Here is a 57,671-nt window from a genome sequence, read left to right on the forward strand (position 1 = left end):
TGCTGAACTATCTGAAGCTTTACAACCACCACATTCCGCAACGCGCCATCGGCAGCAAAACGCCCGTCCTCGCGCTCAAGGAATGGCAACAGAAGCGACCTGAGTTATTCGTTAAACGCGTTTATGATCAAACGGGACTCGACACCTAATTATTGCGGGTCGACTTTCTACAAAGCTAAATTAGGGTCAGAGTAGAATTATTGAGCAATTTCTCGCCGCCGCCGGCGAGTTCATTTACTTGCATCAATCAAAATCCACTCAAGCCCGTTATTTTCATCTGCAGATATTTTCTTTCCCCATCTATCGTAATAATGGGAATTGAAATATAACAGCGAGTAATTATCGAGGGACGTCAGCCTGCAATTTTCAAAAGTTGTCAAACAATTCGACTCTGACCCTAATTGTTGTGCAATTTCTTTTTAAAAACTTAAATTAGGGTCAGAGTCGAATTAAATGACAACACTCGAATATTGTCAAAGAATTCGACTCTGACCCTAATTGTTGGGAAATGGGATGTGGGACAGAAAGGCGGTTAGCCGAGCCAGAGGCGGTAGCCGACGCCGGTTTCGGTCAGCAGGTGACGCGGTTGGGCAGGGTCGGCTTCGAGCTTGTGGCGTAGGTGGCCCATGTAGATGCGCAGGTAGTGGCCGCTCTCGGCATGGCCTGGGCCCCATACGGCGCGCAGCAGTTGGGGGTTGGTCATCACGCGGCCGGCGTTGGCGGCCAGCACCGACAGCAGGCGGTATTCTGTTGGGGTCAGGTGCACGTGCTCGCCGTTGCGGGTGACTGCGCGGGCTTGCGGGTCGACTGTCACGTCGCCGAAGTGGATCGTATTGTCGCCAGCGGCGCCGGCCTGGCGCTGGCGGCGCAAGGTGGCGCGTACGCGTGCCAGCAGTTCGCCGGTGCCGAAGGGCTTGGTCAGATAGTCGTCGGCGCCGGCGTCGAGCGCGCGGATTTTTTCGCCTTCGGCCACGCGCGCCGACAGCACGATGATCGGCACCGTCGACCATTTGCGCACGTCCTGGATGAAGTCGATGCCGTCGCCGTCGGGCAGGCCCAGGTCGAGGACCACCAGGTCGGGGCGGCGCGTGCCGGCGTCGATCAGGCCGCGCCCCATGCTCACCGACTCGTGCACCTGCCAGCCTTCCTGCTCCAGGGCGGCGCGCACGAAGCGGCGGATGTGCGGTTCGTCCTCGACCAGCAAGGCGCAGGGGGCGTCAGTCATCGTCTCTTTCCATCGAAGGCATGTCAAACGCGGGTGGCGTGCCGGCCGGCAGCGAGAACACGAGGCCGGCGCCGCCCAGCGGCGAGTCGCAGGCCCGGATCGTGCCGCCGTGCGCCTCCACGATCGCGCGGCAAATCGCCAGGCCAAGACCCACGCCGGGCAAGGCCGATTCGCGTTCGCCGCGCGTGAATTTCTCGAAAATCGCTTCTTCGCTGCCGGGGCGCAGGCCCGGACCGTCGTCGTAGACCGTGACGTCGATCCAGGCACCGCGCCGGCTGGCTGCGATCTCGATGCGCGCGCCGCTCGGCGTGTATTTTGCGGCATTCTCGACCAGGTTGCACAGCACCCGCTCGATCAGCACCGCGTCGAATCTGACAAGGGGTATATCTTGCTGCAGACGCACCGTGACCGTGTGGCCGCGCAAGGCGGCGCCGCAGGCGCGCAGCGCGCTGCCGACCACTTCTTCCAGCGCCTGCCATTCGAGGTTGAAGCGCACTTCCCCGCTCTCGATGCGCGCCATGTCGAGCAGGTTGGCGACCAGGGTGCCCATGCGCACCGCTTCGTCGTGCAGCGACTGCGCCAGCGCCCGTGGCGACTCCGGCAAGGCCTCGCCGCGCAGCAGCGATTCCGACAGCCCGACCAGGGCCGTCAATGGCGTGCGCAGGTCGTGCGACAGCGCCGCCAGCAGCGAGTTGCGCAGGCGCTCGGAGGCCATGTTCACCAGCGCGGCCTGGGCCACCTCAACGTAGTGCACACGCTCGAGCGCGATCGCGGCCAGCGCCGCCAGTGCGTCGAGCTGGCGGCGCTGCTCGGGCGCCAGCACCCAGCGTCCGCCTTCCGGCGCGATCGCCAGCACGCCGCGGGTGCGCATCGGCGCCACCAGCGGCAGGTAGAACAGGGCGCTGGCCGGCAAGGTGTCGGTGCCCAGGCCGGCCGGCTGCGCGTGGTCGAAGGCCCACTGCGCCACGCCCGGATCGACGTGCGCAGGCAGCGGCGCGGCCGGACCGCCATCGTCCGCCGGCGGCATGCCGAGCCGCCCTTCCGCATCCGGCAGCAGCAGGGTGGCATGCGCGCCGAAGGCGTTCTGGATCACGGCGCGGCTCGATTCGAATACCTGCGAGGCCGCCAGCACGCCGGACAGCTCGCGCGCGAACTCGTACAGCGCGCGCACCCGCCGTTCGCGCTCGCTGGCGGCGCGCGCCTGGAAGCGCAGGCCGGCGGCCAGGTGGCCGCTGATCAGGCCCACCGCCAGCATCACGCCGAAGGTGACCAGGTACTGGACGTCGGTGACTGCGAAATCGAAGCGCGGCGGCACGAAGAAGAAGTCGAAGGCGGCCACGCCGACGCAGGTGGCAGTGACCGACGGCGCGCGCCCGAAGCGGATCGCCGTCAACAACACCACCAGCAGGAACAGCATGACGATGTTGACCGGGTCGAGCCAAGGTCGCAGCGGGGTGGCCAGGATCGCCGTCAGGATGCTGGCGCCGGCTGCCAGCAAGTGAGGCAACAGTGGCGGCCGTGGTCGCACGGCTGCGTCCTGCATAGCTGCGGGCGCAGGCGTCAGCGCCGGCGGCACCGCCGGCTGGCCGATCTCGATCAGGTCGATGCCGGGCGCCTTGCGCGCCAGGCGCCGCGCCGTACGCGCGCGCCACGGCGACGGGGCACGGCCCAGCGCGATGCGCGACAGGTTGTGGTCGCGCGCATATTCGAGCGTGATGGCCGCGACGTCGTCACCCGACAGCACCGCCGTCGTGGCGCCCAGGCTGTCGGCCAGCGCAAGCGTGTCGAGCATGCCCTGGCGCGCTGCATCCGGCATCCTGGCCAGGCGCGGTGTCTCCACATACACCGCATGCCAGCCGGCGCCGAGCTGGGATGCCATGCGCGCGCCGCTCCTCACCACATGCTCGGCAAGCGGTCCCGGCCCGACGCACACCAGGAGGCCGGCGCCGGTCTTCCAGATCGCATCGATCGACTGCTGCTCGCGCCAGGCGCGCACATCGCCCTCGACCCGGTCGGCGGTGCGGCGCAGCGCCAGTTCGCGCAGCGCGATCAGGTTGCCCTTCCTGAAAAAATTGCCGGCCGCGCGTTCGGCCTGCTGCGGCTGGTAAACCTTACCCTCCTTCAGGCGCGCCAGCAGGGCGTCGGCCGGCAGGTCGACCATGATCACCTCGTCGGCCGCGTCGAACACCCGATCCGGTACCGTCTCGGCGACGCGGATGCCGGCAATGCCGCCGACCACATCGTTCAGGCTTTCCAGGTGCTGGACGTTGACCGTGGTGAGCACGTCGATGCCGGCATCGAGCAGTTCCTCGACGTCTTGCCAACGCTTGGGATGGCGCGAGCCGGGCGCGTTCGAATGCGCCAGCTCGTCGACCAGGATGATGCCGGGCGCGCGTTCGAGCGCGGCGTCGAGGTCGAATGCATCGAGCTGCCGGCCGCGGTAGTCGATGCGGCGCCGCGGCAGCAGCTCAAGGCCATCGAGCAGGCGCGCCGTCTCCGTACGGCCGTGGGTCTCGATCACGCCGACCAGCGGCGCCTTGCCTTCCGCCTGCAGTTTTCTCGCTTCCTGCAGCATGGCGTAGGTCTTGCCGACGCCGGCCGAGGCGCCGAAATAGATGCGCAGGCGGCCGCGCGCGGCGCGCCGCTCGTCCTCGCGCATCTGGGCAAGCAAGGCGTCGGGGTCGGGTCGCTGTTGGTCGTGCGGCATGGTTCAGCGAGTATGCCCGCTTTCGGCGTCCAAGGCCATGTTCAGGGCCAGCACATTGACGCGCGCCTCGCCGAACAGGCCCAGGAAAGGCCGCGCGCTGTGCTCTTCGACCAGGGCGCCGACCCGCGCCGCCGGCAACTGGCGCGCACGCGCCACCCGCGCCGCCTGGTAGCGTGCGGCGGCCACGCTGATCTCGGGATCGAGGCCGCTGGCCGAGCTGGTGGCCAGGTCGACCGGCACCGGCGCCGTATTGCCCGGATCGAGCGCGCGCAGCGCCGCGATGCGGCCCTTGACGGCTTCTTGCAGGGCGGGATTGAGCGGGCCCTGGTTCGAGCCGCCGGAGCCGCCGCCGTTATTGGCTATCGGCGCGGTGGCCGAAGGGCGGCCCCAGAAGTAGCCGGGTGCGCTGAACGCCTGGCCGATCAGGCGCGATCCGACCACCTGGCCGTCCTTCTCGACCAGGCTGCCATTGGCCTGGGCCGGAAACGCGGCCTGGGCCACGCCGGTAACCAGCAGCGGATACAGCACGCCGCAGGCCAGGGTGAGCGCCGCGAACAGCACGAGCGCGGGGCGAAGAATCGATTGCATGACAACTCCTTACGTCAGGTTGAAGGCGGCGAGCGCCAGGTCGATCAGCTTGATGCCGGCGAATGGCAGCAGCAGGCCGCCCAGGCCATACACCAGCATGTTCCGGCGCAGCAGCGCGGCCGCGCCGATCGCGCGGTAACGTACCCCGCGCAGCGCCAGCGGAATCAGGAACACGATGATCAGGGCATTGAAGATCACGGCCGACATGATCGCGGACGCCGGGCTGGCCAGCCCCATGACGTTGAGCGCGTCCAGGCTCGGATAGGTGGCCACGAACATGGCCGGCACGATCGCGAAATACTTGGCGATGTCGTTCGAGATCGAGAATGTGGTGAGCGCGCCGCGCGTCATCAGCATCTGCTTGCCGATCTCGACGATCTCGAGCAGCTTGGTCGGATTCGAATCCAGGTCGACCATATTGCCGGCCTCCTTCGCCGCCTGGGTGCCCGAGTTCATCGCCACCGCGACGTCGGCCTGGGCCAGCGCCGGGGCGTCGTTGGTGCCGTCGCCCGTCATCGCCACCAGTTTTCCTTCCGCCTGGTAGCGGCGGATCAGGGCCAGTTTCTCTTCGGGCGTGGCTTCGGCGATGAAGTCATCGACACCCGCCTCGGCCGCAATCGCCGCCGCCGTCAGCTTGTTGTCGCCGGTGACCATCACGGTCTTGACGCCCATGCGGCGCAGCTCGGCGAAGCGCTCGCGGATGCCGCCCTTGACCACGTCCTTGAGTTCGACCACGCCCATCACGCGCGCGCCGTCGGCCACCACCAGCGGCGTGCTGCCGCGGCGCGAGGCCTCGTCGACGCTGCGTTCGACGTCGCCGGGCCAGGCGGCGCCCATGGACTCGATATGCCGCCGAATTGCCGAGGCAGCGCCTTTGCGGATTTGACGCTCTCCCAAATCGACGCCACTCATTCGGGTCTGCGCCGTGAACGGCACGAACACCGCGCCCATTGCCTCCATCGCCCGCTCGCGGATATTGAAACGGTTCTTGGCCAGCACCACGATGCTGCGGCCTTCCGGCGTCTCGTCGGCCAGCGAGGCCAGTTGCGCCACGTCGGCCAGTTCTTCCTCAGTCACGCCCGGCGCCGGCAGGAAGGCGGCGGCCTGGCGGTTGCCGAAGGTGATGGTGCCGGTCTTGTCGAGCAGGAGCACGTCGACGTCGCCCGCCGCTTCCACCGCACGGCCCGAGGTCGCGATCACATTGGCCTGCAACATGCGGCTCATGCCGGCCACGCCGATGGCCGACAGCAGGCCGCCGATGGTGGTCGGGATCAGGCATACCAGCAGCGCCACCAGCGCGGTGATGGTCACCGCCTGGCCGCTGCCCTGGGCCTGCACCGCGAAGATCGAGAATGGCAGCAGGGTCACGGTCACGACCAAAAACACGATCGTCAGGGCCACCAGCAGGATCTCCAGCGCGATCTCGTTCGGCGTCTTCTTGCGCGCCGCGCCTTCGACCATGCCGATCATGCGGTCGAGGAAGGTCTCGCCCGGGTTGGCCGAGACGCGCACCACCAGCCAGTCGGACAGCACGCGGGTGCCGCCGGTGACGGCGCAGAAGTCGCCGCCCGATTCGCGGATCACGGGCGCCGATTCGCCGGTGATGGCGCTCTCGTCGACCGAGGCGACGCCATCGACCACTTCGCCGTCCACCGGGATCACGTCGCCCGCCTCGACCAGGAAGAACATCCCCTTGCGCAGCTCATCCGATTTGCAGGCCTGCCACGGCGCGCCATGCTTCGGATTGGCCAGCTTCTTGGCCGTGACGGTCTGGCGCAGGCTGCGCAGCGAGGCCGCTTGCGCCTTGCTGCGGCCTTCGGCCAGCGCCTCGGCGAAGTTCGCGAACAGCACCGTGAACCACAGCCAGACGGCGGTGGCCAGGATGAAGCCGGCGGGTGCTTCGCCCTGCCCGGCCAGCGCCTGGAACCACAGCAGGGTCGTGATGATGCTGCCGATGTAGACCACGAACATCACGGGGCTGCGCAGCTGGGTGCGTGGATGGAGCTTGCGCACCGAATCGATCATCGCCGGCCAGACCAGCGTGGAATCGAACAGGCTCAGGGAGCCACGTGGCGCCTGGGTGGGGCTTTGGGAAATCGAATTTTCCATATCATTCTCCGAACAGCTGGAGGTGCTCGACCACCGGTCCGAGCGCCAGGGCCGGGACGTAGTTGAGGACACCGACCAGCACGACGACGACGGCGAGCATGCCGACGAACATGGGGCCGTGGGTAGGCAGGGTGCCGGGGGTGGCGGGCAGGCGCTGGCGTGCTGCCAGCGAGCCGGCGATCGCCAGCACCGGCACGATCACCGCGAAGCGGCCGAACCACATCGCCACGCCCAGCAAGGTGTTATAGAAAGGCGTGTTGGCGGACAGGCCGGCGAAGGCGCTGCCATTGTTGTTGGCGGCGGACGTCAGCGCATACAGGATCTCCGAGAAGCCGTGCGCGCCCGGATTGGACACGCCGACCGTGCCCGTTGCCGAGGTCACCGCCAGCGCGGTGCCCAGCAAGACCAGGCAGGGCGTGACCAGGATGACCAGCGCCGCCATCTTCATCTCGTAGGCCTGGATCTTCTTGCCCAGGTATTCCGGCGTGCGGCCGATCATCAGGCCGGCGATGAACACCGCCAGGATCGCGAACACCAGCATGCCGTAAAGGCCCGAGCCGACGCCGCCAAAGATCACCTCGCCGAACTGCATCAGCACCATCGGCACCATGCCGCCCAAGGGCATGAAGGAATCGTGCATGGCGTTGACCGCGCCGCACGATGCGGCCGTGGTCACCACCGCGAACAGGCTCGAGGCGGCGATGCCGAAGCGGGTCTCCTTGCCTTCCATATTGCCGCCCGCCTGCAGGCTGCTCGCCACCTGGTCGACGCCCAGTGGAGTCAGTAGCGGATTGGCCTGCTGCTCGGCGGCGAACGCGGCGATGGCGGCGATGACGAACAGCAGCGTCATCGTCCCCAGCACGGCCCAGCCCTGGCGGATGTCGCCCACCATGTGGCCGAAGGTGAAGCACAGCGCGGCCGGGATCAGGAGGATGGCGATCATCTGCGCGAAGTTGGTCAGCGCATTCGGGTTCTCGAACGGGTGCGCGGAGTTGGCGTTGAAGTAGCCGCCGCCGTTCGTGCCCAGCATCTTGATCGCTTCCTGCGAAGCGACGGGGCCCATCGGGATCACCTGGGTCTCGGCACGCGCCTCGTTCGTCTCGACCGTATAGGTCACGGGTTCCAGCAGGCGCGCATCGACGTGGGCGGACAGGTTTTGCACCACGCCCTGCCCGGCCAGGAACACGGCCAGGATCACCGACAGCGGCAGCAGCACGTACAGGGTCGAGCGGGTCAGGTCGACCCAGAAGTTGCCGATCGCGCTGCTCGAACGGGCAGCGAAGCCACGGATCAGCGCGAACACGACGGCGATGCCGGTGGCGGCCGAGAAGAAGTTCTGGCCGGCCAGGCCCACCATCTGGGTCAGGATGCTCATGGTCTGCTCGCCGCTATAGCCCTGCCAGTTGGTATTGGCGACGAAGCTGATGGCGGTGTTGAAGCTGGAGTCCGGGCTGACGTTGGCCATGCCCTCGGGGTTGAGCGGCAGCCATGCCTGCACGCGCTGCAGGCCGTAGACGAAGAGCGCGCCGACGGCATTGAAGGCGATCAGCGCCAACGCATAGGCCTTCCAGTCCTGCCCGGCCGTGGCGGCAGGGCCGGCCAGGCGGTACAGCGCGCGCTCGATGCCGGCGGCCCAGCCCAGGCCAGGCACCGTGCCCTCCGCGGCGACGCGCGCGATGAAGCGGCCGAGCGGCCAGGCCAGCGCCAGGAGCACCAGCAGGAAGACGGCAAGGAGGACGATGAATTCGGTGGTCATCACAATTCCTCCGGCTTGAACAGGGCCACCAGCAGGTAGACCAGCAGCGCGGCAGCGGCCAGGCCGCCGATCACGTAGGAGAGATTCATGGCTTGCCTCCCGCTTGTGCGCAACCGGCCACCAGCAGGCAGGTCAGGCGAACGAAGATCAGGAGTGCGCCGAGGTAGATGAGGTCCATGGGCGTTCGCTTTCAGCGTTGTTGTTGTATGGTCGAGCGTAGCGACGCCGCCCTAAAAACGGGATAAAAAGGCGGCGGCGCCGTGTAAACGAGATGTAAACGCGATGTAAAACGGGCGTCAGAAGGTGCGGCTGACGGTCAGTTGCAGGGCGTCGCGACCGGTGAACTTGCCGTTGACCGGCGAGGCATAGGCCGACTTGCGCGCATTGGTGCCGATCCAGGCGGCGCTGACGGTGGCCCAATCGAACGAACGGCTCACGCCGATCTTCCAGTCGGTATAGTCGGAAGCCGGGTTGTTCTTCACTTCCTGGCGCCCGGCGTGCAGCTGAAGGGTGAAGCCGTTGCCGACGTCGAGATTGGCGCCGACGTCCAGATAGCCGCTGTTCTCGCTGTCGACGAAGCCGAACAGGTTGGTCGTCGCGTGCGAATACTTCAGGTAGGCCGGGCCATAGCCCAACTGGGCATAGACTTCGGTGGTGTGGGCATTGACCCAGCCCGGGAGCCGGCCCATGCCGTTGTCCGGATAAAAATAGCGCAGCACGCCGACGTCGTACGACAGTCCGGCCGAGAGCTCGCCGCGCTTGCCGCCGTAGACGTCGATCTCGACGTCACCGTCGCCGCCGGCGTCCTCGACCCACTTGATGGTCGAGGCCCAGGCGCCGGCATACCAGCCGGACGCATGGACGTAGTCGACGCCGCCCTGTAGCGCCGGGCGCAGGCGGGTCTGGGAGATGGCGCGGTAGCGGTAGTCGGAGGTGACCGCGGCGTTCCAGCTGACGGTGGATGCCGCAGCGGCGTCCTGGATTGCTTCGGTGGCCTGGGCCTGCGCGGCGCAGCCCGCCAGCGCCAGGATGGCGGCCAGCGCTTGAATCGGTGCTTTCATGTTTCCCTGCTCATGGTTGATGGAACCCGTGCAGGTTAGCGGCCAGGGCGTAAAAACCGGATATAAAGGCCGGCGCCGGATATCAACGCGCCGTAAACGCGCTCCTTGCTAGCCGCTGGCCAAGACATTTCATGCATCTCACATGAAATTTCAGGTAGGCAATTTCCATAGCTTGTTCGATAATTCCTGCCTACACCTCATCGACACTCACGCATGACGCAACGTATCCTTCGCACGACCCTCGCCCTCGCGTTCCTCGCCCTTGCCGGTTGTGGAGGCCAGGCCGATGCTCCCGCCTTGCAGACCATGTCCGGCGCCGCCGAATCGGTCGCGCCTTCGCAGCTGAGGCTGGGCACACCGCTCACCAACGACCAGGCACGGGCGGCACAAGGCTACCGGCCCGGCGTCGTCCACGAACGCCAGGAGGCCGCGCGGGTACTCGCCGAAGGCACTGCGCTGGTCATCGATACCCGCGACCGCGAACAGGTACGCCTCGTCTTCAACAATATCTACCGGGAGCCGACGCCGGCCCTTGCCTGGACCGGCAGCCACGCCGCCGGCATTCCCGGCACGACCAGCCCGGCGTTCAAGGCTGCCGTCATCCAGCGCGTGAACTGGTTCCGCGCAATGGCCGGACTGCGGGCGACGGTGCGGCTGTCGGACGCATACAGCGCCAAGGCGCAACACGCCGCGCTCATGATGAGCGTCGCCGGTCAACTCTCGCATACGCCTCCCCCCAGCTGGAAGTTCTATACGCAGGAAGGCGCCCAGGCAGCCAACGCCTCCAACCTGGCGCTCGGCATCCACGGACCGGACACGGTCGATGGATACATCCAGGATGACGGCGACAATAATGCCGCGGTCGGCCACCGCCGCTGGATCTTCCACCCGAACACCCTCGTCATGGGCACCGGCGACGTCCCGTCGGGCGCCATCGATGGCCGGCAGGTCGCCGCGTCGAACGCGCTGTGGGTGACCGATACCGACTACTGGGGGCCGCGCACCCCGGTGCGCGACGACTTCGTCGCCTGGCCAGCCAGCGGCTACGTGCCCTATTCCACCGTATACGAACGCTGGTCGCTGTCCTATCCGAATGCCGACTTCAGCCAGGCAAAGATATCGGTCACGCGCGACGGCGTCCCGGTCGGCCTCGCCATCGAGACGATCATTCCGGATGTCGGCGAGAACACGATCGTCTGGAAGATGCCGGTGATCGACGGCACGCGCAAGCATCCGCGGCCCACGGCCGACGTGCGTTACCGGGTCAGCGTTTCCAACGTCGTGGTAGCGCAGCGCGCGCGCAGCTTCGACTACGAGGTGACGGTGTTCGACCCGGCCGTCGCCACGCCCGGCAGGGCGCTGCCAGTGGCGTCCGCGCCGACGCTGGTCCGGGCCGGACAACCCTATACGGCGCGGATCGATGCGCTGCCGGGCGCCAGCGCCTACAGCCTGACCGAGTACCTGCGCACACCGCTCGCGGCGACGCGGGCAGCGCCGATCGACGCTGGCACCTGGACCACCGCCAACGGCGGACATCACGCCATCATCGACCGCGGCGCGCTGCGCTTCTACGTCGATGGCAACTGGGAGCCTCAGAGCGCCACGCTGAACAAGACGCTGTACGTCGCCTCCGGCGCCGCCAAGGTTCTGGTCACGAGGTCCATGGGACTGGCGACGAAAGATCAGGCGTTCCGGGTGCAGGCCTCGAGCGACGACGGCGCGAACTGGCGCGACCTCTACCAGGAGACCGGCCGCGACGTGCGCGGCCCCCTGACAGGCAAGTTGTCTGTAGCGCTCGACGACTATTCCGGAAAAATCGTCAAGCTGCGCCTCGTCGCCGATGCGTCCGGGCCGGCCTACGTCGGCGCCGACACCGGCTGGACCGTCAGCGAAGTCGGCTTCGAAGGCGTGGATGAACTTGGACAGGGACGCGAGCTGCGCAGCGCCAGCGGCGAGTTCACCCTCACGCCGGCGCGGGCCGGCAATTACCTGCTGCTGCCGCGCGCCGAGCTGCATGGCCTGTACGACACCGATGTCGGCCATCCGGCCCTCGTCGTCGTGGACGGCGCCGTGCTCACCGGCCCGCGCGCGGCCTATACGATCACGCGTCCGGGCGGCCTGCTGACCATCGTCGACAACTCGGGCCGCGACGGCACCCAGACCGTGCGCGATCCGTTCCGCCTGGACTTCACCGACGTGACGCTGGCGTTCGACGTGGACGGCAACGCCGGCCAGACCTATCGCCTGTATCGCGCCGCCTTCAACCGCACGCCGGACACCGGCGGGATCGCCTTCTGGATCCGTTCGATGGATGGCGGCCTGACGCTGGAAAACATGGCCCGCGATTTTTCACGCTCGGACGAATTCATCACGCTGTACGGCGCGGCGCCGACGCATTCCCAGATCATCACCGCGATCTACCGCAACGTGCTGAAGCGCCCACCGGACGAAGCCGGCGCGGCCTACTGGCTGCAGCATCTGGCCAATGGCATGCCGATCGAGCGCCTGCTGGTCGAGTTCAGCGAAAGCCCCGAGAACAAGAAGCAGGTGGCGGCCGAGATCGCGCTCGGGATCGCGTACCCGCGCCAATGACACTGGCAGGCGGCAGCCGGGCGCTGCCGCCGACAGGGGATCAGCGCGTTGGCTGGGCGCGCAGCCAGTCCATATACCTCGCCACGCCGCTGGCCACGTCGGTGAACGGTTCATCGTAGCCGGCCGCACGCAGCGCCGAGATGTCGGCCTGGGTGAAGCTCTGGTACTTGCCTTTCAGCTTGTCCGGGAACGGAAGGTATTCGAGCAGGCCACCATCGATGATCTGCTGCAGCGACAGCGCCGGCTTGCCTTCGTTGGCCAGGGCGTTGACGGTGGCCACGGCCAGGTCGTTGAACGGTTGCGCGCGGCCGGTGCCGAGGTTGAAGATGCCGCGTTTGTCCGGGTGATCGAGGAAGAACAGGTTGACCTTGACCACGTCTTCCACGTAGATGAAGTCGCGCATCTGGGCGCCGGCCTCATACCCCTCGTTGGCGCCGAACAGTCTGACCTTGCCGTCCTTGAGGAACTGGTGGTACTGGTGGAACGGCACCGACGCCATCGTGCCCTTGTGCCCTTCGAGCGGACCGTAGACGTTGAAGTAGCGCAGGCCGACCACCTGGCTGCCGGCGTCCTGGCCCTTGGCCTGCCAGTAGCGGCGCAGGTACTGGTCGAACAGGAATTTCGAGTAGCCGTAGACGTTGAGCGGGCGTTCGAGCGGACGCTCTTCGCGGAACACGGTGCCGGCGCCGTAGACGGCGGCCGACGAGGCGTAGATGAAGGGGATGCCCTGGCGCTGGCAGAATTCGAACAGGGCGACCGTGTAGTCGTAGTTGTTCTTCATCATGTAGCGGCCGTCGGTCTCCATCGTGTTGGAGCAGGCGCCCTGGTGCAGCACGGCGGTGAACTTGTTGTCGAATTCGCCCGCCTTCAGGCGCACCAGAAAGTCTTCTTTGTCGGCATAGTCGGCGATCTCGGCGTCGACGATGTTGTGGAATTTCTCGGGACGCGACATATTGTCGACGGCGAAGACGCTGAACGGCTCGCGCTGCGACAGCGCATGCACGAGGTTCGCGCCGATGAAGCCTGCTGCGCCGGTAACCAGAATCATAATTAAGTCCTCTTCAAATTAGCCGCGCACTCAAGCGCCGGCAAGCATGGTTTGCAAGGGCTGCCACACGTCGGCCGGCAGAATCTGCTTCATGCAGTTCTGGTGCCCCAGTGGGCATTCGCGCTGCTGGCATGGCGAGCATTCGATGTGCAGCCACAGGATCTGCGCCAGTTGCGACAGCGGCGGCGTGTGGCGCGGGTCGGTCGGGCCATAGATCGCCACCACCGGCCGCCCCAGGGCGGCGCCGATGTGCATCAGGCCCGAATCGTTGGTGACCACGGCGGCGGCGCGCGCGATCAGCGCGATCGCTTCACTCAGCGACGTCGAGCCGGCCAGGTTGTGCGCCTGCGGCACGATGGCCGTGATCTCGTCGCACACCGCGCGGTCCTTCGGAGAGCCGAGCAGCAGGATCTGCGCATCCGGGCGATTGGCCAGGATGGTCCGGGCCAGCTCGGCGAAATACGACGATGGCCAGCGCTTGGCCGGGCCGAATTCGGCGCCCGGCGCGAACGCAACCAGGACGCCCGCCGGCAGCTGGAGGCGCGCGATCGCGGCCTCGGCTTCGCCCGCGGCGACCGTCATGACCGGTTCCGGCAAGCGTTCCGGGCGTGGCAAGTGTCGCACCGGCGCGTCGGCCAGCGCCTGGTAGAACTGGGCCATCGGGCGCGGCGCCGTCTTGTCGTCGTGGTGCATCACATTGACCAGGCCATAGCGCATCTCGCCCTTGTAGCCGACCCGTTTCGGGATACCGGCCAGCCAGGGGATGAGCGCGAATTTCAAGGTATTGGGCAGCACGTAGGAGTCGGCATAGCCGCGCGCCTTGAGCATCTTCGCGAAGGCCTTGCGCTCCTTCCACTGCAGCGCACCGTGCTTGAACGGCGACTCGATCACGGTGTCGACTTCCGCCATCGCGCGCCAGACGGGCGCCACCCAGGTCGGGGCCAGCACGTCGATCGGCCGCCCCGGCGCGAGCTCCTTGAGCCGGCGCAGCAGCGGCTGGGCCATCACGGCGTCGCCGATCCAGTTCGGGGAAATCACAAGGGTGCGCAACATGGTGTTCTTCAGGTGGTGTGCCAACCCACGATTATAGCAATCGCGGCCGATTCAGCATTCCTCCAGGCGCCAGCCCGTGTCCAGCGCGGCCAGACAGTGGGTCAGCCCGATGCGCTCCAGGAACACCCGGTCGTGCGACACCACCACCAGCGCGCCGCGGTAATCGCCCAGCATCGCCTCCAGTGCCGCCAGCGAAGCCAGGTCGAGGTGGTTGCTCGGCTCATCCAGCAACAGCAGCGCCGGTGGCGTGTCAGCATACAGCGCGCAGGCCAGGGCCGCCTTCAGGCGCTCGCCGCCGCTCAGCAGGCCGGCCGGCTGGGTGATCGTGCGCGCGTCCAGGCCCAGCTGGACCAGCCAGGTGCGCAGCATGTCCTGCCCGGCGCTGCGATTCACGTCCAGCAGCTGGTCCAGGGTCGGGCGGCGCGGATCGAGGCTGCCCAGCTGCTGGTCGAGGTAGGCCACCTGCTCCGGCAGGCTGCGCTCGCCCGCGACCGGATCGAGCCGTCCCGCCAGCACCTTGAGCAAGGTCGACTTGCCGCTGCCGTTCGGGCCGACCAGGCCCACCCGCTGGCGACCCGTCAGGATCAGATCGATGCGGGCCAGAGGCGGCGCGACCCAGGGCAGCACGACCGCCTCGAGCTGCGCAACACGGCGCTGAGCCGCGCCTTCGACGCCGGCAGCGTGGATGCGCACGGCGCCATCGCCGGCCACCCGCTGCGCGGCATCGCGCATGCGCTCGACCTGTCCGGCGCGCGCGGTATCGTGCTGCTGGCGCAGGCGGCCGGCGCTGCCTTCGCTACGGTCCTTGCCGCGACCGAGCAGGATGGCGGCCTGGTTGGCTTCTTTCGCATCGCTGTTGCCGCGCGCCTGGCGCCGCTCCTGGCGTTCGCGCTGCGTGCGCCGCGCTTCGTCGTCGCGCCTGAGTTCCCGGCGCGCGTGCTCGAGCGCGCCCTGCGCCGCATCCTGCTCCTGGCGGCGCGCCTCTTCATAGAACGCGTAATTTCCGCCATAGCTGCGCAGGCCGTCGCCGGAGAGTTCGACGATGCGCTCCATGGCATCGAGCAGTTCGCGGTCGTGGCTGATCACCAGCAGGCCTTTCGGCCAGGCCTGCAGCTGGCGCAGCAGGGCCTGGCGGCTGGCGCCATCGAGGTGGTTGCTCGGCTCGTCGAGGATCAGGAAGTCTGGATCGAACAGGGTGGCGCCAATCAGCGCCACCCGCATCGCCTCGCCGCCACTAAGGGCGGCAACCGGCGTGTCGAGGTCGACCTGCGGCAGGCCGTGCGCCTGGCAGGCCTGGCGCAGGCGGGCGGCGATGTCCCAGTGCTCGCCCACGGCATCGAAATCGCGCGGGTCGACGCTGCCGGCCTCAATGCGCGCCAGGGCGGCAACGATCGCCTCGATGCCCGCCAGCACGGCTATCGACGCCGCCGCGCCGCTGCCCGCCTGCTGCGAGAGATAAGATACGCGCCCGCTGCGCAGGCACTGGCCGGATGTGGGCGCCAGCTCGCCGGCCAGCAGGCGCGCCAGCATCGACTTGCCCACACCGTTGCGTCCCACCAGGCCGGTGCGGCGCAGGTCGAACTGGTGATGCAGGTCTGAAAACAGGGCTCTGCCGTCGGGCAGATACAGGGAAACGCCGTCGAGCGCTAGAATGGTATGCGTCATATGCAAGACTCCAAGGATGCCTGGACACTTCCACAGCCTGGCTGGGAAGACCGGAAAAATGGCATCGATGAGGTATTACACGTGCGCGCTCCTTGGGATTAGCGACCAATAGTAGCAGGATTGGTCTGACAGGACAAATTGACCACCCGTGCGCACCGCCGCGTCAGCAGGACTATAATTTTCACATGCACAGGCTCCGAACAACCCGAACGCTGTATGGCTGGACCGTCCTCCTGGCGTTCCTGTTCGGCCTGTTCGTGCCTGCAATTTCGCATGCCGTGGCCCACGCCACCCAGCAGCCGGCAGCGGCCTGGATCACCGAGATCTGCAGCGCCAGCGGCGCCCGCCACGTGATGGTGATCGACGATGCGGCGCAGACCGACACGCCGGCGGTGCCGGACATGTCGCACTGCGAGCTGTGCTGCTCGCACCAGCTCCCGCAACTGGCCCCGCCGTTGCAGCCGGTGCCCGTGCTTGCCCTCGACCGCGAGCGCGACCCCTACCCTCCCCTGTTCTACCGCGCGCCGCGCGCGCAGCACGCCTGGACGCCCACGCAGTCGCGCGGGCCGCCGTCTTCGCTTTCCTGATTCGCCCCTAATACAACGATGTCCGGCGACGCATGCGATGCGTCGCGGACAGACCATGCGCGACGCCGCGAGGATGCGGCATTGCGCGAACAGGATACGCAATGAAGACACGCTTACACGTTCGCAGGATGGCGCTCGCCATCGGCTGCGCCCTGGCCGCCTGGCAGGCCCAGGCCGAGGACCAGCTCCAACCCATCCCCACCGTCGAAGTCACCGCCGAGGCCCCACGCGCCAACGGCCTGCTCAAGCTCGACACCCCAAGCACCACCGGCAGCCGCCTGGGCCTGAGCCCGCGCGAGACGCCGGCCAGCGTCACCGTGGTCGACCGCGCCCTGATCGAGGTGCGCGGCGCCCAGGACACGCAAGAGATCCTGCGCGCCATCCCGGGCGTCACCGCCCACGACGCCCCCGGCAATATCGGGGTCAGCTACCGAGGCTTCGGCAGCGGCTCGGTCAGCCAGCTGTTCAACGGCATCAACGTGCAGTATTCCATCGCCGCGCGGCCGGTCGACAGCTGGATCGTCGACCGCGTCGAGGCCATCGGCGGGCCATCGAGCTTCCTGTTCGGTTCCGGCGCCGTCGGCGGCACGATCAACGTCATCACCAAGCTGGCCGAGACGCGCGAGTTCGCCGAAGGCCGGCTGCGCCTGGGTTCCGACGAACTGAAGGAAGCCTCGGTCGGCCTGAACCGCCGCGTGGGCGAAGGCCATTACGCGCGCATCGACGTCAACCACCGCGACAGCGGCAGCTGGATCGACGGCGTCGACCGCCGCGCGACCCAGCTGGCGGCGTCGCTGCGCTCCGATTTCGGACGCGGCTTCACGCATACGCTGGCCTACGAATTCCAGCAGGAAGACGTCGACCGGCCTTATTGGGGCACGCCGCTATTGAATCCGATCAAAGGCGAACTGCGCGTGAACGAGGCCACCCGCTTCAAGAACTACAACAGCATCGATGGCGTCTACGACCAGCGCGTGCAGTGGCTGCGCTCGATCGGCGCCTGGAAGGTCAGCGACGCCCTGCAGCTGACCAATACCTTCTACGTCTACGACGCGCTGCGCGACTACCGCAACGTCGAGAACTACCGCTTCAATCCATCGAACACGCAGGTCATCCGCTCGGCCGCCCTGCTCCAACGCCACGACCAGACCCTGGTCGGCGACCGCATCGACGGCGTCTACCGCGGCCGCATCGGCGAACGGCGCAGCGACTGGGCGTTCGGGCTGGACTTCAGCATCAACCGCCAGACCCGCTTTCCAAACAGCCAGCCGGCCACGGTCAGCAGCGTCGATCCCTACGATTTCGTCACCGAGCGCTTCTTCGACGTGCCGAACATGACGCCGGGGTTCCGCCCCGACCGCGACAACGAGGTCAAGACCACGGCGCTGTACCTCGAGAACCGCACCGAGCTTCTGCCCTCCCTGAACCTGGTCACCGCCCTGCGCCACGAGCGCATCGAACTGGATCTGGTCAACCGGCGCGACGTCACCCCCACCACGCCGGCCAGCTTCTCGCGCAACTACCACCCGACCACCGGACGCCTGGGCCTGGTGTGGGACGTCACGCCCGGCATGAATCTCTACGCCCAGTACGCGACCGCCGCCGATCCGCCGTCGGGCGTGCTGTCCACCGCCTCGTTCGCCGACGTGCGCACGAATAGCGAACTGACGACCGGCCGCCAGGCGGAAGTCGGCACGAAACTCGATTTCTGGCAGGGCAAGGGCTCGGCGACCCTGGCCGCCTACCACATCACGCGCAAGAACATCGCGACCCAGGATCCGGTCAACAGCAACCTGACGATCCTGGTCGGCGAACAGTCCTCGAAGGGCGTCGAGCTGGCGCTGGGCCTGCAGCCGACGAAGCGCCTGGCCGTGCAGGGCAACTTCACCTATGCCGATGCCGAGTACGAGCACTACAACCAGGGTGGCGTCTCGCTGGCCGGGAAGACGCCGACCAATACGCCGAAGACGGTGGCCAATGTCTGGGTCTCGTATGCCGTCACTCCATCCGTGCAGGCCCACCTCGGCGCGCGCCGGGTCGGCAAGGTGTATGCCGATGCGGCCAACACCCTGTACTGGCCGTCGTATACCTTCGTCGACCTGGGCCTCTCCTGGCGCATCGATCGCAGGCTGGTGCTGGACGCGCGCGTGCGCAACCTCACCGACCGGCTGTATGCGGCCAATGTCAGCAACACGATGGCGTATCTCGGCGCGCCGCGCACGGCCGACGTGTCGCTGCGCATGGCCTTCTGACGGGAGCGCACGATGGGATCACGATTGAAACGCTGGCTGTTCCTGGTCCACCGCTGGCTCGGCATCGGCATCTGCCTGCTGTTCGCGATGTGGTTCGTCTCGGGCATCGTCATGATGTACGTCGGCTATCCCAAGCTGACCGAGGAAGAGCGCCTGGCGCACCTGCCGCGCCTGCAAGCGGACGCACCCCTGCTTGCGCCGGCACGGGCGCTGGCGGCGGCCGGCATCGCCGGCCCGCTGGACGAGCTGCGCCTGGCCGCGTCCAGCGGCGGGCGTCCGGTGTATGTGGCGACGCCGGCGCGCGGCGACGTCCCGGCCGGCCGCAAGCCGCCGCCCAGGGGCAGCGGCGCGATCGTGATCGATGCGGTGAGCGGACAGCGCCTGGGAGCGGTGGACGAGGCGCACGCCATGGCCACCGCCGCCGCTTTCGCCGCTTCCATGGCAACCCCGGGCGTGAAACGCGATTACCTTGGCACGATCGACGAGGACGCGTTCACCCACTCGCGCGCGCTCGATCCGCACCGGCCGCTGCACAAGGTGGAACTGGGCGACGCCGAACGCACCCTGCTCTACATCTCGAGCCGCAGCGGCGAAGTGGTGCGCGACGCGACCCGCAGCGAGCAGCTGTGGAACTTTGCGGGCGCCTGGATCCACTGGCTGTATCCCTTCCGCGGCAATGCCTTCGAGCCCTACTGGACCGACATCGTCAACTGGCTGTCCATCCTGGGCATCGCGATGGCGCTCACCGGGACCGTGGTCGGCATCATGCGCTGGCGCTTCCGCAAGCCCTACCGCAGCGGCGCGCGCACGCCCTATCCGCAAGCCATGATGCGCTGGCACCACGTCACCGGCCTGCTGTTTGCGCTGGTGACGATCACCTGGATCTTCAGCGGCCTGATGTCGATGAACCCGTGGCGCATCTTCGACACGGGCGCGCCGCCGCTGCGCATGGCGGCGCTGCAGGGCGGACCGCTGGTGCTGACCGATGCCGACGCCGCGCCGCAGGCGCTGCTGGCCGCAAGCGATGGCAAGGTGCGCGAGCTGCGCTGGACCCGCGTGCTGGGCGAAAACCGGGTGCTGGCCCAGGCCGCCGTCGGCGCGCCTCAGGTGATCGGCAGCCACGACAGCCGCGCGGCCATCCTCGATGCGACGGCGCTGGTTGACGCCGCGTCCCGCCTGCTGCCGGCGCCGGTGGCGCGGATCGAGCAGTTGCGCGACTACGACCTCTATTACTATGCGCGCGATGCGCACACCATGACGGGTGGCGGCATGAAACCGCTGCCGATCCTGCGCATCGTGTTCGACGATCCGCATGCCACCTGGGTCCACCTCGACCCGCACACCGGCGCGGTGCTCGGCCGCCTGGACAGCGGCAAGCGCACCAGCCGCTGGCTGTTCGCGATGCTGCATTCCTGGGATTGGCTGCCGCTGCTCGAGCGGCGTCCGTTGTGGGACCTGGTGCTGATCGCGCTGAGCCTGGGCGGGACCCTGCTCAGCGTGACGGGGGTGGTGATCGGCTGGCGCCGGCTGGGACGCAAACTGCGCGAGGCGCGCCCCGCAATCATCGTGGGCACGCCTCGCGGGGAGCCGGCCGGCTAGGCCGGGATGGCGTTTACTGGCCGGCGGCGCCCGCCGCGTGGCGGCGCATGCGCGGCTCGTCGCCGGCCGGCAGGCGGTCGACGTGGTTGATCTTCGCCAGCCGCAGGAAGGCCAGCACGCGCAGCACCAGGTAGCCCGAGTCGAATTCCCACCACTTCATCGACAGCTTGGCCGACGCCGGGTTGGCATGGTGGTTGTTGTGCAGCTCGGCGCCGCCGAAGAGGATCCCGATCGGGAAGAAGTTGCGCGAATCTTCCTTGGTCTCGAAATTGCGGTAGCCGACCACGTGGAAGATGCCGTTGATGAAGCCCGACGCCCAGAACGGCAGGATCGACAGCTGGAACAGCCAGATCAGGACACCGTGCGCAGCGCCGAACACCAGCAGTTCCACCGCGAGGAAGAACAGCGCGCCACGGAAGCGGTGCCTGGTATACAGGTGCTCGTCCATCCAGTCTTCCTTGATGCCGATGCCATAGGCTTTCACCAGGTCGGCGTCGCGCGCCGCCTTGCGGTACAGGAGCGTGCCCTTGCCCAGGATGGTCCAGAGGCCGTGGATGCGCGGGCTGTGCGGATCTTCCTCGGTATCGCACTTGGCGTGGTGCTTGCGATGCACCGCGACCCAGGTCTTGGCGGTGACGCCGTAGGTGGTCAGCCAGATCCACATGCGAAACAGCTGGCACAGGATCGGATGGAAGGTTACGGCGCGGTGGCTGCGCGAGCGGTGCAGATACAGCTCGCTGGCGAAGACGGTCATGATGTACGACCCCGCCATGGTCAGCGCGACGCCCGTGGGGCTGAGCTGGATGAATCCTTCGAACACGGCATTCTCCCTGTTGTTGTGTTGACCAGGACAGTGGAAGTCCTGATATTGCAGAGAGAATAACGGTTGCCGGATGGGTTCAAATCGATGAGAAGAGCGGTATTTATGCCCGTATTTACCCTTCTTCGCCTACATCATCAAGCGATCAGGCCGCGCTGGCGCGCCTCTTTTACCCATTGCGGGTATTCGTTCATCAGGAGGTCGTACAACGCGCCGTCGGAATGCTCGTCGGGCGAGGCCACCGAGAAGAAGTCGGCGTTGTCGATCAGGCGGCCATCGAGTTCGTCCAGCTTTTCCAGGAAGGGAAAGTCCGAATCGGCGAAGTTGGCCAGGGCCCTGGCTTTCGACTTGCGGCCCTTGCCGATGCCCATGAACTGCCAGAAGATCGGTTCGCGGCTGGCCCAGCGCAGCTGGCGCTCGGTCAGCGGCTTGTCCGAGGTCGAGCCATCGGTCACGAACATCACGTACACCGGCACCTCGGCCTTGACCGCGGCCCTGCGCTCGCCGCCCCCGCCGTCCGGGAAGTAATGCCGGCGCACCGCCTCGAGCGCGGCGCCGTAGCGGGTATCGCCCTCGAGCGGATGCTTGTCGATGATGCGCTCGATGTAGTTCGACCAGTTCGAGAGGCCCATCGGGGCGCCGCGGTGCACGTTGCGGCCGAACAGGAAGACGTCGATCTCGCCGTCGTCGTCGAAGCGGCAGCCCAGCGCCAGGATGCGCTCGGCGAACTGCTGCACCAGGCCCTTGCGGTACAAGGCGCTCATCGACCCCGAGATATCCAGCACCAGGCAGACCTTGGCCCGGTGCTGCGCCAGGCCGGCCTTCTCGAGCGACACCGTCGCCGACTTGACCAGGTTGACCAGCTGCGGCGCGGATTGCGCGACGCGCTTTTCCAGGTCGACCGCGGCGGCGCGCGGTGCGGCAGGCGCAGGTTGCGCAAGCCGCGCAGGCGGCGATGGCGGCGCATCGGCCACCGCGCCGCCGAAATGCCGCACCAGCGAGTCCAGTCCGCCGTTAAAGCCCTGGCCGACGGCCATGAAGCGCCAGCCGCCGTCCTTGCGATACAGCTCGCCCAGCATGACCGCCTTCTCGGCGGCGAAATCGCGGCCACTGAAGTCGAAGCGCGCGAATTCGCCCTGAGGGCCGACGAGGCGCAGGCTACCCGCCTGCAGTTGCGACATGAGCGCGCCGCCGTCGGTGCTGGCCACGATGCTGAGCCGTTCTACCCAGGCCGGCAGGCTGGCGAGCCGGAAGCGAAAGCCCCCGGCGTCGACGGCAACAGCGCCGCAAGGCGTCGCCGGCTGGTTGAAGAAGGTCATGTAGCGCTCGTCGGCCAGCTTGCCGCCGGCGTCGAGCGCAAAGCAGGCAAAATCTAGCGCCAGGCCCTGCGCCGACAGGCCGGCCTGCAGGACGCCGTCGGGAGCCGATTGCGCCAGGGGCAGGCGCTCGCCGCGTTCCAGCTGCTTCATGTCATTCTCCAGTCAAGAGCCGCGTCCGCTCAACCCTTCTGGAGCGGCTGCGCAAATTCGTCATCGATGCGGGTCACGATCACGGTCGAGATGCGGCGCTCCAGCACCTGCTCCACCTCGAACCGGAAGCCCTCGATCTCGACCGCGTCGCCGACCTTCGGCAAGGTGCCGAAGCGTTCCAGCATCAGGCCTGCCAGCGAAGTGTAGTCGTCGGTGTCGCCCACCAGGGCGTCCACCTCGAGCACCTGCTCAAGGTAGTGCAGGTCGGCGCTGCCGTTGACGCGCCAGCGGCCCGGGCCAAGATCTTGCACCACCGGCTGCTCGTCTTCGTCGGGGAACTCGCCGGCGATCGCTTCCAGGATGTCGATCGGCGTCACCAGGCCCTGCAGGGTGCCGTATTCGTCGGCGATGATCACCAACTGGCCGTGAGAGCGCTTGAGGCGTTCCATCACCTTCAGTACGCCACTGCCATCGGGCATGATGATCGGCGTGCGGATATGGGCCGCGTCGATCGCGCCATGCAGAGTCAGGTCGGCGATCAGGTCCTTGGCGCGCGCTACGCCGATCACTTCGTCGAGCTGGCCGCGGCACACCGGGAAGAAGCCGTGCGGCGTGGCCAGCAACTGGGCGCGGATACTCTCGGCGTCATTCTCGATATTGATCCACGAGATGTCCGAGCGGTTGGTCATGATCGAGCGCACCGAGCGCTGCGACAGGCTCAACACGCCGCTGACCATATGACGCTCTTCGTCCTCGAACGCCGGTTCCTCGGTGGCTTGCGCCTCGGCTTCCGGTTCGTCGTTCTGGTCGGCGCCACGCTTGCTGCCCAGCAGGCGCAGCACGGCGTCGGCGGTGCGGTCGCGCAGCGGGATGTGCGCCTCTTGCTTGATGAAGTTGCGGCGCGCCAGCTGGTTGAAGAACTCGATCACCACCGAGAAGCCGATCGCGGCGTACAGATAGCCCTTCGGAATGTGGAAGCCCAGGCCTTCGGCGATCAGGGAGAGGCCGATCATCAGCAGGAAGGACAGGCACAGCACGACGACGGTCGGATGCGCGTTGACGAAGCGCGTCAGCGGCTTCGAGGCGAACAGCATCACGGCCATCGAGATGATCACGGCCGCCATCATGACGCCCAGTTCGTCGACCATGCCGACGGCGGTGATCACGGCATCGAGCGAGAACACCGCGTCGAGCACGATGATCTGCGCCACCACGGCGGCGAAGCTGGCGTAGGCGCGCTTGCCGCTCTGGACGTGCGACTTGCCTTCGACGCGCTCGTGCAGTTCGATGGTCGCCTTGGCAAGCAGGAAGATACCGCCGATCAGCAGGATCAGGTCGCGTCCCGAGAACGACAGGGTGGCGATGGAAAACAGGGGTGCGGTGAGTGTGACCAGCCACGAGATCATCGTGAGGAGGCCAAGGCGCATGATCATGGCGAGCGACAGGCCGAGGAGTCGTGCCTTGTCGCGCTGATGCGGAGGAAGTTTGTCCGCCAGGATGGCGATGAAGATCAGGTTGTCGATGCCGAGGACGATCTCAAGCACGACAAGGGTGAGCAAGCCGACCCAAATATTTGGGTCCATTAGCCATTCCATTGTAGAGTTTTGTAGTTAAGGAAGGGGAATTGTACGCGATCGTGCAGCCATCGACCGAGATTGGTAATGGAACGGCGCCGAAAAACGACGCCGTTCCGATACATCGACTTACTGCGCCACCGGCACGCCGCGCAGCCACAGCGCGTGGATCTTGCGGGTGTTGCGGATGTCGTCCAGCGGATTGGCGTCGAGCACCAGGACGTCGGCCTGCTTGCCGGCGGCAAGCGTGCCGCGCTCCTTGTCGATGCCCAGGATGGCGGCATTGCCGGAGGTCGCGGCCTGCAGCGCCTGCATCGGGGAGAGGCCGGCCTGGGTCAGGAGTTCGAGCTCGCGGTGCTCGGCGAAGCCCTGGATGCGCGGGATCGTGGCGCCCGAGTCGGTACCCATGCCGACCTTGATGCCGGCCTTGTGCAGCGCCAGCGCGTTCTGCTTGGCGATCGCCAGGTCTTTCTTGCTCACTTCCTTGACCTTGTAGGATGGGCCGCCCAGCCATTCCGACACGCCCTGGTCGAGCGCGCCCTTGAAGAATGGCGTCTGCATCCACTCCGGCTTGTCGGCATACACGAAGAATGCCTCGTCGAGCTGCAGGGTCGGGATGTAGGCGATATTCTTCTCTTTCATCAGGGCGATCAGTTCGGCGTCGACCGGCTTGTCGCGCACGCTGTGGCCGAACAGATCGACGCCGTCGCGCGCCAGGCGCTTGGCGTCTTCCAGGTAGTAGACGTGGGCCACCACCTTCAACCCGTTCTTGTGCGCCTGCTGGATCACCTCGCGGTACAGGGCCGGAACCATCTTTTTCGTCTTGCTGTCGCCGAAGTCGTCGACCCAGATCTTGACCAGGTCGGGCTTCTGCGCGGCCAGCTTCTCGAAATCCTTGCGCACCGCCTCGATCGTGGTCGGGCGGTAGACCTGGTCCATGCCCATGGCAATCGGCGGCGCGCCATGCGGGACGCCGAAGCCGTGGCCGGCGGTGACGATGGTGGGCAGCGCCAGCTTGCCGGCGCGCTGGTCGGCGCGCATCTTGTAGATGAAGTCGTGGTCGGTGCCGAACACCGCCACCGTGCCGACGCCGTAGCGCGCATATTTTTGCAGCTGGCGCGTGACGTTGGCTTCGTTGATCTCGCCCGCGCCCGACCTGGCGCCGTTGGTGATGCCCAGGTGGGCGTGACCGGCGATCAGGGCCGGCATCACGGTCTTGCCGCGCAGGTCGACGATCCTGGCGCCGGCCGGCGCTTTCGCCCCTCCCGGCTGCACCGCCTCGATGCGGCCGTCGCGGAGCACGATGCTGCCGTTCTCGATCGGCGCCCCACCCTGGCCATCGATGATGCGGGCGCCCTGCAATACAGTGACCGGGGCGGCCGGCTGCGCCATGGCGCTGGCGCCAACAAGTAAAGACAGGGCACTGGCCAGCGCAGTCAACAGGGTCGGGAGTCGCATCGGGATCCTTTCATCGATATGGTGAACCCGGCAATGTTAGCCCATCCTAGATGACGCCCTCGCGCGCCAGGCGCTCGAGTTCATCCTGGCCGTAGCCGAGCAGGCCGCGATAGACGTCGCCATTGCTGGCGCCGAGCGTGACGGCGGGCCTATCGAAGCCCGTGAACGCATCGGACATGCGGATCGGCAGGCCGCCGGCCACGACGTCTTCCACCGCGCCATACACCGGGTGCTCCAGCCTGGCGGTCTCGCCGCGCGCCAGCAGGCCGGGATCGCGCACCGCATCGGCCGGATCGCGCACCGGGCCGTTGGGCACTCCGCATTCGGTCAGCAGGGCAGCCGCCGCGCCGGCGTCCATGGCGCCGGTCCACGCGCCCACCATCTCGTGCAGGACAGCGTGGTTGCGCACCCGCGCCGCGCGGCTACTGAAGCGTTCGTCCTGGATCAGCTCCGGACGGCCCATGGCGCGAAACAGGCCGGCGGCGAAGACATCCTTCGGCGCGCTGATCGCGATATGGCCGTCGGCCGTCGGAAACACGCCGGACGGCGCCAGGCGCGCCAGCACATTGCCGGAGCGGGTGGCATGCCCGAGCCGGCGCTCCATCTCGAAGGGCTCGGCCGCCACCAGCGCGCTCATGGTCCCCAGCAGCGAGACGTCGACCTGCTGGCCCTGCCCCGTCGCGCGTGCGCGCAGCACGGCGGCCAGGGTGCCAATCGTGGCGAACAGCGGCGCGGCCTGGTCGCCGATGGGAATGCCGACCCGCACCGGCGGCTCGCCCTCGGCGCCGGACGCCATCATCAGGCCACTCATGGCCTGGATCACGATGTCCACCGCCTTGTTCCGGGTCGGATCGGCATCCGGGCCGAAGCCGCTGATCGAGGTGTAGACGATCTTCGGGTTCACTTCGCGGCAGCGCGCGTAATCGATGCCCAGGCGGCCGGTCACGCCAGGGCTGAAGTTCTCCACCACCACGTCGGCGCGGCGCACCAGGTCCATGAAGATGGCGTGCGCCTCGGGATGCTTCAGGTTGAGGGTGACCGCTTCCTTGTTGCGGCCGCGGTCGAGGATGGCGAGCGACAGGTCGTCGTCGTGTTCGGGCGTGGCGCTGACGCCGTCGCGGCCCAGGAACAGCGAGTTGCCGCGCGCCGGGTCGGGACTGTTCGGGTTTTCGATCTTGATGACCCGCGCGCCCAGCCCCGCCAGCAGCAGGGTCGCATAGGGCCCGGCCAGCATGGTGGTCAGATCGAGGACGGTCACGCCCGCGAGCGGGCCTGGCGGCTTGTCAGGATTATCCGGCATGTTGGCGCCCTTTCACGGCAAGTACACAGGTGGAATGCGGACAGTCTAGCGCACCGCGGAGAGTCATCGCCATGGCGACCGATTCGGTGTAGAGTCCGGCACGCAGGCAATCATGGATAACAATAACGGAGACCCACCATGCAGCAGGAGGACCGCGCCGACGGCGCCGTCAACGTCCAGGACTTCCTGAACGAACACCGCTTCTCTTCTTACCAATGGCTGATCTTCGGCCTGTGCTTTTTGATCGTGCTGCTGGACGGCTTCGACACCGCGGCGATCGGCTTCATCGCCCCATCGCTGGTGCAGGACTGGGGCGTGACGCGCCCCGCCCTGGCGCCGGTGCTGAGCGCCGCGCTGTTCGGTCTGGCGGCCGGCGCCATGGCGGCCGGGCCGTTGTCGGACCGGGTCGGCCGCAAGCTGGTGCTGGCGTCGTCGGTGCTGCTGTTCGGCGCCGCCTGCGCCTGGTCGTCGTTCGCGAGCGGCCTGACCGAGCTGGCCATCCTGCGCTTCGTCACCGGCCTGGGGCTGGGCGCGGCGATGCCGAACGCGGTGACCCTGATGAGCGAATTCTGCCCCGAGCGCAAGCGCGCCCTGCTCACCAATGCGATGTTCTGCGGCTTTCCGCTCGGCGCCGCGCTGGGCGGCTTTCTCGCGGCCTGGATGATCCCGCTGTGGGGCTGGCGCAGCGTGCTGCTGCTGGGCGGCCTGGCGCCGCTGCTGGCTGGCTTGTTGATCATCCTGCTGTTGCCGGAATCGGTGCGCTTCCTGGTCGCGCGCGGCGCCGGCCACGAACGCATCCGCGCCATCCTGCGCCACATCTCACCATCCGCCGACGACGCCCGCGTCTTCGTGACGCGCGAGGCCGCGCCCGTGACCGAAGCCGGCGGCGGCGTGAAGGTGATCCTGTCACGACCCTACCTGGTCGGCACCCTGATGCTGTGGCTGACCTATTTCATGGGACTGGTGATCTTCTATGCGCTGATCAACTGGATGCCGCTGCTGCTACGCGACGCCGGCCTGTCGGCCAAGGACGCGACCCTGGTCTCGGCCCTGTTCCCGCTGGGCGGCGTGGGCGCGGTGCTGGCCGGCTGGCTGATGGACCGCTACAACGCGAACGCCATCATCGCGGCCTGCTTCGCGCTGACGGCGGCCAGCATCTTCGCCATCGGCCAGAGCGCCCACGACCTGGCGCTGCTGATGGCGGTGGTGCTCGGGGCCGGGCTGGCGATGAACACCGCGCAGGCTTCGCTGCCGGCGCTGGCGGCGGCCTTCTACCCCACCCGCGGCCGCGCCACCGGCGTGGCCTGGATGATGGGCATCGGACGGCTGGGCGGGATCGCCGGCTCCTTCCTGGTAGCGGAGCTGGCGCGGTTGCGCTTCGGGATCGAGGGCATCTTCGGCGTCGTGGCAGTGGCCGGGGTGGTAGCCACCATCGCGCTGCTGTTCAAGCTGGCAGCCGAGCGCGCGGCCGGGAGGCCGGTGTAGACCTCAATCGGCGACCGGCGGCGCCTTGCGTGCCGGTCGCATCGGCTCGAGCAGCTGGCCACCCAGCGTGGGCGGGCACGGCGTGTCGGTCCCGACTTCGGCCGGCCAGTGCTTCGGCAGGTAGTGGCTGCCGAACAGGCGATCCAGGAACGGCAAAGTGGAAGCGTAGTTGCTGTTGATGTGGTCGTGGCGGCTGTGGTGCCAGTGGTGGAAGGCCGGCGTCGTCACCAGCCATTCCAGTGGCCCGAAGCGCCAGCGCAGATTGGCGTGGATGAAGAAACCCCACACGATGCCGAGCGCGATCAGCAGCGCCGGCGTGCCGCTGCCGGCCATGCCGGGGCTGGCCAGGCCGATGGCGTACAGCGGCACCAGGCCGAACAGCCGGGTGATCACCATATCGACCGGGTGGCTGCGGGTATTGGCCAGGAAGTGCATGCGCTCGGTGCTGTGATGCAGCGCGTGGAAGCGCCACAGCCAGGGAATTTCGTGGCTGAGGCGATGGCCCCAATAAAAACCCGTTTCCGCGATCACGAAGGCCAGCCCGATGCGCAGCGCCTGCGGCAGCTCGGCCACGGCCGTCTTGAGCGCGGCCGGCACCAGGTAATGGGCGGCGGAGGCCAGCAGTGCCATCGGCACCGTCAGCACCAGGACCGGCACCAGGCTGCTGATGAAGTAATAGGCGAGATTGTGGCGCAGCTCGGGATTCGGCTGCTCGTGGCGCACGCCGAACCAGCGTTCGAGCGGGACGAACAGCGCTGTCAACAGCGCGAGCCAGATGCCAAGGCGCAGTGCCGTCATGGCGAATTCGGCAGAGGTGACGTTCATGGCGGATGCGGCGATGGTGGAAGCGGTGTCGCGATGCGGAAGTTGCCGCCAGGGCCGGCGGCGTCCGGCTGCAGGGGACTGCAGCCGGTGGATTGGCGTATCAGGCCTGGCCGCCGCTACGGTTGCGGCGGCGGGCCGTGAAGCCGATCAGGCCGAGGCCGCCCAGCAGCATGCCCAGGGTTGCCGGCTCCGGCACTTCGGCATTCAGGGCGACGTTATCCAGCAGCATGAACGGCGGCGCGCCGGCGCCGCTGCCGTTGACCATGAAGCTCAGCCATTGGCTGGCGCTGCTTGCCGTGAAGGTCATGGTGGCGGTCTTCCAGCCGCTGAAACCGCTGTCCACGATGCTCAGCAATTCGGAATTCTGCTTGGCGCCGCCGAAATCGACTTCCCAAAAATTATTGTTGTTCGGGCCCCTCTCGATGACCTGCTGGGCCAGCGCGAAATCGAAGGTCAGCGTATAGCTGTCACCGATCGTCAGGCCGTTGACCTGTTGCTTGAGCGGGCCAGGGAACCACATCCAGTCCGAGGCGAAGAAATTGCCGCCGGTTGGAGAGGCGCTGTAGCCATTGCTCAAGCCGGTGTCGGCGTACTTGTCCCTCAACGAGATCGCGGATTGGCCGGTGTGGGCGATGTCGCCGTTCAGGACGAAATTGTAGCGGCCGTCTTCGCCATAGCCACTTTCCCAGTGTTTCAGGGTGGTACGGTCGGCGCGGGTCGTCGACGTGCCGCCGGCAAGCTGCTTGTTGCCGCCGTTGGTGGTTTCGTCGAAGTTGCCGTTCTTGATGAAGTTCGCATGGGCGGCATTGGTGCTCAGTGCCGAGACGGCCAGCAGGGCCAACAGGAATGATTTGATGCGCATGCGCGGACTCCAGAAAATGATGAATGGCGGTGAGTAAGCGCCGGCGTTTTCTGGGCCGGACGGTGGCTGGCGGAAGGAATTAACGCGCCATGCCGATATGCTGTGTGCGTATAAGATTTACAACAACCAAGAATTATTGCACTGAGAATATTTTATCAGATTCACGATTGTTGAAATTCAATATTGAATTCACAATGAAATTTGCCTTAATGTAATATTTTTACAATTGCCGCATGGAAATGTCTTGTACGGCCATAATGTCCTGTCGAAAGAACCCGGCGATACAGGCTTTCGACGAGGTCGTGATGGAAGCCCAGCACGGCAAAAGGTGACTTCCGTTTTGCAGGAGCGGATGCCAGGCTGTTAGGGGAGACGAATTGCACAGCTCATTGGACGGATAGCGTGGCTGCAAAAAAACAACAGTCAGTCGATATCCCGTGGCGATCCCTGACCGGAACCAAGGTTTCGTTTCGCTATTCTCGTAGTGTGCGACATGCTGGAGCTGGGGCTGGAGCGGCATTGAGTTGCTCGCCATCCAAGGTGGCTGGCCATGGTCGCTCCCTGCCATTTTTTATCGCGGCCAATCCGGGACACCAACAAGCATGCCAGTACGGGAAGACATTGTTCTATTAGCGTCGTACAACGCTTCGATGAATACCAAGGTGTACGCCGCCGCAGCGACCTTGCCGGCGGACGCGGTGAGCGCCGATCGGGGAGCATTCTTCGGCTCGATTCTCGGCACCCTGAATCACATCGTGGCTGGAGACACCATCTGGCTGCAGCGCTACCAGGGGCATCCGACCACGTTCCGCGCGCTGGAGCCGATGCGGGATATCGCGATGCCTGCCGGACTGACACATATCAACAGCAACGATCTCGCGGTGCTGCAAGCGCATCGCGCCCGGCTCGATGCGATCATCGAGGCGCTGGCGGCGGAATTATCGGACGACGACCTGGCGCAGCCGGTCTCGTACAAGAATTCGCGTGGCGCATTCCGGAAGAAATTCGGAAGCCTGCTGCTGCATTTCTTTAACCACCAGACCCATCACCGCGGCCAGGTCAGCACGCTGTTATCGCAGTCGAATGTCGATATCGGTGTCACCGACCTGGTCGCATGGGTCCCCGATGACTGCTGATCAGGCGCCCTGTTCCATCGTATCGACATAGAACGCCTGGCCATTCTTTCCCTGGCCCTTGATGTGATACATGGCGACGTCGGCACGGCGCATCAATTCATCGATTGTTTCGCCATCGTGGGGAAATACCGCGATGCCGATCGAAGCCGAGATCGTCACCTCGTTCCCACCGAGGTCGAATGGCAGATTCAGGCATTCCAGGAATTTGTCGGCAACCACGCGCGCGTCATCACGGGTGTGCAGGTCGGGAAGGACCACGGTGAATTCGTCGCCACCCTGGCGCGCGAGTGTATCGCCCTTGCGCAGGCAGCCTTTTAGCCGCGTGGTCACTTGCAGCAGCAGTTGATCACCCTTGTCGTGACCGAGCGTGTCGTTGACCAGCTTGAACCGGTCGAGATCGATGAACATCGCCGCCAGTTCGGTCAGGTTGCGCCTGGACTGGATGATCGCCTGTCCGAGGCGGTCCTTGAATAACAGGCGGTTCGGCAGATTGGTCAGGACGTCGTGGTAGGCCTGGTGAAGGATGATGGCTTCGGCCTGCTTGCGCGCCGTGATATCGCGTGCGATTCCATAGGTGCCCATGTATTTCGATCCGCCCGGCTGCGCATGGTCCAGGTGCATGCCGACTGCGTTGAGCGACACGGTAATCGATGCATTGTCGAGGTTTTCCGACAGGGTCGGGTTGGAGCGGCAGGTCATGCGCAGTTCGACGTCGCGCGATGCCCGGTCGCCGGAGCGCCGCTCGTTGAATGCATAGCGCGCGCGGGCAAAGTCTTCCTGGTGCACGAGCACCGAATAATGCTGGCCAATCAGTTCGCGGCGATCGTAACCCAGCATCTGGCAGGCCCGATTGTTCACGAAGGTGAATCGTCCCTCGGGCTCGACCATATAGATGAGATCCGGCGAGGTATCGACCAGGTAGCGGTAGGTGCGCTCCGAGAGCTCGAGCTGATAGGCGATGTCGCGGTTGCTTTGCCGGAGCCGGCGCTGGGTCAGGACGTGGTCGATTGTCTTGAACAAGTCCTGCTGGCTGAATGGCTTACGCAGGAAGTCGTGCGCACCGCGCCGCATTGCGCCGATCGCGGCGTCGATCTGGACGTTTCCACTGATGACGATGACATCGGTCTCGATGCAGTGGTGGTTGATAAAGTCCATGACATGGCGGCCATCCATGTCTTCCAGGCTGAGGTCCAGCAGGACCAGGTCATAGCGGGTATCGGACAGGCATGCCAGTGCGCCGGCGCCGGAGCTTGCCGTATCGATGTCGAAATGACGGTGGCTGAGCAACTCGCGCAGCGAGGCGAGCATGCGTGGTTCGTCATCCACGAGCAGTAATCTGGTCGGCTGATTGGCGGCGGCGATCGGCAAATGCGGCGCGGCAAATGAATTATCACCGATCGTGAAGCGCGATTTTCTCGGGAATAGATTCATGTCGATATGGGCGCTAGCGGCTCACATGTTTCAATGGAGCATCGCTAGGATGAAATATGTTTAGGGAGGTGGGCTTATGCTTTCTACATTAACACGGTCGAGGCTGTTCAAATACAAATTGACAACTCTTAAAGTCAGTCGGTAACAATTCTCTGCGGGCAATATTGACTTTCGCGTAGCCGAGCGATGGATCGCATTTAGTCGAGGTCAACATACTGGGCGACATACACCGTGACAATTGCGTCCTTCATCGGCAAGGAGGAGCACATGGCGACGGACGTTTATCTGCAGATCGATGGCATCAAGGGCGAGTCTCAGGACTCTGCACATCAAGAAACAACTGAAGCATGCAACAGGAGTGCCTCGCTTTCCTCAGCTGTTTTGATCGATGGCGACTTGACGCTACGCCTGCCATTACACTACGACGGCGGAAATCTCGGTTTAAGTAATCGAGGCAGACCAAAGATCCATTTTATTGATGACAACAGCAAGCACTTCCTAACCGATTCTGTTGAATGGCTACTAAAAAATATCGACAGTTTTGCCGAAGGGCGCAGCCGTGATCAGCCACTTGCCTGTGCTGCGATTCATTTTGGCCTCGACGCCCACGCCTTGTTTGGCCGTGATCAGCTGTGTGATCTAAGCAAGTCGTCAGGCGAAATACTGCTTGCCAATGTGTCTTACGAAGAGGCTTCGTGGGCACGTGACGAATTCATGAGGCGTCCAGAATGGACAGGAAAACTCTACATTCGGTATCTCGGTCGCTTCAGGACGTCTACGAGTGACAATCGCTATGATGGCCCGTTGATTCTGCTGCGAGATGGATTAACGTTCTCTGGTAGTCACAGCGTAGGCATAAGGTCGCACTACGGCTACTCCCGTATAGACTTAGCAGAAGCATTGTCTCGGCTTGAGCAGTTCAGCCATGCGCATCAGACAGAGTTACTGATGGGCGTAAGCAATCGGTACAGGAGAACGCTAACCATCACCCAACGTACTCGACTACTAAAGACCCGCCCCACCAAGATACGGCGAATAGGGATGGGATAAAATAAAAAAGCCCCTGCAGAGGGGCTTTTTGTATTCTGGCGGAGAGAGGGGGATTCGAACCCCCGGTAGGCTATGAACCTACACACGCTTTCCAGGCGTGCGACTTAAACCACTCATCCATCTCTCCTGATGGGTCGACGTGGGAATCCCACGAAGCCGCCTATTATAGCAAGTATTCCCAGCAGTACAAGGACTGCAAGGAGGATACCTTGCTGAACGCGTGGACGGCGGAGCCGTCTACCCTATGATTGGCACACGTTTCCGGTGTAGTCCCCAACATCACCACTTCATCCAACAAAAAAAATGCCCGCCCCTCTCCCGAGTAGGCGGGCAAGCCTTACGTCAGCCTTGTGGGCCGCCGCAGGCAGGTTGCTCAGTGATTGTAGCTCAAGCCGATTCCTTCAACTGCTCCAGGATGGCCGGATTCTCGAGCGTCGAAACGTCTTGCGTGATGTTCTCGCCCTTGGCCAGCACGCGCAGCAGGCGGCGCATGATCTTGCCGGAGCGGGTCTTCGGCAGATTGTCGCCAAAACGGATCTCTTTCGGCTTGGCGATCGGACCGATCTCCTTGCCCACCCAGGCGCGCAACTCGTTGGCCAGCTTTTTCGCTTCCTCGCCAGTCGGACGCGCCTGCTTGAGCACGACGAAGGCGCAGATCGACTCGCCCGTGGTCTCGTCCGGACGACCCACCACCGCCGCCTCGGCCACGATCGGATTGGCCACCAGCGCCGATTCGATCTCCATCGTGCCCATGCGGTGGCCCGACACGTTCAGCACGTCATCGATGCGGCCGGTAATAGTAAAGTTGGCGGTGTCCTTGTTGCGGATCGCGCCGTCGCCGGCCAGATAGTACTTACCGCCCAGTTCGTCCGGGAAGTAGCTGGTGCGGAAGCGGTCCGGGTTGTTCCAGATCGTGCGGATCATCGACGGCCATGGGCGCTTGACGACCAGGATGCCGCCCTGCCCGTTCGGCACGTCGGCGCCGGCCTCGTCCACGATCGCGGCCATGATGCCCGGCAGCGGCAAGGTGCACGAACCCGGCACCATCGGGGTCGCACCCGGCAGCGGGGTGATCATGTGGCCGCCAGTCTCGGTCTGCCAGAAGGTGTCCACGATCGGGCAGCGTTCCTGGCCCACATTGCGGTAGTACCACATCCAGGCTTCCGGATTGATCGGCTCGCCGACCGAGCCGAGCAGGCGCAGGCTGGACAGGTCGGAGTTCTTCGGATGCACCTTCTCGTCCAGGTCCGAGGCCTTGATCAGCGAACGGATCGCGGTCGGCGCCGTGTAGAAGATGCTGACCTTGTGCTTCTCGACGGTCTGCCAGAAGCGGCCGGCGTTCGGGAAGGTCGGCACGCCTTCGAACACGACTTGCGTGCCGCCGACGGCCAGCGGGCCGTAGGCGATATAGGTGTGGCCGGTGATCCAGCCGATGTCGGCGGTGCACCAGTAGACGTCTTCGGGTTTCAGGTCGAAGGTCCACTTCATCGTCAGCGCGGCCCACAGCAGGTAGCCGCCGGTCGAGTGCTGCACGCCTTTCGGGGTGCCGGTCGAGCCGGACGTGTAGAGGATGAACAGCGGATGTTCCGCATCGACCCATTCAGGCGCGCACTCGGCCGACTGGTCCTGCACCAGCTCGTGCAGCCACAGGTCACGGCCTTCCTTGAAGTTGATGTTGCCGCCAGTGCGCTTGTAGAGGATGACGTCCTTGACGGTGTCGCAGCCGCCCAGGCTCAGTGCCTCGTCGACGATGGCCTTAAGCGGCAGCGATTTGCCGCCGCGCTGCTGTTCGTCGGCCGTGATGACGGCCACGGCGCCGGCGTCGATGATGCGTTCCTGCAGCGACTTGGCGGAGAAGCCGCCGAACACCACCGAGTGGGTGGCGCCGATGCGGGCGCAGGCCTGCATCGCGGTCACGCCTTCGACCGACATCGACATATAGATGACGACGCGGTCGCCCTTTTTGATGCCGCGCGATTTGAGCCCGTTAGCGAACTTGCAGACGCGCTCGTGCAGCTCGCGGTAGGTGACTTTGGTTACCGCGCCGTCGTCCGCCTCGAAGATGATGGCGGTCTTGTCGGCGTTGCCGTTTTCCAGGTTGCGGTCGAGGCAGTTGTACGAGGCGTTCAGCTGGCCGTCGGCGAACCATTGATAGAACGGCGCATTCGATTCGTCGAGGGTCGAGGTGAACGGCTTGTGCCAGTCGAGGTTCTCGCGCGCCAGCCGGGCCCAGAAGCCCTCGTAGTCGCTGGCGGCCTCGGCGCACAGTTTTTCGTAGGCGGCCATGCCGCTGATGGTGGCTTTGTCGGCAAACTCCTTCGGCGGCTGGAACACGCGGTGCTCCTGCAGGCCCTGGGTTTGCTCTTGGGTGGTCTCGTTCTCGGCCATACTAGTCTCCATATTAATGTAGTAGGTTATGCCAGATACCATAGGGGGGCTCGCTTACTGAGCCCTTACATGGAAACCCCTGCGGCGGGTGCGTATTGACTGCCTTGCCCGCTCTTGTGTGCCCTTATTCTAACGCCAGCCGTTGTAAAGCGTGCAAGCGGGCCTCGTGTGCCAGCGCGTGCCACACCCATCCAACGGCGCCGGTGTAAAATGCCGAGCTGAATTTTTTTCGCATCCCCCTGGAGTTTCATCCCGATGTCCGACCTGCCGCTCAACCAGCCTGTCCGCAAGCTGACCCCTCTGAACAACCTGATTTTCGCCAGCCGCTGGCTGCAACTGCCGCTGTACCTGGGTCTGATCCTGGCGCAATGCGTGTACGTATTCCACTTCTGGGTCGAACTCGTCGACCTGATCGGCGCCGCCATGGGCAACGCCGATTCGCTCAAGCACATCATCGATGCCGTCAGCGTGCCCAATTCGGTGCGCCCTACCCGCCTGACCGAAACCATCATCATGCTGGTGGTACTGGGCCTGATCGATGTGGTCATGATTTCGAACCTCCTGATCATGGTGATCATCGGCGGTTACGAAACCTTTGTCTCGCGCATGCACCTGGAGGGCCACCCGGACCAGCCAGAGTGGCTGTCGCACGTGAACGCCTCGGTCCTGAAAACCAAGCTGGCCATGGCGATCATCGGCATCTCGTCGATCCATTTGCTGAAGACTTTCATCAACGCCGCGTCGTATGACGAGAAGACGCTGCTGTTCCAGACCGTGATCCACTTCGCGTTCCTGCTGTCGGCCATGGCGATCGCCTATACCGACCGTATCGTGATGACGACTCACAACGGCAAACACTAAAACTATTACATTCCTGGTACTCCTGAACGAGAGCGAACATGGCAACCGTGATTACCCAAGACGACCTGATTGAATCGGTCGCGGCAGCACTGCAGTACATCAGCTATTACCACCCGGCCGATTACATCCAGCACCTGGCGCGCGCGTATGAAAGCGAGCAGAGCCCGGCCGCGAAGGACGCGATCGCCCAGATCCTGACCAATTCGCGCATGTGCGCCGAAGGCAAGCGCCCGATCTGCCAGGACACCGGCATCGTCAACGTGTTCCTCAAGATCGGCATGGGCGTGCGCTTCGAGGGCTTCACGGGTTCGGTGACCGACGCCGTCAACGAAGGCGTGCGCCGCGCGTACAACTTCGCCGACAACAAGCTGCGCGCCTCGATCGTGGCCGACCCGCACTTCGAGCGCAAGAACACCAAGGACAACACCCCGGCCGTGGTCCACATGGAGCTGGTCGAAGGCGACACCGTCGACGTCAAGGTGGCAGCCAAGGGCGGCGGCTCGGAAAACAAGACCAAGTTCGTCATGCTCAACCCGTCCGACTCGCTGGTCGACTGGGTGCTCAAGACGGTGCCGTTGATGGGCGCCGGCTGGTGCCCGCCGGGCATGCTCGGCATCGGCATCGGCGGCACCGCCGAGAAGGCGATGCTGATGGCGAAAGAGTCGCTGATGGAAGACATCGACATGTACGAGCTGCGCCAGCGCGGCCCGAACAACAAGCTCGAAGAGCTGCGCATCGAGCTGTGCGACAAGATCAACGCGCTGGGCATCGGCGCCCAGGGTCTGGGCGGCCTGACCACCGTGCTGGACGTGAAGATCAATATGTACCCGACCCACGCGGCCTCGAAGCCGGTGGCGATGATCCCGAACTGCGCCGCCACCCGCCACGCCCACTTCGTGCTGGACGGCTCCGGCCCTGCCTATATCGAACCGCCTGCGCTGTCGACCTGGCCTGACGTGAACTGGACGCCGGACACCGAGAAATCGAAGCGCGTCGACCTCAACACGCTGACGAAAGAAGAAGTCGCCTCGTGGAAACCGGGCCAGACCCTGCTCCTGAACGGCAAGATGCTCACCGGCCGCGACGCCGCGCACAAGCGCATCCAGGACATGCTGGCCAAGGGCGAATCGCTGCCGGTGGACTTCACCAACCGCGTGATCTATTACGTCGGCCCGGTCGATCCGGTCGGCAGCGAAGTGGTCGGCCCGGCCGGTCCCACCACCGCCACCCGCATGGACAAGTTCACCGACATGATGCTGGAGAAGACCGGCCTGATCTCGATGATCGGCAAGGCCGAGCGCGGCCCGGCGGCGATCGAATCGATCCAGAAGCACAAGTCGGCCTACCTGATGGCGGTCGGCGGCTCGGCCTACCTGGTGTCGAAGGCGATCAAGTCCGCAAAAGTCGTCGGCTTCGAAGACCTGGGCATGGAAGCGATCTACGAGTTCGACGTGACCGACATGCCGGTCACCGTCGCCGTCGATTCGACCGGCACCTCGGTCCACAACACCGGCCCGAAAGAATGGTCGGCCAAGATCGAATCGCTGAAAGGCGTGCCGGTCACCGTCGCTTGATTCCAGTAGAATCATGACCCTCCCCGACGCTCCGGTTGGCATCTTCGACTCGGGCGTCGGCGGCCTCTCGGTGCTGCGCCACATCCAGGCGCAGCTGCCGCACGAACATCTGCTCTACCTGGCCGATACCGGCTTTGCCCCCTACGGCGACAAACCCGAAGCCATCGTCGTCGAACGCGTGCTGGCGATCGGCGATTTTCTATTGGCGCAAGGCGCGAAAGCACTGGTGGTCGCCTGTAACACCGCCACCGTGGCCGCCGTGCGCGAACTGCGCGCGGTCCACCCCGGCCTGCCCATCGTCGGCGTCGAACCCGGCCTCAAACCCGCCGCCGCCCTCACCCGCACGGGTAAAGTCGGCGTGCTGGCCACCGAGCGCACCCTGCGCGGCGCCAAGTTCCTGCAACTGCGCGACCAGGTCCACCTCGATTCCGGCGCCGAGTTCCTGCTGCAACCCTGCGTCGGCCTGGCCGACCAGATCGAGTTCGGCGAACTCGATTCCAGCGCTACCAGCGCGATGCTGGAACGCTTCATCATGCCGCTGCTCACCCAGGGCGCCGACACCCTGGTGCTGGGCTGCACCCATTATCCGCTGGTACGCTCCTCGATCGAGCGCCTGCTGAAGAACGCCGGCCGGCCGGACGTGGCCCTGGTCGATACCGGCGACGCCGTGGCGCGCCAGCTCGCGCGCCTGCTGGTCGCCGGGGGGCTGCTGCGCGCTCCAGGCGCGTCGGGCAACTTCGCCGCCAGCCTGACCGGCTACACCAGCGCCAGCGCGACAGCGCTGACGGCGGCGTTTCGCAGCCTGCTGGGCATCGATCCGCCGGTGCATGAGGCGCAGATCGCGGTCCCCCGTGACTGGCAAAACGGTCGAATGATTTAAAGTTGCCACTTTTTTTGCGAGGCTATATAATCATGCTCTGCCTCGGCAATGACGAGACAGTAAGTAGCAAAACAAGCAGTAATGTAGTTCAGTGGTGGCTGTAGCTCAGCTGGTAGAGTCCAGGATTGTGATTCCTGTTGTCGTGGGTTCGAGCCCCATCAGCCACCCCAAGTATTCAGCAAAAAAGGTCACCTGCTTCGGCACGTGGCCTTTTTTGTTTTCCGAAGGAGCCGCATGCACATCACCGGACAAACCCTCTCCCGCGCGGACGTCGAAGCGGCATTGCCCCACGCCCCACTCGTCTTCCAGGAATGCGACCTCGACGGCGCCGACCTGTCGCGCCTCGACCTGCGCAACTGCACCTTTAGCAGCTGCAGCATCGCCGAGACCTCGTTCTACGCCGCCAAGCTGGGCCAGACCACCTGGCAACGCTGCCGCGGCCGCCAGGGCGACTTCGAAGCCGCCGACCTGACCGACGCCCGCTTCCAGAGCTGCGACCTGAACAACAGCAGCTGGCGCCGCGCCCACTTGGCCTCGCTTGCCTTCAAAGGCTGCAAGCTGACCGGCGCCAACTTCGAAGAAGCAGCCCACCTTGGCCTGGAGTTCGAGGATTGCCTGCTGGTCGGCGCCGACCTGCGTCGCATGTCGTTCCGCAAGGCCAAACTCATCCAACTCGACTTCGGCGATGCCGACCTGGCCGCCTGCGATTTTCGCGATGCCGTGTTCGAGGGCGGTAGCCTGCGCGGCGCCAACCTCAAACAGGCGCGCTTCGACAACGCCGACCTGCGTGAAGCCGACCTGGGCGGCATCACCCTGGCCGACGTCAGGCTGTTCAAGGGCGCCTGGATCACACCGCGCCAGGCCGCTGAGCTGGTCGGCGAGCTCGGCCTGCGCGTAGCCTGAGCCAGCTTTACATTTGGGGTCAAAACCAGGACACAGATGTAAAAAGCGCCAACTTAGCGGCCAGATAACGCTTGATGTGCGACAATTGGTGAGTTTTCCGCAAAGAAATTTTGTCGCTGTTTTCGATGTCCCAAGCCGGACATCGTGCAACGGCGGCTCCCCGATTTATGCCAGATAAGCGTACCGCCCCCGAAATCTCCCGCCTGACCGCCGAAAAACGCCCCGCCGTCCGCAATGCCGTGCTGTTCGTGGTCGCCCTGTGCCTGCTGTTGCTGACCATACAGGTTTCAGACGGCTGGCGCGCGCGCAAGGAGCGACTGGCCGAGGTGGCGGTGGCCACCACGAATATGTCGCATGCGCTGGCGGCGCAGGCCGAAAGCGCGGTGCGGGTGGTCGACACGGTACTGGCCGGCGTGGTCGAGCGGGTCGAGACCGATGGCATGAAGGGCGCGGGTCGCCCGCGCCTGCAATTACATCTTAAAAATATGGTGACCGAGGTCGACGAGCTGCACGGCCTGTTCGTGTTCGGTCCTGACGGCCACTGGCTGATGACTTCGCAGGATCGCATCCCACTGTACACGGTCGACGACCGCGAATACTTCCAGTACCACGTCAGGAATCCCGATCGTTTCGTCCACGTCGGCAAGCCGGTACGCAGCCGCTCCAATGGCGAGTGGGTGCTGCCGGTCTCGCGCCGCCTCAATAATCCGGACGGCACCTTCGGCGGCGTCGCGCTTGGCACGATCCGCATCGATTACTTCTCCACCCTGTACAAGACCTTTGACGTGGGCAGCAATGGCGTGATCATGCTGACCCTGGACGATGGCACCCTGGTCTACCGCCTGCCGCACAACGAAAAGCTGATCGGAACCGATATCAGCAACGGCCCGGTTCATAAGATGTACCGCAGCCTGGGACCGGCCGGCACCGCCATGCTGCGCTCGAAGATCGACGGCATCGAAAGGCTGTACAGCTACCGCCACCTGGAAACCTATCCGCTGATCGTCGCCACCGCGCAGAGCAAGCACGCGATCCTGGAAAAATGGCTGAAGTCGATGCTCGGCCAGGCCCTGATCACCCTGGTCGCCATTGCATTGCTGCTGTATTTCGGCCGGCGCCTGGTGCGCCAGATCGTGATCCGCGACCATCTCGAGCACGAGCTGGTGCAGGCGCGCGAACTGCTGCAGGAGCATAACCGTGCGCTGACGGTCCTGGCCGACCATGACGGCCTGACCGGCATCGCCAACCGGCGCCGCTTCGAGGAAGCCCTGGACGTGGAGTTCGCGCGCACGAGCCGAAGCGGCGCGCCGCTGTCGCTGCTGATGTTCGACGTCGATTACTTCAAGCGCTACAACGACACCTACGGCCACGTGGCCGGCGACGCCTGCCTGCGCCAGGTGGCGCAGGCCTTGAAGGACAGCCTGGTGCGGCCGGCCGACCTCGCCGCGCGTTATGGTGGGGAAGAATTCGTGGCCCTGCTGCCGGATACCGATCCGGCCGGCGCCAGGATGGTGGCCGAGCGCTTCCGCCAGGCGGTGATGGCGCTCGACATCCCGCATGCCGGCAACGGCGCCGGCATCGTGACGATCAGCGCCGGCGTGTACACCAGCAGTGCCGCGACGGCGGCGGACAGCGCCACCGCGCTGGTGGAACGGGCCGACGCCCTGCTCTATCAAGCCAAGCAGTCGGGCCGCAACCAGGTGTGCGGTGGCGATCTCGCCGCACCCTGAGCCGCTGGCCTGCCGCGATCAATAGCGGTAAGGATTGTTTGGGCGGGCGTCGTGGCGATTCGGGACGCCGTCGCGATCGCGGTCACGGTTGCGGTACGCGGCCACCTGGCGCGACTGGTGCCAGCCGCCGCGCTCGAGATGCCAGCCATTGCGGTCCTGGCGCCATTGCGCGCGCTGGTAGGCATAGCCGGGACGCACTTTCTCCCAGTGGCCGGCGACCCAGTCGTGACGGCGGCCGTTCCAGTCCCAGTAACCCGACACCCATTCAAAGCCGCGGCGTGCGGCCGGCACGGCTTCGCGGCGAGGCGCCGGTGGCGCCTTCTTGATGACGATCACGTCGGCCCGCGGATGAGCGGCCTGGGCCTGCACTGGTGCGAATGCTGCACTGCCGATCAGGATGGCGGCGGCGGTAGCGAGGATGGTTTTCATGGTGCTCTCCGTTTCGGTTGGTGTGAGACCACTATAGCCAAACGGGGCGCCAAAAAGATGAACTGAAGGAAGTCTTTACAGCCGATACATGCCGCTACAAACTTGTAACAGCGAAGGGGAAAAGCGGAGGGAGGAGAAAAGCGGGCGCTGCAAAAACACAGCCGGCTGTGGAAGCCGGCTGTGTAAAGGGGAAGGTATTAGTCCAGCTTGAAGGCGTAGTCGACCTTGGTCCAGGTCTGGGCTGGCGCGCCATCCTTGGTGCCCGGCTTGAACTTGCACGAGGTCAGGCCCTTGACCAGTGCGCGGTCCAGGTTCTTGAAGCCGCTCGACTTGTCGATCTTCGATTCTGCCACGGTGCCGTCCGCGTTGACAAGGAACGATGCCGAGGTCGTGCCCTGCTCTTCGTTCATCAGCGATGCCTTCGGATATTCGATGGTGCACTTCTTCGGATCGAACGACGCCGCGGTTTCGGCGGCGAAGCTGGCGCTGGCGGCAGCGGTAAGGGTCAGTGCAACGAACAGCTTGGCGGACAGGTTTTTCATGATTTCCCCAAATAAGGTTTTTAAGAGTTAAATGTCGTGATGCGTACTGCGCGCCGCCCGACTGGCCGGCGCATGACTGCTAGTAATAAGTACTTAGAATTCTTCCCACTCGTCGTTGCCGACGGTGGCAGCTGCCTTTTTCGGCTTCGGCGCAACTTCCGCCTCATCCGGATTCACCGCGGCGCTGGCGGCGGCCGGCTTTTTAGGAGCCGGCGGTGCGGAGCGCTTGGCGGCTGGACGGACCACCACCGCGGTGGTGGTCGCGACTGGCGCCTGCGCCTCGAATTGGAACTGCTCGCCCTCTTCCAGCTTGAAGATGCTGACCACGCGGGCCAGTTCGCCGGCCTGGTCTTGCAGGCTCTGGGCGGCCGCGGCGGCTTCTTCCACCAGCGCGGCGTTTTGCTGGGTCATGCCATCCATCTCGATGATCGAGGTGTTGACCTGGGCGATGCCGGCGCTCTGTTCGGCGCTGGCGTTGGCGATCTCGCTCATGATGTCGGTCACGCGCTTGACGCTGGACACCACTTCATCCATCGTCACGCCGGCCTGGCCGACCAGTTTGCTGCCGCGATCGACTTTCGACACCGAATCGTCGATCAGGGTCTTGATCTCTTTGGCTGCAGCAGCCGAACGCTGGGCCAGGTTACGCACTTCGGAGGCAACGACCGCGAAGCCGCGGCCCTGTTCGCCGGCACGGGCTGCTTCGACTGCCGCGTTCAGCGCCAGGATATTGGTCTGGAAGGCGATGCCGTCGATCACGCCGATGATGTCGGCGATCTTGCGGGCCGAGCCATTGATCTCACCCATGGTGCCCACCACTTGCGACACCACCTCGCCACCCTTGCTGGCGACGTCCGAAGCGGCTGCGGCCAGCGCGTTGGCTTCACGGGCATTGTCGGCGTTCTGCTTGACGGTCGAGGTCAGCTGTTCCATCGCCGAAGCGGTCTTCTCCAGCGAGCTGGCCTGCAGTTCGGTACGCGAGGACAGGTCGATATTGCCGGCGGCGATTTCACGCGAGGCGGTGCCGATGGTTTCGGTGCCGCGGCGCACCTGGGCCACGATGTCCACCAGGCTGTTGCGCATTTCTTTCATTTCGACCAGCAGGCTGCCGCGGTCCGATTCCTTGGTGTCGATGGCGATCGACAGGTCGCCGTGGGCGATGCTGCCGGCGATCTTGGCGGTGTAGCCAGGCTCGCCGCCGAGCTGCTTGAGCAGGCTGCGGGTAATCACGACAGCGGCCGCCACACCCAGCACCACGGCCAGGGCCAGCAGGACCAGCATGAAGTTACGGGCATTGTCGAACGCAGCTTCGGCATCGGCCTTGGTCTGGGCGTTCTGCTTATCTTCCTGCGCGGCCAGCGCGTTCAGGGCTTCGGTCCACTTGCGCTGCACCGGACGCACTTCGCGCACCATGACGCGGGTGGCGTCCATGGCGTTGGCGGCCAGATAGAGTTCGGTGGCGCGGGCGATCGCCGGCATGGCGGCGGTTTCGTGTTCCTTGATCTGGGCCAGCAGCGCCTTTTCCTGGTCGTTGCCGTTCGATGCGAACAGCGCGGTCAGCTTGCGCTGGGTTTCGTTGTACTGGGCGGTCTGTTCCTTGAACTTGGCGATCTCCGGTTCCATGTCGGCAGGGTCGGCCATCAGGGTCAACACGCGCAGCGACTGCAGGCGATCGTTGACGTTGTTGCGCATCTCGATCACGAGGCCGGTCGACACATTGCTCACGCTGACCACGTGGTCAAGGCGATCCTGAATCTGCGCCATGCGCAGGATACCCACTACAGCAACCGCTACCAGCAGCACCAGGATCAGTGCGAAACCGAGGGCCAGACGGGTACCGACCTTCATGTTGTTCAAATTCATTCGTGTTTTCCCTGTAACTTTATTGATCGAAACTCGCTCGGAGAGACAAGCGCCGTGCGAAGCGCATCTGAAATCGGTGTTTCTGCACGATTTCGAGTGTTTCCGACAGGATAAATCAAGATTTCATGTCGCTACTCAGAAAATCTCTTGCTCGACCGAATTGTTTCGGCACAACAACAGGCTTGATACAGTGCAACATTGGAACAGGTCTGCATTATGGAACGACTATTTCCACACAGCAAGCAATTTTGAAACTTATATGGTTGTTTCGACAATCAAATGTATCGATTTGTCGACAAGAAATAAAAAAAGGCGTGCCTTGGCACGCCCTTTTGTTACTTTTGGATAGATTGTCGGCTTCTAGGCTGCGGCTGGCATCCTGGCAGCCGCCTCGAGCAGCAGGCGCGCATCGCCCAGCGCCAGCTTCTTCGAATCGGACAGGGTCTGGCGGAAAGAACGGGCGCCCGGCAAGCCCTGCATCAGGCCCAGCATATGGCGCGTGATGCTGTTGAGCTTCAGGCCCAGCGGGCCGTACAGGCGCAGCTGCTCTTCGATATAGGGGATCATCGCTTCCAGCACCTCGACCCGCGAGCGCGGGCGACCAGCCTCGTCGCCATAGAAGCGGCGATCCCAGTCGGCCATGGTCCAGGGGTTGTGATAGGCCTCGCGGCCCAGCATGACGCCGTCGACGTGCTCCAGGTGCAGCGCGATCTCGTCGTCGCTCTTGATGCCGCCGTTGATAAGGATCTCGAGGTCAGGGAACTCGCGTTTCAATTGGTAGGCGACGGCGTAGCGCAGCGGCGGGATCTCGCGGTTTTCCTTCGGTGACAGTCCTTTCAGAACGGCATTGCGGGCGTGGACGATGAAGGTCTTGCAGCCGGCATCGGCGATGGTGCCGACGAAATCGCGCACGAAGCCGTATTCCTCTTCGTAATCGATGCCGATGCGGTGCTTTACCGTGACGTCGATCGAGACCGCGTCACGCATCGCCTTTACGCAATCGGCCACCAGCTGCGGCTCATTCATCAGGCAGGCGCCGAACGCACCCTTCTGCACCCGCTCGGACGGGCAGCCGCAGTTGAGGTTGATCTCGTCATAGCCCCATTGCTCGCCCAGCTTCGCGCTTTTGGCCAGGTCGGCCGGATCGCTGCCGCCCAGCTGCAGGGCGATCGGGTGCTCGACGTCGTCGTAGCGCAGGTGGCGTTCGACGTCGCCGTAGACCAGGGCGCCGGTGGTGACCATCTCGGTGTACAGCCAGGTGTGGCGCGTGATCTGGCGGTGGAAGACGCGGCAGTGGCGGTCGGTCCAGTCCATCATCGGAGCAACAGATAGTTTCCTACTTGGCGTCACACTCGTCGCAGCCTCACTCTCATAGGAGAAATTCGCTTTTTGTTTCTTTTCAGCACTCATAATAGCTCACATCAGTTCCCAATATTTCCCAACACTACTGGCACAAAATTGGCACAAAATCGGTCCAGTCCTCTACAATACGTGGCACACAACTGCCCATTTAAGGATCTGCCTTGAGCACCGTCAAACCCCGTGGCAAGAAGTTCATAGCACGCTTCCGCGTAGCAGGATTTCCCGACAAAGCGAAGACTTTCCCGACCGAGGAGAAGGCTCATAAGTGGCTCAAAGAACATGAAGCGTCAGTAACTTCAGCGGGATACGTTGACCCAGGCAATCTCACCAAGAAAACGTTTGGCGACCTGATTGATCATTACGTCAAGGAAATCACGCTCATCAAACCGCTCGGTGAGTCAAAGAGGTTTGCTTTGGCAGCAATCCATCTTGCCCTTGGTAGTGAGAAGGCCCTCAATATAACTGCTCATCGGCTCATTGAGTACGTCAAATCGCGTCATGAGGCCGGCGCTGGCGGCGTCACGATCGGGATGGACATCGGATACATTAAAGGAGTTCTGAGCCATGCCCGCATAACAAATAAATCGATCAACATGGACGCCATCACCGATGTGAAGGAGTTCATGAAGAGAATCAGTATGAAAACCAAGTCAACTGAGCGCGATCGTCGTCCAACAGAAGTAGAACTTACGGCCATCAAAAAGTTCTTCCGTAACAAGAAGCGGCAGAAAATTCCTATGTGGGACATCATTGACTTTGCCATCTTCACAACAATGCGTGTTTCTGAGATCTGTAGAATCGTTTGGGCTGACGTCAACTACGAGGATCAGACGGTAATTATACGTGACCGCAAGGACCCTAAAGAGAAGATCGGCAATGATCAAGTCGTACCGGTCTTGGACGACGCATGGAAGATCTTGACAGCACAGCCTAAGACCGACGACCGGATTTTCCCGTACAGCGCGGCGACAATCAGTACCATTTTCCCACGCGCTTGCGAGGAACTCGGCATTATTGACTTGCACTTCCATGACCTGCGCCATGAAGGAACCTCGCAGCTGTTTGAGATCTTGCGCTATGAGATCCAGGAAGCCGCCGTCTTCACTGGGCATAAAGACTGGAAGATGCTCAAGAGGTATGTGCACCTCCGTGCGAAGGATCTTCACTTCGACAAATATGGGAAACGTCGCGCACGACGGGATATTTCGCCTGAGCTCTTGCTCGCCGCTGCCTGAACATAATTGCGGAAAGGATAACCGTGAACAAAGAGCTCGATGATCAGCTATGCCAGCGATACCCGAAGATCTTCGACGACTGTCGACGCACGATGTGTAATGACGGTTGGTTTGATCTGCTCGACGTTCTGTGTGAGCGACTTCAATTCTGGACGGACCACAACCGCGCACCGCAAGTTGTCGTCTCCCAGGTGAAGGAAAAGTGGGGGGAACTCTCGTTCTATGGTCAAGGTGGCAACCAAGAACAGGATGGAATGATCACGATGGCAGAAGGGATGTCTGCCCGGATCTGCGAACACTGCGGAAAGCCAGGAACAACATTGGTCAGCGGGGAGATCTACCTTACCCGCTGCCAAGAACACGCGCCATCTCGCGGCTCAGTTGCTGCTGAGCAATGACTATAATAGACTATAGAAGACTATAATTCACTGTAATCGCTACCCGATCATGCGTGGGTCGGGTCCTTTTCCGACGAAGAAGCGCATCAGCTGACGCATCACCACAGCCTGTGACTCGCCTGTAGCTTCTACAGCAGCATCAAACGCCCGACGTAGCTCCTCATCTACACGCACCGTGACAACGGCCTTCTCAGCCTTTTTGGTCGTCTTGCGGTCGGTGCCGTGGTAGCACAGAACCCCCCTCCCTACACGCAGCAGGTGTTCTAAAGAACTGTGCGGATACGTCGACACGAGCTCTGGCTCTTGTCCATCGACCTCCTCAGTGATTACCATCCGGAAGGCTTCCGATGGCGAACGCATGGGTTCACTCGTAATCTCTGCATACATGGTGCGACCTTCCAGGCGGTTACAGAAAGTCAGCAGCACCGCAGGATTTGGGCGGATGCAAAAGTTCATGCCCTTCGTCAGCAGCCCCACATGTATGAGCCGCTGCAATTCCAAGTCCAGAACGTTGATTGCACCCATAGAAGTCCTCTCGGTCAATGCGTTACCTTCGCGTAGACGCACTCGTACATATCATCTGGCGGCACGATGGCCTCTTGATCGAAGACTTCCAGGTACTTGTTTGCTATCACCTCTGCGAAGTCATCATCGGTGAAATTCTTGTCGAGTAACTCAGAATGCTTCCCCGCTCGCCTATGGATGATGTTCAGCATGAAGGTGCCGTCTGTGCACCGAAAGACAGTAGCCGAGAGGAAATCGCCCCTTAGGCGAAGGTGCGGCGGGTAGATGCGCTCCACCGGCTTAGGCCTATCAATGTCAAGGCAATGATCATGCATCTCGTACGATTCTGGATCGATGGGGAATTTCGCTTCGTTAGACAGCAGTACCTCGCCTTCGTCCAGCACACGGGGCACAACGACAAAGAAACGATATGCAGCTTCCGCAATGTCAAAAGCTTGCGCGATATACGGAAAGCTCTTTTGCCACTTTTCTTCTTTGTACCGGACTTCAAGAAGGAAATCCGCATCAGCAGTAATCTTATAGCCGAAATCGCTTTCTTTGACTTTGCACTCGTACTCCTCGAAGGTTCCCTCCAGTACGGCGTCCATAAGCAAACGTCGCTCCGTCTCATAGCGAAAGTTCTCATCGTACGCATAGATACGTTGAGACGGAAAATCGTCTGACAGCTCATCCAAGAATTCTTCACGTGGCATGGCTACTCCTGCAAGATTTCAATATATCTATGTTACAGCTGCAGCGCGCCCCCAAAAAGTGAATTATCAAGAATATTGATTTAACTTACTTTTCGTACCCATCCACGAAACGCATGTTTCAATGCCCTTGCGTCATGCAGTGCGTGATGTTCGGGTTGCTTCTGTTTTACACGCCACTCGTACATTTTGATCTTATTGACATACGACGCGCCCAAATTGCGAAAAACAATTCCGTTTGGCGTGTCGTTCTCAAAAATTTGACTAAGCATCGTGCGATCGTACTCAGAGTCGTAGCAAATCAAAATTGGCCCCTCCTGTCGTACTGTATCGATCCAGGACGACAGCGCGTCTTTTAACTCCGCCAAAGAATAAATTTTATTTTGATTTAAAAGTGGCAGAACGTCGCGCGCACAAAATCACTGCACTCATCGGCTGAATGCTCTACTTCTGCGTAGAACTCTTCTCCAGTCTGCGCAACAACCCCGATGCTTATAAGTTTCGGATCCTTGAAACCCGTGAATTCAGTGTCTACGAACAGATGTTGCGACATAGCAACACTCCTCAATCTTTGTTTAAATAGTGCTATTTGGGTAGTCCGCTACCCTTTTTCTCAAAGATGTAACCTCGACTACCCACCGAGTATCGCAGAGCCAAACGATTTCCGCATCGAAATTCAAAAATAATTCGGTGTTGCTGCCCTTCTGGGAAATTCACTCATAATTAGTTTTATTATTAGTTTACACGGTGTGAACACTGATGAAAAATATCACAAACTTGGGAGTCAATTATGGAGCGCAGCGAATTCGATGACATAGCATTCTTCTACTACACAGTTCAGTCTGTATATCATTTCGACCAAATTCCTATTTCTTCGCTTGAAGAACTAGACATCGATCTGTTGCAGCGCGTATCCAAAGCAGCACATTTTGACGGCGTTAAGCTTACCCTCGCTGTTGACACCTACGATAAAAATTTAATTGTCGGGACTTTTTCACCAGATCGGCGATCGAAACACTTGTTGCCTTTCTCTGAATCTCCCGACTCGGAAATTTATGTCAGCAACAGTGCTGACGTATGTGAAGTAATGGACAAGCTTCAAGAGATGTCTGAGCGATATTCGTCTTTGAACCCGCCGCCTTTTCAGAAATATAGTGACGACGACGGCCCAGAAGGCGACATTCATAAGGTAACGGTCGAGGAATTCTTGCGAGGAAATCGGCAGTCAAAGCACAAGCACGAACTCTTCATGCGAGACCATGGTATGCATCAGACCGTAATACCATCAGGCTACAAGAAACCCGCCAAATTTAAATTAATCAAATAAAGGAGTCATCAAGAATAACTTACTTAACGCCCACATCCGTCAAACCACTTTTGAATGCTCAGCAGAGCGTGAGATCCGTCTTTACAAGAACGCTGAGAGCCGCTCTACTGTCATCATGATCGCCAGCGCTATTGCCGTCGTCGGCCTTTTCATCGCTGACGCTGCTTACGCTGCCTCGGGTCCGAAATTATCCGTCGCCGTTGGTTCATTCGCAAACGGAAAGGTTGCGCTCACGCTTGATACCGGAAACGGCTGTGTGGCCGGGGAGTAGGTCGCCGCCAGGATCGTTCGCGACCAACCTACCGTGAACGGTTGCTGGATGCAGCCGACACCGGATGATATCCGTGTGCGTTGGATTTCGACGACGGTAGATAGCGGACCCAGTTCATTCGATGACGATCACTACTCATGTCGAGCTCCGAGACGAAGCATATCGAGATCCGCTAAATCAATTTTAAATGCAAAGGATATCTTACGATATCCTGTCGTCAGATCGAGCCGGCTTTCGCGACTTGGTTTGGTGAAAGATGTAAAATGCTCTCACGTATCTCATCCACTTAGGCCAAGTCATGAAGATAACTATCGTCGCTGACATATCTAGCCGCATTTCCCAGAAGAACTATAATGCAGACAGGATCACCGCTGCAGCTGTGTGCTTGCCAAGCGGGGAGCTTAATAATATTCGGAAGCTGCTGCATTCAGATCTGCCAAAGTGGCGTGATGCTAGCGATTCCGAGGTCAGGCTTGTCTCGGACATCGTCGTACGCGAAGCCTTGGGTATCGGCGTTTTCTCTATTGGGAAGTCTGATGAAAAATGGGACCAATTCTGGGAAGATGGCGAGTCCGCGAACTCAGACTTGCTCGGCAAGGCGAGCGCTGTTAAAGCAGCGTTTCAGATTAAATGTCAGATGTTTGTCACATCGACATCGTACGCATTTATAAGTGCGGTCAACGCTGAGAATATCTTAGGCTCATCAAATCGCCCGTATAAAATCGCGACGAATGAAACCCTGATCTTCGATAAAGAGATAGATGGGGATTATAATATTGATGTATTCAACGGCATCTGGCGCCGCATGAATGAGCGAAAACAGGATACAGAGTTGCACGGTGTTAGGCGCAATATCGATGAAGTCCTGTTCACCACGGAGCAGGAAGATCGACTGCTAATGCTGCCAGACTATGTCGCTGGCATTGCACAAGCAGCGCTTAGCCAAGCAAATGTCCTCGCTAGAAGTCAAGTCACTGCGCAATGCGTGCAAAGCGTGCAGCAACGGCTGAAGCAGGCTCCGCATTATATTTTGAAATCCGAACAATTTTCGCTCACACATTCGGACATATTTGGCGCTCTATTTTAATTTCACTCAACAAAAAAGGGCCGAATCATCGGCCCTTTTTTGTTGCTCAAATCAATTTTAAAAACCATTCGGTCTTCACGCGGTGCTCCAGTCAGTGTCATCGCAAAGATCTCAAGCGGACGGCTAGCAAGGTATCCAGGCTGCTCGCTCTCTGCCTCGTAGCAGTCTTCAGCACGCTGTATCAAGGTCGACAGGTCTCGGTAGAACAGCACGTCGAGCAACCCGCCAGAACCGTCAATCGAGGCTGTAGCGATCTCTATAAGAAGAATCGTGTGCTTGGGCTGCGCACTGGCCGCCAGGTGCCGAGAGTGAAACGGAAGTGCGCTCCGTGCAGCGTTAAGAACTGTGTTTGAAGTACGCACTTGTCTGCTCCGCATCGTGAAATCATATTCACGATTCAACTCCTGAGATGAATCTTTCCATGAACGTTCGCATCACCTCTGACTGTGTCTCGCCAGTTTGCTTACACTTTTCAGCAAACTTTGTCTGCAGTTCAGTATTAAACCGTAGTGAAAAAACCTTTTTCTTAGCTTTATTCTTTTTGTGCTTATTAATTTTTTCAGCAATCATTTGAAACATATGAATGCCGTTTCTTTCAATGAACCCAGGATCTGCCCTTTCCGTTTCGATTGCAGCAAGTTGCACCGCTTTCAGAAATGCAAAATCTGGATCGAAATACAAATCCCCATAGGGTCTTGTTCTAGATTCTGTACCGATCGCCCTCGTTTGTAGATAAAGTCCGTCGATAACCCCATTCTTGTCGTGCATTGTCCCAATGCTGAAAACGTAATCAATTCCGTGCAATTGAATGGTTTCAGATGATAATAACTGAGATTGAAGCTTATCCTGTTCCATATTCCCTCCTTTGGAAATTAAAGTGTCCATACAAATATTGTACAGACACTTTCATATCACTTTTATCGAAACCCGCTTAGAGAATAATAATTTTCATTTTCGCTGTGATTTTCGCAAAGATACAACAAACTTTGATAAAGACCGGGCTGCTCACGTTATTAGTTTGTAAATCTCGCGACAAGAATCACAAGTTGGCTTCCGCTTTCGAAAACTGTATGATGGTCCAACTAACAACTTGACGGGGGTACATGTGGGCTTGTTCGACTTCCTGAAACCAAAACAGAAACCTGTCATAGCTGAGCCGTCACCGTCTGAGCTACCGTTGACTGAAAAATTTCAACCCGCTATAACGACAAAAACGCGCCGAAGCGCGTTTTTCTCTACCATTTACCTAATTAAAATTCATCCACTTCTTCTCTGCGCTTATTTTTAGGCACAGGCTTAGGCAAGACGAAAAGCTTTTTCTTGGCCGCCGCATCTTCTGTGCCCCAAGGTGTCATTGCATTATCGCTAGCACCGCCGCTACCCCCAATTCCCTTGTCCGAGTCATCGTCGTTCCTGAAAATATGAGAAAATCCAAAGAATTTGAACGATTCGAGTTTTGAAACTGCCGCTTTTAGCCAACTGTAAGCTGAGTAAAACTTCGATTTCCATTTCTCCACTTCGATTTTAGCTGCAGCAAGGGCCTTCTCAGTCACGTCCAGGTCTTTTTTAAGCTTTATGTTATCGCGATAAACCTCTAAAGCGATTGTTTCGTCGCCTTTCATTAAAGCCTTAATTGTTTTTTCACTCTCTTTCGCTGTACGTTTAGCTTCCTCGACAATCCTCTGCCCTTCTGCCTTTGCTCGCTCTTTCGCATCTTCGATCACTTGAGCGCTGATGGCCTGTGCTTCTTCTTCTGCCTCTGCCGCCTTTCGAGCTATCTCAGCATTTGCAAGACGACGCGCTTCCATTGCAGCTCTCACTTCTTCAAACGCTTTTTCTTTCAACTTCTCCGCTTCAATCCGCTGCTCTTCGGCCTTTCTGATATCTCTTTGGCGAACAGCCTCGGCATGAGTCAACTTCTTCATTTGTGGGCCGAGTCGAGCTAAATTGAAGTGTCGAGCCACGTCGTGCTGAAACTTGTCTTGGTACTCCTTCATGGCATCTACGAAAGCCTTGCCAGTCTTCGCTCCTGCAGAGCTCCCTGTCTTCTTGATTACTCCGCGCCTTGTCGAGCGGCTTTCAGCATATCCCTCATGTACTTCCCCAAACGACTCAGAAAAAGGCTTTCCATCTTTGTCTAAACCGTGCAGCGGTACTAAATACGCATGAAAATGCGGATTTTCCTCATCTAGATGCTCGATTACTAACTTGAGCCTTTCACCGTATTTCTCTTTCAACCATTTCAACGATGCGTCTCTGAATTTTTTCCAATCGTCGATCATTTCTTTTGGTAGCGAGATAACGACTCCTGCAAGCACCGGGCTATTTCGTTGGTGCGCCCTTCCCGTTACAGCTTTACGAGAGTCAGCCCACTCCTCTGCTAAATCCGCCACTTTGAGTGGATCATTCCGAATCTCATCGCTGCACGCGTACAAGATGCCCGGTTGTCTAGGAGCCTTTACGTGAGGTATGTATCCATCCTTTCTCAATGCCTCCATTAATAGGTCAGACGCAGACCAGGCGACGGGTGTAATCTCCCTGCCCCGCACGATTACTTTTTCTTTCTTGTCCAGCTGAATACGAGCTGCCCAGATTTTGTTAATGTACTGCGCTCTCTGCTTTTCTTCTGGTACGTTCTTCATGATTTTGTCTCCACGGTAACAACGATTAACTTATTGCAACACATGAAAATATATTAACATACCAAAAAGGCCATTTTTACTGATTTGGGTAGTGGCTATTATCAGACTAGACACTTCCCTGCGGAAAGTGTCGTCTGCCCCTAAAGGGGGCGCTCTATAAATGGAGCGTCCCTTGCCGGGGCATCGCTCGCCGTGCGAACTAAAGCAACGTCAACGGCCTATGCGCACGCGAAATATTATTGGCATGCTGTTGTGTGCTGCCAGTGCGTTTGCTGTACGTTCTCCGCACTGGGAAAGCACTGAGTACGCACTGTTGGATTCTGACTGGCGGCTGAGGTGTATTGGCGGTGAGGGCCGAGTGTGTTGGCGATGTGGTTTCCGCACTTAGGGCGAAAAACCTGTATTTGAGTAAAGGGGCGAGTAAAGAGACGGTTTGGTATCCGCACTCCGAGAAGCCAGCTCTAGGATTGCGGAAAGCGTAGCAAATAAATTTGTAATGTCCGGATAACGGGTCACCCCAAAGCAAGCGTAGCCGCGTTATAAAGCTCTCTAGTCCCATAAGCGACTTTTTCGAAAGGAACAGTCGGCATCTGTGTCCTCTCAGCCCATACTGTGGAAAAACGTAAGACCAAGGCGACATGTGCTGTGGTAGCCCGCTCAAAAGCCTGCTGTAGCTTTTTCCCGGAGCGCCAACAGTAACGAATGCTCAGCACCCAATCAGGCGCCTGGGCGATCAGTTCAATGGCCGCTCTTGGCCGAACTCGGCCGCTTGGGTCAGCTTAGCAGGTTGTTGTGCTGGAAAAGTCACGGACAGGCTCGACAGGCAGCTGTCGACCCAAAGCAGCCTTTCCAAACCAGTTTCTACTTACTTCTTTAGCAAGGAAGTTGCCTTTCTATATTAGGAAATGGTCATACTATTCACAAAAAAATCTGAGCGGCAATGGTGTGGGAGTATGGCGGCCTGTCGTGTAATCTTGTCTACATCTGCCAAACGCAATGTGGAGTCGATTCATGTCCAGAAGTATCCCCGAGAACATTACGCAAGAAGATCTGCGCATTCCCGTAGTCGAGGAGCAACTGACTGTCGGCACCCGTATTGTTGAAACCGGGCGCGGCGTTCGTATCCACAAAACGATCTCGGAGCAGCCGGTCGTCATCGACGAGCGCCTGATGCGCGACGAGATGGAGATCGAGCGTGTGCCGGTGGACCGGATTGTTGCGCTTGAAGATAAACCTGCTACCCGCTACGAAGGCGACACGCTGGTAGTGCCGGTTTTCGAAGAAGTGCTGGTGGTTGAACGCCGCTTGCGCATCAAGGAAGAACTTCGCATTACCCGCATCCGGCATGAAGAACGCTACCAGGACACCGTCTCGCTCAAAGCCGAGCAAGTCGAGGTGGAGCGCTTCGACGATGCCGAAAAGCCGCATACACCATGACATCACCATAACGGAGGAATGAACATGCAACATACTCTTGTAGCTGTATTCGATAATCATGCCAGCGCCCAAAGCGCGCTGGACGAATTGCTGGCATCGGGTTTTTCGCGCCAGGATGTACGTCTGTCTGGCGGCGCAAACAGCGCCGGCACGACCGCCGGTACCGCGACGACGACCGACGCCGATGGTGATACCGGCATTGGCAATAGCATCAAGAATTTCTTCAGCGACCTGTTCGGCGATGACGACGATGCCAGTCGTGTCAATCGCTACGAAGGCGCCGTCTCGAGCGGAAAGCACGTCGTCACGCTGAGCGCGGATTCGTTGTCCGAAGTCGAGCGCGCCGCCGATATCGTCGAACGCTTCGGCCCGGTCGATATCGACGAGCATTCGGACGGTGTTGGACACGCAGCATCGGCCGGCGCCATGATGGCGGGAAGCCAGAGTGGCATGCAGTCGTATTCGACCTCGGCCCAATCGACTCAATCGGCCCAATCGGCCCAATCGGCCCAATCGGCCAGTATGACCAACCAGAGCACGTCTGCCGGCGCTTCGATGCAACGCGATACCGGAACCCAGACCATCCCGGTCGTGCAAGAAGAACTGAAGGTCGGCAAGCGTGAAGTGCAGCGTGGCGGTGCGCGTATCTACTCGCGCGTGGTCGAGACGCCGGTCAATGAAAGTATCGGCCTGCGCGAAGAGCACGTCGATGTACAGCGCCGTGTGGTCGATCAACCCATCAGCCCGTCGGACGTGACTGCGTTCAAGGAACAAACCATCGAGATGCGTGAGACCGCCGAAGAAGCAGTGGTGCAGAAATCGGCCCGCATTGTCGAGGAAGTTACCATTGGCAAGCAAGTTAGCGAGCGTCAGGAACAGATCCACGACACCGTACGCCACACCGAGGTGGAAGTCGAACGCCTGGGCGAAGCGACCACCGACGATGACAGCTATTATCGTAACCACTTCCAGAGCAATTACGCGACGGCGGGCGATGCATACGACGACTATTCGCCAGCCTACACCTACGGCTCGCAAATGCGGGGTCAATACGCTGGTCGCCAATGGGAAGACGTTGAAAACGACCTGCGCACCGACTGGGAGACGCGTAACCACGGGGGCGTTTCTACTTGGGAAAAAATGAAGGCGGCAGTTCGTCATGGCTGGGACCGCATGACAAACGATTCGGATGTACGTCGCTCTTGATGCGCTGCTAGCCATTCCGATATAAACAAAAAACGGCGCAACAGCGCCGTTTTTTATTTGCCTTAAGTCATGTCGAATTGCAGGCTCGGGCGTAAGCATCTGGCACGACTTCTTTTTAGTACCCTGACGCTGAAAGAATGCAATGGGGGAACAGCTCGCCGCAATTACTTGATGCTCAGCGAGCGACGCGCTCGATTATTCAAGAAAAGCGACTCTTATCGCTCAGTTTTGCCAAAGACGAGTGCAGCGGTAACTGGCGCGCATCGCAGGGTATATCGATGGAAAACGTAGTTCCGGTATCGGCAGCACTGTCGAGAACGACGGTACCACTATGGCGTATTGCAACGTCCTGCACAAATTGTAAGCCTATGCCCCAGCCTTTTTGTTGATGCGTTTCTCCACGGTTGAGAAAGCGAAAAATGTGATCATGTTGCTCTTCATCGATAGGGTTACCACTGTTGTGCACCGAGAGAACAAGCCGGCCATGAGCTTGCGATACATCGATGGTCACCTGGTTACCGCTGCCATATTTCACAGCATTCCCGACCAAATTCTCCAATGCCCGCAAGAGGGCATTGCGGTCCCACCATCCATACACCGACTTGCCTGTCACCGCGCAGCTAACGGTGGCGTCCACGCTAACATTAGCGTCATTGGCGACCTGCCCAGC

The 57,671-nt window shown here is 62.0% G+C and carries 47 protein-coding genes, 2 tRNA genes and 1 pseudogene (1 of these 50 running past the window's edge); 20 read left to right on the forward strand and 30 right to left on the reverse strand.

Going from position 1 to position 57,671, the window contains the following annotated elements; genetic code table 11:
* Positions 1-149 (forward strand): annotated as a pseudogene (locus tag FVD38_RS26865) (IS481 family transposase); the annotation flags it as partial.
* Positions 150-532: 383 nt separating this feature from the next.
* Here the strand turns inward: FVD38_RS26865 and kdpE are convergent.
* From kdpE to FVD38_RS13335, 7 genes are all read right to left on the reverse strand, one after another.
* A complete protein-coding gene (gene kdpE / locus FVD38_RS13305) occupies positions 533-1,225 on the reverse strand; it encodes a two-component system response regulator KdpE (protein WP_147935248.1) in 693 nt (230 codons plus the stop codon).
* Positions 1,218-3,932 (reverse strand): DUF4118 domain-containing protein, encoded by a 2,715-nt coding sequence (locus FVD38_RS13310; RefSeq protein ID WP_147935249.1) that lies wholly within the window; start codon positions 3,930-3,932, stop codon positions 1,218-1,220. The genes kdpE and FVD38_RS13310 overlap by 8 nt, the downstream gene beginning before the upstream one ends.
* 3 nt (positions 3,933-3,935) lie before the next feature.
* On the reverse strand, positions 3,936-4,520 hold the full coding sequence (gene kdpC, locus FVD38_RS13315; RefSeq protein ID WP_147935250.1) for a potassium-transporting ATPase subunit KdpC: 585 nt from the start codon (positions 4,518-4,520) through the stop codon (positions 3,936-3,938).
* Between the two features lie 9 nt (positions 4,521-4,529).
* A complete protein-coding gene (gene kdpB / locus FVD38_RS13320) occupies positions 4,530-6,629 on the reverse strand; it encodes a potassium-transporting ATPase subunit KdpB (protein WP_147935251.1) in 2,100 nt (699 codons plus the stop codon).
* Position 6,630: 1 nt separating this feature from the next.
* Complete coding sequence (gene kdpA, locus FVD38_RS13325; RefSeq protein ID WP_147935252.1) at positions 6,631-8,385, reverse strand: potassium-transporting ATPase subunit KdpA; 1,755 nt, start codon at positions 8,383-8,385, stop codon at positions 6,631-6,633.
* The gene (gene kdpF, locus FVD38_RS13330) at positions 8,385-8,474 is read right to left on the reverse strand and encodes a K(+)-transporting ATPase subunit F (protein ID WP_005668695.1); all 90 of its coding nucleotides are present in this window, start codon (positions 8,472-8,474) and stop codon (positions 8,385-8,387) included. The genes kdpA and kdpF overlap by 1 nt, the downstream gene beginning before the upstream one ends.
* Before the next feature lie 207 nt (positions 8,475-8,681).
* Positions 8,682-9,446, reverse strand: a complete 765-nt coding sequence (locus FVD38_RS13335) for a TorF family putative porin (RefSeq protein WP_147935253.1) — start codon at positions 9,444-9,446, stop codon at positions 8,682-8,684.
* A gap of 213 nt (positions 9,447-9,659) precedes the next feature.
* Between FVD38_RS13335 and FVD38_RS13340 the strand changes: the two genes are divergently transcribed.
* Entirely contained in the window at positions 9,660-12,038 is a 2,379-nt protein-coding gene (locus FVD38_RS13340) for a DUF4214 domain-containing protein (protein ID WP_147935254.1), read from the forward strand.
* Between the two features lie 40 nt (positions 12,039-12,078).
* On the opposite strand, the gene rfaD is transcribed toward FVD38_RS13340, so the two are convergent.
* Genes rfaD through FVD38_RS13355 form a run of 3 tightly spaced genes read right to left on the reverse strand, consistent with a single transcriptional unit; the run spans position 12,079 to position 15,804 of the window.
* The gene (gene rfaD / locus FVD38_RS13345; protein ID WP_147935255.1) at positions 12,079-13,089 is read right to left on the reverse strand and encodes an ADP-glyceromanno-heptose 6-epimerase; all 1,011 of its coding nucleotides are present in this window, start codon (positions 13,087-13,089) and stop codon (positions 12,079-12,081) included.
* A 27-nt stretch (positions 13,090-13,116) separates the two neighbouring features.
* On the reverse strand, positions 13,117-14,139 hold the full coding sequence (gene waaF / locus FVD38_RS13350; RefSeq protein ID WP_147935256.1) for a lipopolysaccharide heptosyltransferase II: 1,023 nt from the start codon (positions 14,137-14,139) through the stop codon (positions 13,117-13,119).
* Positions 14,140-14,190: 51 nt separating this feature from the next.
* Positions 14,191-15,804 carry an ABC-F family ATP-binding cassette domain-containing protein gene (locus FVD38_RS13355; protein WP_147935257.1) on the reverse strand — a complete coding sequence of 538 codons (1,614 nt, stop codon included), beginning with the start codon at positions 15,802-15,804 and terminating at the stop codon, positions 14,191-14,193.
* A gap of 185 nt (positions 15,805-15,989) precedes the next feature.
* Between FVD38_RS13355 and FVD38_RS13360 the strand changes: the two genes are divergently transcribed.
* The 3 genes from FVD38_RS13360 to FVD38_RS13370 all read left to right on the forward strand — a co-directional run bounded on the left by FVD38_RS13360 (position 15,990) and on the right by FVD38_RS13370 (position 20,242).
* The gene (locus FVD38_RS13360) at positions 15,990-16,391 is read left to right on the forward strand and encodes a DUF2946 domain-containing protein (protein WP_187271578.1); all 402 of its coding nucleotides are present in this window, start codon (positions 15,990-15,992) and stop codon (positions 16,389-16,391) included.
* 101 nt (positions 16,392-16,492) lie between these two features.
* The gene (locus FVD38_RS13365) at positions 16,493-18,643 is read left to right on the forward strand and encodes a TonB-dependent receptor (RefSeq protein ID WP_147935259.1); all 2,151 of its coding nucleotides are present in this window, start codon (positions 16,493-16,495) and stop codon (positions 18,641-18,643) included.
* Positions 18,644-18,655: 12 nt separating this feature from the next.
* Positions 18,656-20,242 carry a PepSY domain-containing protein gene (locus tag FVD38_RS13370; protein ID WP_147935260.1) on the forward strand — a complete coding sequence of 529 codons (1,587 nt, stop codon included), beginning with the start codon at positions 18,656-18,658 and terminating at the stop codon, positions 20,240-20,242.
* Between the two features lie 13 nt (positions 20,243-20,255).
* Here the strand turns inward: FVD38_RS13370 and FVD38_RS13375 are convergent, their stop codons facing one another.
* The 5 genes from FVD38_RS13375 to FVD38_RS13395 form a co-directional block, all read right to left on the reverse strand.
* Complete coding sequence (locus tag FVD38_RS13375) at positions 20,256-21,062, reverse strand: fatty acid desaturase (RefSeq protein ID WP_147935261.1); 807 nt, start codon at positions 21,060-21,062, stop codon at positions 20,256-20,258.
* 137 nt (positions 21,063-21,199) lie between these two features.
* A complete protein-coding gene (locus FVD38_RS13380; RefSeq protein ID WP_147935262.1) occupies positions 21,200-22,531 on the reverse strand; it encodes a VWA domain-containing protein in 1,332 nt (443 codons plus the stop codon).
* Between the two features lie 29 nt (positions 22,532-22,560).
* Positions 22,561-24,126, reverse strand: coding sequence for a TerC family protein (locus FVD38_RS13385; RefSeq protein ID WP_147935263.1), 1,566 nt, complete (start codon positions 24,124-24,126; stop codon positions 22,561-22,563).
* Positions 24,127-24,234: 108 nt separating this feature from the next.
* Complete coding sequence (locus FVD38_RS13390; RefSeq protein ID WP_147935264.1) at positions 24,235-25,563, reverse strand: amidohydrolase family protein; 1,329 nt, start codon at positions 25,561-25,563, stop codon at positions 24,235-24,237.
* 46 nt (positions 25,564-25,609) lie between these two features.
* The gene (locus FVD38_RS13395; protein ID WP_147935265.1) at positions 25,610-26,863 is read right to left on the reverse strand and encodes a CaiB/BaiF CoA transferase family protein; all 1,254 of its coding nucleotides are present in this window, start codon (positions 26,861-26,863) and stop codon (positions 25,610-25,612) included.
* 138 nt (positions 26,864-27,001) lie between these two features.
* Here FVD38_RS13395 and FVD38_RS13400 point away from each other — a divergent pair, with 138 nt between their 5' ends.
* Positions 27,002-28,348, forward strand: coding sequence for an MFS transporter (locus tag FVD38_RS13400; protein ID WP_147935266.1), 1,347 nt, complete (start codon positions 27,002-27,004; stop codon positions 28,346-28,348).
* A gap of 3 nt (positions 28,349-28,351) precedes the next feature.
* Here FVD38_RS13400 and FVD38_RS13405 read toward each other — a convergent pair whose 3' ends face one another.
* Both FVD38_RS13405 and FVD38_RS13410 read right to left on the reverse strand, forming a co-directional pair.
* A complete protein-coding gene (locus FVD38_RS13405) occupies positions 28,352-29,173 on the reverse strand; it encodes a sterol desaturase family protein (RefSeq protein WP_147935267.1) in 822 nt (273 codons plus the stop codon).
* 100 nt (positions 29,174-29,273) lie between these two features.
* Positions 29,274-30,035, reverse strand: a complete 762-nt coding sequence (locus FVD38_RS13410) for a PEP-CTERM sorting domain-containing protein (RefSeq protein WP_147935268.1) — start codon at positions 30,033-30,035, stop codon at positions 29,274-29,276.
* Positions 30,036-30,637: 602 nt separating this feature from the next.
* Here FVD38_RS13410 and FVD38_RS13415 point away from each other — a divergent pair.
* Entirely contained in the window at positions 30,638-31,171 is a 534-nt protein-coding gene (locus tag FVD38_RS13415) for a DinB family protein (RefSeq protein WP_147935346.1), read from the forward strand.
* Here the strand turns inward: FVD38_RS13415 and FVD38_RS13420 are convergent, their stop codons facing one another.
* A complete protein-coding gene (locus FVD38_RS13420) occupies positions 31,172-32,497 on the reverse strand; it encodes a diguanylate cyclase domain-containing protein (RefSeq protein WP_308616829.1) in 1,326 nt (441 codons plus the stop codon).
* A gap of 372 nt (positions 32,498-32,869) precedes the next feature.
* Between FVD38_RS13420 and FVD38_RS26505 the strand changes: the two genes are divergently transcribed.
* Positions 32,870-33,652, forward strand: coding sequence for a hypothetical protein (locus FVD38_RS26505; protein WP_187271579.1), 783 nt, complete (start codon positions 32,870-32,872; stop codon positions 33,650-33,652).
* 36 nt (positions 33,653-33,688) lie between these two features.
* Here the strand turns inward: FVD38_RS26505 and FVD38_RS13430 are convergent.
* A tRNA-Ser gene (locus FVD38_RS13430) sits at positions 33,689-33,779 on the reverse strand.
* Positions 33,780-34,039: 260 nt separating this feature from the next.
* On the reverse strand, positions 34,040-36,040 hold the full coding sequence (gene acs, locus FVD38_RS13435; RefSeq protein ID WP_147935270.1) for an acetate--CoA ligase: 2,001 nt from the start codon (positions 36,038-36,040) through the stop codon (positions 34,040-34,042).
* A gap of 255 nt (positions 36,041-36,295) precedes the next feature.
* Between acs and FVD38_RS13440 the strand changes: the two genes are divergently transcribed.
* The 6 genes from FVD38_RS13440 (at position 36,296) to FVD38_RS13465 (ending at position 41,988) form a co-directional block, all read left to right on the forward strand.
* The gene (locus FVD38_RS13440) at positions 36,296-36,901 is read left to right on the forward strand and encodes a TIGR00645 family protein (protein ID WP_147935271.1); all 606 of its coding nucleotides are present in this window, start codon (positions 36,296-36,298) and stop codon (positions 36,899-36,901) included.
* A 38-nt stretch (positions 36,902-36,939) separates the two neighbouring features.
* Entirely contained in the window at positions 36,940-38,475 is a 1,536-nt protein-coding gene (locus FVD38_RS13445) for a fumarate hydratase (RefSeq protein WP_147935272.1), read from the forward strand.
* Between the two features lie 13 nt (positions 38,476-38,488).
* Positions 38,489-39,355 (forward strand): glutamate racemase, encoded by an 867-nt coding sequence (gene murI / locus FVD38_RS13450; protein ID WP_147935273.1) that lies wholly within the window; start codon positions 38,489-38,491, stop codon positions 39,353-39,355.
* Positions 39,356-39,449: 94 nt separating this feature from the next.
* A tRNA-His gene (locus tag FVD38_RS13455) sits at positions 39,450-39,525 on the forward strand.
* 64 nt (positions 39,526-39,589) lie between these two features.
* Complete coding sequence (locus FVD38_RS13460) at positions 39,590-40,258, forward strand: pentapeptide repeat-containing protein (RefSeq protein ID WP_147935274.1); 669 nt, start codon at positions 39,590-39,592, stop codon at positions 40,256-40,258.
* A gap of 167 nt (positions 40,259-40,425) precedes the next feature.
* Positions 40,426-41,988 carry a sensor domain-containing diguanylate cyclase gene (locus FVD38_RS13465; protein ID WP_229493643.1) on the forward strand — a complete coding sequence of 521 codons (1,563 nt, stop codon included), beginning with the start codon at positions 40,426-40,428 and terminating at the stop codon, positions 41,986-41,988.
* Between the two features lie 18 nt (positions 41,989-42,006).
* Here the strand turns inward: FVD38_RS13465 and FVD38_RS13470 are convergent, their stop codons facing one another.
* From FVD38_RS13470 to dusA, 4 genes are all read right to left on the reverse strand, one after another.
* Positions 42,007-42,417 carry a YXWGXW repeat-containing protein gene (locus FVD38_RS13470; RefSeq protein ID WP_123071002.1) on the reverse strand — a complete coding sequence of 137 codons (411 nt, stop codon included), beginning with the start codon at positions 42,415-42,417 and terminating at the stop codon, positions 42,007-42,009.
* Positions 42,418-42,614: 197 nt separating this feature from the next.
* Complete coding sequence (locus tag FVD38_RS13475) at positions 42,615-42,959, reverse strand: energy transducer TonB (protein ID WP_123071003.1); 345 nt, start codon at positions 42,957-42,959, stop codon at positions 42,615-42,617.
* Positions 42,960-43,052: 93 nt separating this feature from the next.
* A complete protein-coding gene (locus FVD38_RS13480) occupies positions 43,053-44,822 on the reverse strand; it encodes a methyl-accepting chemotaxis protein (protein WP_147935276.1) in 1,770 nt (589 codons plus the stop codon).
* Positions 44,823-45,182: 360 nt separating this feature from the next.
* A complete protein-coding gene (dusA, locus tag FVD38_RS13485) occupies positions 45,183-46,232 on the reverse strand; it encodes a tRNA dihydrouridine(20/20a) synthase DusA (RefSeq protein ID WP_267874129.1) in 1,050 nt (349 codons plus the stop codon).
* Positions 46,233-46,345: 113 nt separating this feature from the next.
* On the opposite strand from dusA, the gene FVD38_RS13490 reads away from it, so the two are divergent.
* Together FVD38_RS13490 and FVD38_RS13495 are read left to right on the forward strand one after the other, a co-directional pair.
* On the forward strand, positions 46,346-47,419 hold the full coding sequence (locus FVD38_RS13490; RefSeq protein ID WP_147935278.1) for a tyrosine-type recombinase/integrase: 1,074 nt from the start codon (positions 46,346-46,348) through the stop codon (positions 47,417-47,419).
* A gap of 23 nt (positions 47,420-47,442) precedes the next feature.
* Positions 47,443-47,817, forward strand: coding sequence for a hypothetical protein (locus FVD38_RS13495; protein ID WP_147935279.1), 375 nt, complete (start codon positions 47,443-47,445; stop codon positions 47,815-47,817).
* Between the two features lie 39 nt (positions 47,818-47,856).
* Here the strand turns inward: FVD38_RS13495 and FVD38_RS13500 are convergent, their stop codons facing one another.
* Positions 47,857-48,342, reverse strand: a complete 486-nt coding sequence (locus FVD38_RS13500; RefSeq protein WP_147935280.1) for a ribbon-helix-helix domain-containing protein — start codon at positions 48,340-48,342, stop codon at positions 47,857-47,859.
* A gap of 14 nt (positions 48,343-48,356) precedes the next feature.
* Positions 48,357-49,034, reverse strand: a complete 678-nt coding sequence (locus FVD38_RS13505) for a hypothetical protein (RefSeq protein ID WP_147935281.1) — start codon at positions 49,032-49,034, stop codon at positions 48,357-48,359.
* A gap of 787 nt (positions 49,035-49,821) precedes the next feature.
* On the opposite strand from FVD38_RS13505, the gene FVD38_RS13520 reads away from it, so the two are divergent.
* Positions 49,822-50,358, forward strand: coding sequence for a hypothetical protein (locus FVD38_RS13520; protein ID WP_147935283.1), 537 nt, complete (start codon positions 49,822-49,824; stop codon positions 50,356-50,358).
* 569 nt (positions 50,359-50,927) lie between these two features.
* Positions 50,928-51,716: a hypothetical protein gene (locus FVD38_RS13525; protein WP_147935284.1), complete on the forward strand. Its 789-nt coding sequence runs from the start codon at positions 50,928-50,930 to the stop codon at positions 51,714-51,716.
* Positions 51,717-51,718: 2 nt separating this feature from the next.
* On the opposite strand, the gene FVD38_RS13530 is transcribed toward FVD38_RS13525, so the two are convergent.
* The 3 genes from FVD38_RS13530 to FVD38_RS13540 all read right to left on the reverse strand — a co-directional run bounded on the left by FVD38_RS13530 (position 51,719) and on the right by FVD38_RS13540 (position 54,358).
* Positions 51,719-52,078: a hypothetical protein gene (locus FVD38_RS13530; RefSeq protein WP_147935285.1), complete on the reverse strand. Its 360-nt coding sequence runs from the start codon at positions 52,076-52,078 to the stop codon at positions 51,719-51,721.
* A gap of 28 nt (positions 52,079-52,106) precedes the next feature.
* A complete protein-coding gene (locus FVD38_RS13535; RefSeq protein ID WP_147935286.1) occupies positions 52,107-52,571 on the reverse strand; it encodes a hypothetical protein in 465 nt (154 codons plus the stop codon).
* Between the two features lie 395 nt (positions 52,572-52,966).
* Positions 52,967-54,358 (reverse strand): plasmid recombination protein, encoded by a 1,392-nt coding sequence (locus FVD38_RS13540; protein ID WP_147935287.1) that lies wholly within the window; start codon positions 54,356-54,358, stop codon positions 52,967-52,969.
* A 1,011-nt stretch (positions 54,359-55,369) separates the two neighbouring features.
* Here FVD38_RS13540 and FVD38_RS13545 point away from each other — a divergent pair.
* Positions 55,370-55,795 (forward strand): YsnF/AvaK domain-containing protein, encoded by a 426-nt coding sequence (locus FVD38_RS13545; RefSeq protein ID WP_147935288.1) that lies wholly within the window; start codon positions 55,370-55,372, stop codon positions 55,793-55,795.
* Positions 55,796-55,819: 24 nt separating this feature from the next.
* A complete protein-coding gene (locus FVD38_RS13550) occupies positions 55,820-57,001 on the forward strand; it encodes a YsnF/AvaK domain-containing protein (RefSeq protein WP_147935289.1) in 1,182 nt (393 codons plus the stop codon).
* 199 nt (positions 57,002-57,200) lie between these two features.
* Here FVD38_RS13550 and FVD38_RS13555 read toward each other — a convergent pair whose 3' ends face one another.
* Positions 57,201-57,671, reverse strand: partial view of a sensor histidine kinase gene (locus tag FVD38_RS13555; protein WP_147935290.1) — the end only. 690 nt of this gene lie beyond the right edge of the window; only the last 471 of its 1,161 coding nucleotides appear in the window; its start codon lies off the right edge, out of view; the stop codon is at positions 57,201-57,203.

Source organism: Massilia arenae, from assembly GCF_008014745.1.
GTDB lineage: Bacteria > Pseudomonadota > Gammaproteobacteria > Burkholderiales > Burkholderiaceae_D > Telluria > Telluria arenae.

What these genes read in the sequence shown, in the direction of transcription:
- kdpE (WP_147935248.1), bottom strand. Translation starts at nt 1,225, where the DNA reads ATGACTGACGCCCCCTGCGCCTTGCTGGTCGAGGACGAACCGCACATC.
- FVD38_RS13310 (WP_147935249.1), bottom strand. Translation starts at nt 3,932, where the DNA reads ATGCCGCACGACCAACAGCGACCCGACCCCGACGCCTTGCTTGCCCAG.
- kdpC (WP_147935250.1), bottom strand. Translation starts at nt 4,520, where the DNA reads ATGCAATCGATTCTTCGCCCCGCGCTCGTGCTGTTCGCGGCGCTCACC.
- kdpB (WP_147935251.1), bottom strand. Translation starts at nt 6,629, where the DNA reads ATGGAAAATTCGATTTCCCAAAGCCCCACCCAGGCGCCACGTGGCTCC.
- kdpA (WP_147935252.1), bottom strand. Translation starts at nt 8,385, where the DNA reads ATGACCACCGAATTCATCGTCCTCCTTGCCGTCTTCCTGCTGGTGCTC.
- kdpF (WP_005668695.1), bottom strand. Translation starts at nt 8,474, where the DNA reads ATGAATCTCTCCTACGTGATCGGCGGCCTGGCCGCTGCCGCGCTGCTG.
- FVD38_RS13335 (WP_147935253.1), bottom strand. Translation starts at nt 9,446, where the DNA reads ATGAAAGCACCGATTCAAGCGCTGGCCGCCATCCTGGCGCTGGCGGGC.
- FVD38_RS13340 (WP_147935254.1), top strand. Translation starts at nt 9,660, where the DNA reads ATGACGCAACGTATCCTTCGCACGACCCTCGCCCTCGCGTTCCTCGCC.
- waaF (WP_147935256.1), bottom strand. Translation starts at nt 14,139, where the DNA reads ATGTTGCGCACCCTTGTGATTTCCCCGAACTGGATCGGCGACGCCGTG.
- FVD38_RS13355 (WP_147935257.1), bottom strand. Translation starts at nt 15,804, where the DNA reads ATGACGCATACCATTCTAGCGCTCGACGGCGTTTCCCTGTATCTGCCC.
- FVD38_RS13360 (WP_187271578.1), top strand. Translation starts at nt 15,990, where the DNA reads ATGCACAGGCTCCGAACAACCCGAACGCTGTATGGCTGGACCGTCCTC.
- FVD38_RS13365 (WP_147935259.1), top strand. Translation starts at nt 16,493, where the DNA reads ATGAAGACACGCTTACACGTTCGCAGGATGGCGCTCGCCATCGGCTGC.
- FVD38_RS13370 (WP_147935260.1), top strand. Translation starts at nt 18,656, where the DNA reads ATGGGATCACGATTGAAACGCTGGCTGTTCCTGGTCCACCGCTGGCTC.
- FVD38_RS13380 (WP_147935262.1), bottom strand. Translation starts at nt 22,531, where the DNA reads ATGAAGCAGCTGGAACGCGGCGAGCGCCTGCCCCTGGCGCAATCGGCT.
- FVD38_RS13385 (WP_147935263.1), bottom strand. Translation starts at nt 24,126, where the DNA reads ATGGAATGGCTAATGGACCCAAATATTTGGGTCGGCTTGCTCACCCTT.
- FVD38_RS13390 (WP_147935264.1), bottom strand. Translation starts at nt 25,563, where the DNA reads ATGCGACTCCCGACCCTGTTGACTGCGCTGGCCAGTGCCCTGTCTTTA.
- FVD38_RS13395 (WP_147935265.1), bottom strand. Translation starts at nt 26,863, where the DNA reads ATGCCGGATAATCCTGACAAGCCGCCAGGCCCGCTCGCGGGCGTGACC.
- FVD38_RS13400 (WP_147935266.1), top strand. Translation starts at nt 27,002, where the DNA reads ATGCAGCAGGAGGACCGCGCCGACGGCGCCGTCAACGTCCAGGACTTC.
- FVD38_RS13405 (WP_147935267.1), bottom strand. Translation starts at nt 29,173, where the DNA reads ATGAACGTCACCTCTGCCGAATTCGCCATGACGGCACTGCGCCTTGGC.
- FVD38_RS13410 (WP_147935268.1), bottom strand. Translation starts at nt 30,035, where the DNA reads ATGCGCATCAAATCATTCCTGTTGGCCCTGCTGGCCGTCTCGGCACTG.
- FVD38_RS13415 (WP_147935346.1), top strand. Translation starts at nt 30,638, where the DNA reads ATGCCAGTACGGGAAGACATTGTTCTATTAGCGTCGTACAACGCTTCG.
- FVD38_RS26505 (WP_187271579.1), top strand. Translation starts at nt 32,870, where the DNA reads ATGGCGACGGACGTTTATCTGCAGATCGATGGCATCAAGGGCGAGTCT.
- acs (WP_147935270.1), bottom strand. Translation starts at nt 36,040, where the DNA reads ATGGCCGAGAACGAGACCACCCAAGAGCAAACCCAGGGCCTGCAGGAG.
- FVD38_RS13440 (WP_147935271.1), top strand. Translation starts at nt 36,296, where the DNA reads ATGTCCGACCTGCCGCTCAACCAGCCTGTCCGCAAGCTGACCCCTCTG.
- FVD38_RS13445 (WP_147935272.1), top strand. Translation starts at nt 36,940, where the DNA reads ATGGCAACCGTGATTACCCAAGACGACCTGATTGAATCGGTCGCGGCA.
- murI (WP_147935273.1), top strand. Translation starts at nt 38,489, where the DNA reads ATGACCCTCCCCGACGCTCCGGTTGGCATCTTCGACTCGGGCGTCGGC.
- FVD38_RS13460 (WP_147935274.1), top strand. Translation starts at nt 39,590, where the DNA reads ATGCACATCACCGGACAAACCCTCTCCCGCGCGGACGTCGAAGCGGCA.
- FVD38_RS13465 (WP_229493643.1), top strand. Translation starts at nt 40,426, where the DNA reads ATGCCAGATAAGCGTACCGCCCCCGAAATCTCCCGCCTGACCGCCGAA.
- FVD38_RS13470 (WP_123071002.1), bottom strand. Translation starts at nt 42,417, where the DNA reads ATGAAAACCATCCTCGCTACCGCCGCCGCCATCCTGATCGGCAGTGCA.
- FVD38_RS13475 (WP_123071003.1), bottom strand. Translation starts at nt 42,959, where the DNA reads ATGAAAAACCTGTCCGCCAAGCTGTTCGTTGCACTGACCCTTACCGCT.
- FVD38_RS13480 (WP_147935276.1), bottom strand. Translation starts at nt 44,822, where the DNA reads ATGAATTTGAACAACATGAAGGTCGGTACCCGTCTGGCCCTCGGTTTC.
- dusA (WP_267874129.1), bottom strand. Translation starts at nt 46,232, where the DNA reads ATGAGTGCTGAAAAGAAACAAAAAGCGAATTTCTCCTATGAGAGTGAG.
- FVD38_RS13500 (WP_147935280.1), bottom strand. Translation starts at nt 48,342, where the DNA reads ATGGGTGCAATCAACGTTCTGGACTTGGAATTGCAGCGGCTCATACAT.
- FVD38_RS13505 (WP_147935281.1), bottom strand. Translation starts at nt 49,034, where the DNA reads ATGCCACGTGAAGAATTCTTGGATGAGCTGTCAGACGATTTTCCGTCT.
- FVD38_RS13520 (WP_147935283.1), top strand. Translation starts at nt 49,822, where the DNA reads ATGGAGCGCAGCGAATTCGATGACATAGCATTCTTCTACTACACAGTT.
- FVD38_RS13525 (WP_147935284.1), top strand. Translation starts at nt 50,928, where the DNA reads ATGAAGATAACTATCGTCGCTGACATATCTAGCCGCATTTCCCAGAAG.
- FVD38_RS13535 (WP_147935286.1), bottom strand. Translation starts at nt 52,571, where the DNA reads ATGGAACAGGATAAGCTTCAATCTCAGTTATTATCATCTGAAACCATT.
- FVD38_RS13540 (WP_147935287.1), bottom strand. Translation starts at nt 54,358, where the DNA reads ATGAAGAACGTACCAGAAGAAAAGCAGAGAGCGCAGTACATTAACAAA.
- FVD38_RS13545 (WP_147935288.1), top strand. Translation starts at nt 55,370, where the DNA reads ATGTCCAGAAGTATCCCCGAGAACATTACGCAAGAAGATCTGCGCATT.
- FVD38_RS13550 (WP_147935289.1), top strand. Translation starts at nt 55,820, where the DNA reads ATGCAACATACTCTTGTAGCTGTATTCGATAATCATGCCAGCGCCCAA.